At 71.8% G+C, this 57,671-nt stretch carries 40 protein-coding genes, 1 other RNA gene and 5 pseudogenes (1 of these 46 cut by a window edge); 30 read left to right on the top strand and 16 right to left on the bottom strand.

The window, feature by feature from the left end:
• Positions 1 to 2,578 carry the 3' portion of an NAD-glutamate dehydrogenase gene (locus BM536_RS13875; protein WP_073498446.1) on the top strand. 2,378 nt of this gene lie to the left of the window's left edge, so only the last 2,578 of its 4,956 coding nucleotides appear in the window; the start codon falls outside the window, past its left edge; it ends in the stop codon at positions 2,576 to 2,578.
• 181 nt (positions 2,579 to 2,759) lie between these two features.
• Here the strand turns inward: BM536_RS13875 and BM536_RS13870 are convergent, their stop codons facing one another.
• The gene (locus tag BM536_RS13870) at positions 2,760 to 3,608 is read right to left on the bottom strand and encodes an ABC transporter ATP-binding protein (protein ID WP_073498451.1); all 849 of its coding nucleotides are present in this window, start codon (positions 3,606 to 3,608) and stop codon (positions 2,760 to 2,762) included.
• 19 nt (positions 3,609 to 3,627) lie between these two features.
• Entirely contained in the window at positions 3,628 to 4,545 is a 918-nt protein-coding gene (locus tag BM536_RS13865; RefSeq protein WP_073498447.1) for an ABC transporter permease, read from the bottom strand.
• A gap of 484 nt (positions 4,546 to 5,029) precedes the next feature.
• Between BM536_RS13865 and BM536_RS13860 the strand changes: the two genes are divergently transcribed.
• Together BM536_RS13860 and BM536_RS13855 are read left to right on the top strand one after the other, a co-directional pair.
• On the top strand, positions 5,030 to 5,656 hold the full coding sequence (locus BM536_RS13860; RefSeq protein WP_245873487.1) for a TetR/AcrR family transcriptional regulator: 627 nt from the start codon (positions 5,030 to 5,032) through the stop codon (positions 5,654 to 5,656).
• Between the two features lie 29 nt (positions 5,657 to 5,685).
• Positions 5,686 to 6,234 (top strand): annotated as a pseudogene (locus BM536_RS13855) (LuxR C-terminal-related transcriptional regulator); the annotation flags it as partial.
• 53 nt (positions 6,235 to 6,287) lie between these two features.
• Here BM536_RS13855 and galE read toward each other — a convergent pair.
• Positions 6,288 to 7,268, bottom strand: coding sequence for a UDP-glucose 4-epimerase GalE (gene galE, locus BM536_RS13850; RefSeq protein ID WP_094102984.1), 981 nt, complete (start codon positions 7,266 to 7,268; stop codon positions 6,288 to 6,290).
• A gap of 364 nt (positions 7,269 to 7,632) precedes the next feature.
• On the opposite strand from galE, the pseudogene BM536_RS42800 reads away from it, so the two are divergent.
• Positions 7,633 to 7,698: pseudogene (locus tag BM536_RS42800) on the top strand (MarR family transcriptional regulator); the annotation flags it as partial.
• Between the two features lie 35 nt (positions 7,699 to 7,733).
• On the opposite strand, the gene BM536_RS13845 reads toward BM536_RS42800, so the two are convergent.
• Complete coding sequence (locus tag BM536_RS13845; RefSeq protein WP_094102983.1) at positions 7,734 to 8,237, bottom strand: MarR family winged helix-turn-helix transcriptional regulator; 504 nt, start codon at positions 8,235 to 8,237, stop codon at positions 7,734 to 7,736.
• 143 nt (positions 8,238 to 8,380) lie between these two features.
• Here BM536_RS13845 and BM536_RS13840 point away from each other — a divergent pair, with 143 nt between their 5' ends.
• On the top strand, positions 8,381 to 8,794 hold the full coding sequence (locus BM536_RS13840) for an organic hydroperoxide resistance protein (RefSeq protein WP_073492240.1): 414 nt from the start codon (positions 8,381 to 8,383) through the stop codon (positions 8,792 to 8,794).
• A gap of 6 nt (positions 8,795 to 8,800) precedes the next feature.
• On the opposite strand, the gene BM536_RS13835 is transcribed toward BM536_RS13840, so the two are convergent.
• The 9 genes and pseudogenes from BM536_RS13835 to BM536_RS13795 all read right to left on the bottom strand — a co-directional run bounded on the left by BM536_RS13835 (position 8,801) and on the right by BM536_RS13795 (position 25,716).
• On the bottom strand, positions 8,801 to 10,360 hold the full coding sequence (locus tag BM536_RS13835; RefSeq protein ID WP_073492237.1) for a hypothetical protein: 1,560 nt from the start codon (positions 10,358 to 10,360) through the stop codon (positions 8,801 to 8,803).
• A gap of 63 nt (positions 10,361 to 10,423) precedes the next feature.
• Positions 10,424 to 11,701 carry a hypothetical protein gene (locus BM536_RS13830; protein WP_170109924.1) on the bottom strand — a complete coding sequence of 426 codons (1,278 nt, stop codon included), beginning with the start codon at positions 11,699 to 11,701 and terminating at the stop codon, positions 10,424 to 10,426.
• 2 nt (positions 11,702 to 11,703) lie between these two features.
• Entirely contained in the window at positions 11,704 to 13,920 is a 2,217-nt protein-coding gene (locus BM536_RS13825; RefSeq protein WP_094102981.1) for a bifunctional glycosyltransferase/CDP-glycerol:glycerophosphate glycerophosphotransferase, read from the bottom strand.
• An 8-nt stretch (positions 13,921 to 13,928) separates the two neighbouring features.
• A complete protein-coding gene (locus tag BM536_RS13820; RefSeq protein ID WP_094102980.1) occupies positions 13,929 to 16,121 on the bottom strand; it encodes a bifunctional glycosyltransferase/CDP-glycerol:glycerophosphate glycerophosphotransferase in 2,193 nt (730 codons plus the stop codon).
• A gap of 105 nt (positions 16,122 to 16,226) precedes the next feature.
• Positions 16,227 to 18,482: a bifunctional glycosyltransferase/CDP-glycerol:glycerophosphate glycerophosphotransferase gene (locus tag BM536_RS13815; protein WP_094102979.1), complete on the bottom strand. Its 2,256-nt coding sequence runs from the start codon at positions 18,480 to 18,482 to the stop codon at positions 16,227 to 16,229.
• 150 nt (positions 18,483 to 18,632) lie between these two features.
• Positions 18,633 to 19,514: a carbohydrate ABC transporter permease gene (locus BM536_RS13810; RefSeq protein ID WP_073492235.1), complete on the bottom strand. Its 882-nt coding sequence runs from the start codon at positions 19,512 to 19,514 to the stop codon at positions 18,633 to 18,635.
• Entirely contained in the window at positions 19,511 to 20,794 is a 1,284-nt protein-coding gene (locus BM536_RS13805; protein ID WP_073492233.1) for a carbohydrate ABC transporter permease, read from the bottom strand. The genes BM536_RS13810 and BM536_RS13805 overlap by 4 nt, the downstream gene beginning before the upstream one ends.
• A gap of 70 nt (positions 20,795 to 20,864) precedes the next feature.
• Positions 20,865 to 22,244, bottom strand: a complete 1,380-nt coding sequence (locus BM536_RS13800) for an ABC transporter substrate-binding protein (RefSeq protein ID WP_073492231.1) — start codon at positions 22,242 to 22,244, stop codon at positions 20,865 to 20,867.
• Between the two features lie 185 nt (positions 22,245 to 22,429).
• Positions 22,430 to 25,716: pseudogene (locus BM536_RS13795) on the bottom strand (FHA domain-containing protein).
• Between the two features lie 379 nt (positions 25,717 to 26,095).
• On the opposite strand from BM536_RS13795, the gene BM536_RS13790 reads away from it, so the two are divergent.
• The 4 genes and pseudogenes from BM536_RS13790 to BM536_RS13775 all read left to right on the top strand — a co-directional run bounded on the left by BM536_RS13790 (position 26,096) and on the right by BM536_RS13775 (position 31,735).
• Positions 26,096 to 27,796, top strand: coding sequence for a serine/threonine-protein kinase (locus tag BM536_RS13790; protein WP_094102977.1), 1,701 nt, complete (start codon positions 26,096 to 26,098; stop codon positions 27,794 to 27,796).
• 205 nt (positions 27,797 to 28,001) lie between these two features.
• A pseudogene (locus BM536_RS13785) lies at positions 28,002 to 29,275 on the top strand (serine/threonine-protein kinase).
• A 150-nt stretch (positions 29,276 to 29,425) separates the two neighbouring features.
• The gene (prfB, locus tag BM536_RS13780) at positions 29,426 to 30,532 is read left to right on the top strand and encodes a peptide chain release factor 2 (protein WP_073492228.1); all 1,107 of its coding nucleotides are present in this window, start codon (positions 29,426 to 29,428) and stop codon (positions 30,530 to 30,532) included.
• A gap of 306 nt (positions 30,533 to 30,838) precedes the next feature.
• Entirely contained in the window at positions 30,839 to 31,735 is an 897-nt protein-coding gene (locus BM536_RS13775; RefSeq protein ID WP_094102976.1) for a hypothetical protein, read from the top strand.
• 83 nt (positions 31,736 to 31,818) lie between these two features.
• Here BM536_RS13775 and BM536_RS13770 read toward each other — a convergent pair whose 3' ends face one another.
• The gene (locus BM536_RS13770; protein WP_073492226.1) at positions 31,819 to 32,013 is read right to left on the bottom strand and encodes a hypothetical protein; all 195 of its coding nucleotides are present in this window, start codon (positions 32,011 to 32,013) and stop codon (positions 31,819 to 31,821) included.
• A gap of 238 nt (positions 32,014 to 32,251) precedes the next feature.
• Here BM536_RS13770 and ftsE point away from each other — a divergent pair, with 238 nt between their 5' ends.
• The 5 genes and pseudogenes from ftsE (at position 32,252) to ssrA (ending at position 36,314) form a co-directional block, all read left to right on the top strand.
• Positions 32,252 to 32,941, top strand: a complete 690-nt coding sequence (gene ftsE, locus BM536_RS13765) for a cell division ATP-binding protein FtsE (protein ID WP_067235911.1) — start codon at positions 32,252 to 32,254, stop codon at positions 32,939 to 32,941.
• 36 nt (positions 32,942 to 32,977) lie between these two features.
• A complete protein-coding gene (ftsX, locus tag BM536_RS13760; protein ID WP_073492224.1) occupies positions 32,978 to 33,895 on the top strand; it encodes a permease-like cell division protein FtsX in 918 nt (305 codons plus the stop codon).
• Between the two features lie 68 nt (positions 33,896 to 33,963).
• Positions 33,964 to 35,132: pseudogene (locus BM536_RS13755) on the top strand (S41 family peptidase).
• Positions 35,133 to 35,212: 80 nt separating this feature from the next.
• A complete protein-coding gene (gene smpB, locus BM536_RS13750) occupies positions 35,213 to 35,746 on the top strand; it encodes an SsrA-binding protein SmpB (protein ID WP_211362873.1) in 534 nt (177 codons plus the stop codon).
• 179 nt (positions 35,747 to 35,925) lie between these two features.
• Positions 35,926 to 36,314: a transfer-messenger RNA gene (gene ssrA, locus BM536_RS13745) on the top strand.
• Positions 36,315 to 36,377: 63 nt separating this feature from the next.
• On the opposite strand, the gene BM536_RS13740 is transcribed toward ssrA, so the two are convergent.
• On the bottom strand, positions 36,378 to 37,610 hold the full coding sequence (locus BM536_RS13740; protein WP_073492220.1) for an MFS transporter: 1,233 nt from the start codon (positions 37,608 to 37,610) through the stop codon (positions 36,378 to 36,380).
• Between the two features lie 83 nt (positions 37,611 to 37,693).
• On the opposite strand from BM536_RS13740, the gene BM536_RS13735 reads away from it, so the two are divergent.
• The 10 genes from BM536_RS13735 to BM536_RS13690 all read left to right on the top strand — a co-directional run bounded on the left by BM536_RS13735 (position 37,694) and on the right by BM536_RS13690 (position 49,730).
• Positions 37,694 to 38,659 (top strand): LysR family transcriptional regulator, encoded by a 966-nt coding sequence (locus BM536_RS13735; protein WP_073492218.1) that lies wholly within the window; start codon positions 37,694 to 37,696, stop codon positions 38,657 to 38,659.
• Positions 38,660 to 38,949: 290 nt separating this feature from the next.
• Positions 38,950 to 39,222, top strand: a complete 273-nt coding sequence (locus BM536_RS13730; RefSeq protein WP_073492216.1) for a hypothetical protein — start codon at positions 38,950 to 38,952, stop codon at positions 39,220 to 39,222.
• A 121-nt stretch (positions 39,223 to 39,343) separates the two neighbouring features.
• The gene (locus BM536_RS13725; protein WP_073492214.1) at positions 39,344 to 40,771 is read left to right on the top strand and encodes a nitrate/nitrite transporter; all 1,428 of its coding nucleotides are present in this window, start codon (positions 39,344 to 39,346) and stop codon (positions 40,769 to 40,771) included.
• Positions 40,772 to 40,871: 100 nt separating this feature from the next.
• Complete coding sequence (locus BM536_RS13720) at positions 40,872 to 42,056, top strand: uroporphyrinogen-III synthase (RefSeq protein WP_073492212.1); 1,185 nt, start codon at positions 40,872 to 40,874, stop codon at positions 42,054 to 42,056.
• 563 nt (positions 42,057 to 42,619) lie between these two features.
• Positions 42,620 to 43,216 carry a CGNR zinc finger domain-containing protein gene (locus tag BM536_RS13715; RefSeq protein ID WP_073492211.1) on the top strand — a complete coding sequence of 199 codons (597 nt, stop codon included), beginning with the start codon at positions 42,620 to 42,622 and terminating at the stop codon, positions 43,214 to 43,216.
• Positions 43,217 to 43,559: 343 nt separating this feature from the next.
• Positions 43,560 to 44,081: a sigma-70 family RNA polymerase sigma factor gene (locus BM536_RS13710; protein ID WP_010039908.1), complete on the top strand. Its 522-nt coding sequence runs from the start codon at positions 43,560 to 43,562 to the stop codon at positions 44,079 to 44,081.
• Positions 44,081 to 44,908: an anti-sigma factor family protein gene (locus BM536_RS13705; protein ID WP_073492209.1), complete on the top strand. Its 828-nt coding sequence runs from the start codon at positions 44,081 to 44,083 to the stop codon at positions 44,906 to 44,908. The genes BM536_RS13710 and BM536_RS13705 overlap by 1 nt, the downstream gene beginning before the upstream one ends.
• 60 nt (positions 44,909 to 44,968) lie before the next feature.
• The gene (locus BM536_RS13700; protein WP_073492207.1) at positions 44,969 to 47,338 is read left to right on the top strand and encodes a HelD family protein; all 2,370 of its coding nucleotides are present in this window, start codon (positions 44,969 to 44,971) and stop codon (positions 47,336 to 47,338) included.
• A gap of 357 nt (positions 47,339 to 47,695) precedes the next feature.
• Positions 47,696 to 49,111, top strand: coding sequence for an NAD-dependent malic enzyme (locus tag BM536_RS13695; RefSeq protein WP_094102975.1), 1,416 nt, complete (start codon positions 47,696 to 47,698; stop codon positions 49,109 to 49,111).
• 337 nt (positions 49,112 to 49,448) lie between these two features.
• The gene (locus BM536_RS13690) at positions 49,449 to 49,730 is read left to right on the top strand and encodes an HU family DNA-binding protein (protein ID WP_004000874.1); all 282 of its coding nucleotides are present in this window, start codon (positions 49,449 to 49,451) and stop codon (positions 49,728 to 49,730) included.
• A 119-nt stretch (positions 49,731 to 49,849) separates the two neighbouring features.
• On the opposite strand, the gene murA is transcribed toward BM536_RS13690, so the two are convergent.
• Positions 49,850 to 51,196 (bottom strand): UDP-N-acetylglucosamine 1-carboxyvinyltransferase, encoded by a 1,347-nt coding sequence (murA, locus tag BM536_RS13685; protein ID WP_073492205.1) that lies wholly within the window; start codon positions 51,194 to 51,196, stop codon positions 49,850 to 49,852.
• A gap of 262 nt (positions 51,197 to 51,458) precedes the next feature.
• Here murA and BM536_RS13680 point away from each other — a divergent pair, with 262 nt between their 5' ends.
• From BM536_RS13680 to BM536_RS13655, 6 genes are all read left to right on the top strand, one after another.
• Positions 51,459 to 52,031 (top strand): YqgE/AlgH family protein, encoded by a 573-nt coding sequence (locus BM536_RS13680; protein WP_073492202.1) that lies wholly within the window; start codon positions 51,459 to 51,461, stop codon positions 52,029 to 52,031.
• Positions 52,032 to 52,060: 29 nt separating this feature from the next.
• Positions 52,061 to 52,345 (top strand): DUF3039 domain-containing protein, encoded by a 285-nt coding sequence (locus BM536_RS13675; protein WP_073492201.1) that lies wholly within the window; start codon positions 52,061 to 52,063, stop codon positions 52,343 to 52,345.
• Positions 52,346 to 52,582: 237 nt separating this feature from the next.
• The gene (locus BM536_RS13670) at positions 52,583 to 53,875 is read left to right on the top strand and encodes an extracellular solute-binding protein (RefSeq protein WP_073492200.1); all 1,293 of its coding nucleotides are present in this window, start codon (positions 52,583 to 52,585) and stop codon (positions 53,873 to 53,875) included.
• A 4-nt stretch (positions 53,876 to 53,879) separates the two neighbouring features.
• On the top strand, positions 53,880 to 54,827 hold the full coding sequence (locus BM536_RS13665) for a carbohydrate ABC transporter permease (RefSeq protein WP_073492198.1): 948 nt from the start codon (positions 53,880 to 53,882) through the stop codon (positions 54,825 to 54,827).
• Positions 54,824 to 55,681 (top strand): carbohydrate ABC transporter permease, encoded by an 858-nt coding sequence (locus BM536_RS13660; RefSeq protein WP_073492196.1) that lies wholly within the window; start codon positions 54,824 to 54,826, stop codon positions 55,679 to 55,681. The genes BM536_RS13665 and BM536_RS13660 overlap by 4 nt, the downstream gene beginning before the upstream one ends.
• A 1-nt stretch (position 55,682) precedes the next feature.
• Entirely contained in the window at positions 55,683 to 57,314 is a 1,632-nt protein-coding gene (locus BM536_RS13655) for a beta-N-acetylhexosaminidase (protein WP_073492194.1), read from the top strand.
• Positions 57,315 to 57,671: the final 357 nt, after the last annotated feature.

The raw sequence follows: 57,671 nt of genomic DNA, 5'->3' as shown, positions 1-57,671 counted from the left end.
CACGAACTTCTTCCAGCACACCGCGAGCGGCGCCCCGCACGACTACGTGTCGATGAAGTTCGACCCGCAGGCCATCCCCGACCTGCCGGCGCCGCGCCCCGCGTTCGAGATCTGGGTGTACTCGCCGCAGGTGGAGGGCGTGCACCTGCGGTTCGGGAAGGTGGCGCGCGGTGGTCTGCGCTGGTCCGACCGGCGTGAGGACTTCCGCACCGAGGTCCTCGGCCTGGTCAAGGCGCAGATGGTGAAGAACACCGTCATCGTGCCGGTCGGCGCGAAGGGCGGCTTCGTCGCCAAGCAGCTGCCGGACCCGGCCGTCGACCGGGACGCGTGGCTCGCCGAGGGCATCGCCAGCTACAGGACGTTCATCTCGGCGCTGCTCGACATCACGGACAACATGGTCGCCGGGGAGGTCGTGCCGCCGGCCGACGTCGTCCGGCACGACGAGGACGACACCTATCTGGTGGTCGCCGCCGACAAGGGCACGGCGACGTTCTCCGACATCGCCAACGAGGTCGCGCAGTCCTACGACTTCTGGCTCGGCGACGCCTTCGCCTCCGGCGGCTCCGCGGGGTACGACCACAAGGCGATGGGCATCACCGCGCGCGGCGCCTGGGAGTCCGTGAAGCGGCACTTCCGCGAGCTGGGCGTGAACACGCAGGTCGAGGACTTCACGGTGGTCGGCATCGGAGACATGTCCGGTGACGTGTTCGGCAACGGCATGCTGCTCTCCGAGCACATCCGGCTGGTCGCCGCCTTCGACCACCGGCACATCTTCATCGACCCCGAGCCCGACGCGGCGACCTCCTACGCCGAGCGCCGCCGCCTGTTCGAGCTGCCCCGTTCCAGCTGGGCCGACTACGACACCGCGCTGCTGTCGGCGGGCGGTGGCGTCTTCCCGCGCACGGCCAAGGCGATCCCCGTCAACGCGCACATCCGGGCGGCCCTCGGCATCGAGGAGAAGGTCGCCAAGTTGACCCCGGCCGACCTGATGAAGGCCATCCTCAAGGCGCCGGTGGACCTGCTGTGGAACGGCGGCATCGGTACGTACGTGAAGTCGTCGGCGGAGTCGAACGCCGACGTCGGCGACAAGGCCAACGACGCCATCCGCGTCGACGGCGCCGACCTGCGCGCCAGGGTCGTCGGCGAGGGCGGCAACCTGGGCCTGACCCAGCTCGGCCGGATCGAGTACGCGCGCGCCGGCGGCAAGATCAACACCGATGCCATCGACAACAGCGCGGGCGTGGACACCTCTGACCACGAGGTGAACATCAAGATCCTGCTCAACGGCCTGGTCACCGACGGCGACATGACGGTCAAGCAGCGCAACAAGCTGCTCGCCGAGATGACCGACGAGGTCAGCCGACTCGTCCTGCGCAACAACTACGCGCAGAACACCGCCATCGCGAACGCCCTCGCCCAGTCCAAGGACATGCTCCACGCCCAGCAGCGCTTCATGCGCCACCTGGTGCGCGAGGGTCACCTCGACCGGGCGCTGGAGTTCCTGCCGACCGACCGGCAGATCCGTGAGCGCCTCGGCTCCGGCCACGGCCTGACCGGCCCGGAGACGGCCGTCCTCATGGCGTACACGAAGATCACGGTGTCGGACGAGCTGCTGCGCACCTCGCTGCCCGAGGACCCCTACCTGCGCGGTCTGTTGTACGCGTACTTCCCGAGCGCGCTGCGCGAGCGGTTCGCCGAGCAGATCGAGAACCACCCGCTGCGCCGCGAGATCACCACGACCGTCCTGGTCAACGACACCGTCAACACCGGCGGTACGACCTACCTGCACCGCCTGCGGGAGGAGACCGGGGCCTCGCTGGAGGAGATCGTGCGGGCGCAGACCGCGGCCCGTGCGATCTTCCGCTCGGCGCCCGTGTGGGACGCGGTCGAGGCCCTCGACAACCAGGTCGAGGCCGCCGTCCAGACCCGCATCCGGCTGCACTCGCGCCGACTGGTCGAGCGCGGCACGCGCTGGCTGCTCAACAACCGGCCGCAGCCGGTGGAACTCGCCGAGACCGTCGACTTCTTCGCCGACCGTGTCGAGCAGGTCTGGGGACAGCTGACGAAGCTGCTGCGCGGCGCGGACCTGGAGTGGTGGCAGCAGATCTCCGACGAGCTGACCGGCTCCGGCGTGCCCGACGAGGTCGCCGGCCGGGTCGCCGGGTTCTCGTCGGTGTTCCCGGCCCTGGACATCGTGTCGGTGGCCGACCGCATGGACCGGGACCCGCTGGACGTCGCCGAGGTGTACTACGACCTCGCCGACCGGCTGCACATCACCCAGCTCATGGACCGCATCATCGAGCTGCCGCGTGCCGACCGCTGGCAGTCCATGGCCCGCGCCTCCATCCGCGAGGACCTGTACGCGGCCCACGCGGCGCTCACCGCGGACGTCCTGGCCGTCGGCAACGGCACCTCGACGCCCGAGCAGCGCTTCAAGGCGTGGGAGCAGAAGAACGCGGCGATCCTGGGCCGGGCGCGGACCACGCTGGAGGAGATCCAGGGCTCGGAGACCTTCGACCTGGCCAACCTGTCGGTGGCGATGCGCACCATGCGGACGCTGCTGCGGACGCACTCGTAGAACGGGAGACGGGGGGTGCCCCCCGAGCCGTACGGGCTCGGGGGCACCCCCGTCTTCTTTCAGGGCCGGTGACGCAAGGCCGGTGACGCAGGGCTGGTTGCGCAAGGCCGGTGACGCAAGGCTGGTTGCGCAAGGTTGGTGACGCAAGGTTGGTGGCGCGTGGCTGGTGACGCGCCGGGCGTCAGGCCTTCGCCGGGCGCGGCTTCTTCTTCGGCTCGGTGAACGCCTCGTACTCCTTGAGGACCTCTTCGGTCGGGCCGTCCATGCGCAGCTCGCCGCGCTCCAGCCACAGGACCCGCTCGCAGGTCTCGCGGATCGAGCTGTTGCTGTGGCTGACCAGGAAGACCGTGCCGGCGTGCTCGCGCATCGCGCGGATGCGGTCCGCCGACCGCTGCCGGAACTTCGCGTCACCGGTGGCCAGGGCCTCGTCGATGAGGAGGACGTCGTGGTCCTTGGCCGCAGCGATGGAGAACCGCAGCCGGGATCCCATGCCGGAGGAGTAGGTGCGCATGGGCAGGGAGATGAAGTCGCCCTTCTCGTTGATGCCGGAGAAGTCGACGATCTCCTGGTAGCGCTCCTTGATCTGCTCCCGGGTCATGCCCATGGCCAGGCCGCCGAGGTGGACGTTGCGCTCGCCGGTCAGGTCGCTCATCAGGGCCGCGTTGACGCCCAGGAGGGACGGCTGGCCGTCGGTGTAGATCTTGCCGTTCTCCACCGGCAGCAGACCCGCGACCGCCTTGAGCAGCGTCGACTTGCCCGAGCCGTTGGTGCCGATCAGGCCGATGGCCTCGCCCTTGTACGCCACGAAGCTGACGTTCCTGACGGCGTGCACCGTGCGGACGCCCGACGCCTTCTCGGTCTTCTTGCGGCGCACGATGCGATTCAGGGCGGCGGTGGCGGAACCGCGGCCCGCGCTGGTGCCGTTGACGCGGTAGACGATGTCGACGCGGTCGGCGATGACGGTGGGGATCCGCTCGCCGGTGACGCCGGTCTTGGCGGTGACGTCTTTGACGTCGTTGACGTGGTCGATGTCGGTGAGCGTTGCGTTGTCAGCCACGGCCGTACGTCTCCTCAGCCTTCCAGAAGTAGATGAAGCCTCCGACGCCCGCCAGCAGCGCCCAGCCGACCGCGGTCGCCCACACGTGCGGCGGAAGGTTGTCGGCGCGGAAACTGTCGATCAGGGCGAACCGCATCAGGTCGATGTAGACGGCCGTCGGGTTGGCCCGCAGCACGTCGGCGACCCAGGTAGGCAGGTCGCTGTGCTCGCTGAGCAGGACGTCGATGCTCCACATCACACCCGATATGTACATCCACGTGCGCAGGACGAACGGCATCAGCTGGGCGATGTCGGGGGTCTTCGCGCCGAGCCTCGCCAGGATCATCGAGACACCCGCGTTGAAGGTGAACTGGAGCACCAGCACCGGGACCGCGAGCAGCCAGGACAGGGCCGGCGGCACGCCCACGACGAGCAGGATCATCACCAGCGCTGCCATCGAGAACAGCAACTGCTGCAACTGCTGGAGGCAGAACGACAGTGGCAGCGCGGCCCGGGGGAAGTGCAGCGCCCGCACCAGGCCGATGTTGCCCGAGATCGCCTTGGTGCCCGCCATGATCGAGCTTTGCGTGAACGTCCAGATGAACACCCCCGTCACCAGGAAGGGGATGTAGTCCGGGACGTTCTTCTTGGTCTGGAGCAGCACGCCGAAGATGAAGTAGTACACGGCCGCGTTCAGCAGCGGGGTCATCACCTGCCAGACCTGGCCCAGCTTCGCCTGGCTGTACTGCGAGGTGAGCTTGGCGGTGGCGAACGCGGTGATGAAGTGACGGCGCGCCCACAGCTGCCGGACGTACTCGGGCAGGGAGGGGCGGGCGCCGCTGACCGAGAGGCCGTGCCGGGCCGCGAGGGCCGCGAGGTCTTCACGGGCCTCGGCCCGCGCCTGGGGCGGTGTGTGGAGGACCTGACTCACATCCGCTGCTTTCACTCGGGGGGTGGGGGTGCGCGCTTCCGGTTCCCACGCCGTCGGTCCGCGTTTTCTTACGCTTCTCATCACGTTCTCTTACGTCGGGACGGCACCGTATCGTCGCAACGTGAGCGTAGGCCGAGTGGGCGTCGGAACGCAACCGTTTCGTCGTCACGGCAGCGTGGGTTCGTTGCGGCGGCGAGACCGTACCGACGCGGCAACGAGACCCGGGCGAGGCCGGGACGAGACCGTTCCGTCCCGACGATGGGCGGACACGGGGCGGGTGCGGACGCGGACGTACCGGTACGGCGGCGCAGAGGCGACGACGCCGCTCGGTGCGGGCGCAGGGGCGCAGGGGCGCAGGGGCGCAGGGGTGAGGGGTGAGGGTGACGGCGCGGACCGGCGTGACGACGACACCGTTGCGTCGCGACGTCACACCGTGTTGCGTAGGGACGGGCCCGTATCGTCGTCACGCCCTATGCTGGTCCGCATGACGACGAACGCCGACGGGCCCCAGCCGCGTCCTCGCCGCAGGACCCCCGCGGGAGCGGCCGTCCTGCGTGAGGACGTGACGGAGGCCATCCGGGCGGCCGTGTTCGAGGAGCTGGCGACCGTCGGCTACGCGCGGATGTCCATCGAGGGCATCGCCCGCCGTGCCGGAGTGGGCAAGACCGCCGTGTACCGGCGCTGGCGCTCGAAGCTGCACCTCGTCCTGGACATCGTCTCGGCGATCGCCGTACAGGGCCTGCCGGCCCCGGAGACGGGCAGCCTCGAGGGCGATCTGCGGGTGCTGTACGAGGTGACGTCACGGGCGCTGCGGCATCCGGTGGCCTCGCAGATCATCCCGGACCTCCAGGCCGAGGCGGCCCGCAACCCGGAGATCGCCGAGGCCATGCAGAAGGCGCTGCGGGACGGGCAGGAGGGCGTCGCCCTGAAGATCGTGGCGGCGGCGACGCAGCGCGGCGAGGTGCGCGGGGACCTGGACGACGAGCTGGCGCTCGACCTGATCTCCGGTCCGCTCTACTGGCGTTCGGTGGTGATCCGCAGCCCGAAGCTGCCCAAGGGGTATCTGGGCACGCTGGCGCGGGCCACCGCCGAAGCGATCAAGGCGCTGTGAGCGGAGGGCTCGGCAGGCCGTGACCGGGGTTGCCGGCGCTCCTCGCGCACCGGGCCGGACGTCGCCGTCCTGGACGCGTGCGGATGCCGCCCGGCTTCCGCGACGAGGGGTTGGTTGCGCGCCGCCCTCGTGGCACGGGGCGGCACGGCAGCGCATCCCGGGCCTGCCGGTGCTGGTCCTGTCCCAGTACGTCGAGGAGTCCTGCGCCGCCGAGCTGCTCGGCGGTGGCGCGAGCGGGGTCGGCTATCTGCTGAAGGACCGGGTCGGCCGGATGGACGAGTTCCTCGACGCCCTGGACCGGTTCGCCTCCGGCGGCGCGGCGCTGGACCCGGAGGTCTTCCGAGCTGCTGTCCCGCCGCAAGGACTCACCGCTGGACCTGCTCACCCCGCGGGAGCGCGAGGTGCTCGAAGTCATGGCCGAGGGCCGCGACAACACCGCCATGGCCACGACCCTGGTCATCACCGAGCGCTCGGTGAGCAAGCACATCGGCTACGTATTCCTGAAGCTGGGCCTCCCTCAGAGCGACAGCGGCGACCGCAGGGTGCCGGCGGTGCCGGCGTACCTCAACAACGCGTAGGCGCGTCCCGTCGGCCCGTCGGCCCGTCGGCCCGTCGGCCCGCTGCGCCGCCGCTACACCCGGGCGGCCTCGGGATGCAGGCGTACCCAGCCCTCCCAGGCCGAGGCGATCATGTCCTGGACGTCGAGCTTGGCCTTCCAGCCCAGCTCCGTGGCGATGCGGTCGGCGGAGGCGACCACGCGCGCCGGGTCGCCGGGGCGGCGCGGGGTGACCGTGGGGGGCCGGTCGTAGCCGGTGACGGCGTTGACGCGGTCGATCATCTCGCGGACGGAGACGCCCTCCCCGCGGCCGATGTTGAGGGTCAGGTCCCGCCGGGAGGAGGCCTGGAGGGCGTGCGCGGCGGCGACGTGCGCCTCCGCCAGGTCGACCACGTGGATGTAGTCCCGCACGCAGGTGCCGTCGGGCGTGGCGTAGCCGTCGCCGAAGATGCGGGGCGCCGCGTCCTGGGTGAGGCGCTCGAAGACCATGGGGACCAGGTTGAACACGCCGCTGTCGGCCAGCTCGGGGCTCGCCGCGCCGGCCACGTTGAAGTAGCGCAGCGAGGCCGTGGACAGCCCCGTGGCCCGGCCGGTCGCGCGGACCAGCCACTCCCCGGCCAGCTTCGTCTCGCCGTACGGGGAGATCGGCACGCACGGCGTCTCCTCCGTGACCAGGTCGACGTCCGGCATGCCGTAGACGGCGGCCGAGGACGAGAACACGAAGGACGGGACCCCGGCGGCGCTGACCGCTTCCAGGAGGACCCGCAGCCCCTCCACGTTCTCCCGGTAGTAGTGCAGGGGCAGCCCCACCGACTCGCCGACCTGCTTCTTCGCCGCCAGGTGGACGACCCCCGTGACGGCGTGCCCGGTAAGGGTGCGGGAGACCAGCGGGCCGTCCAGCGTCGAGCCCACCACGAGCGGCACCCCGGCCGGCACTCGCTCGGCGACGCCGGTCGACAGGTCGTCGTACACCACCGCACGCTCGCCCGCCTCGGTCATCGCCCGTACGACGTGCGCCCCGATGTAGCCGGCGCCGCCCGTGATCAGCCAGGTCATGTCCTGATCTCCCCCTCGTCGGTGAGTGGTGCGTCTGCCTCGTGCTGGTGAGTGGTGGGTTTCATGGGAAAAACCCGCAATGGACCCGGATGGGGTCGTCTCACAGTGAAGCAGGCGCCGGACTCTCCCGCAGGGCCTGTGGACAACCGCGGGGCCTGTGGAAAAACCCTCGGCCACCGGTCGCTCATCGATCACGGTCAGTCCCGCAGCCACCGCAGCCCCACAGCCACCGGCACCACCAGTCACCGGCACACGCCCAGTCACCGGCACACCCCAGTAACCGCCACACCCCCGGCCACCGGCAGCCCTCGACCACCGGCACGCTTCCGCCACCGGCGGACCCACAGCCACCGCCCGACCCCCGGCCTCGCGCGCCTTCAACGGCGTCTACCGCGTGATCCTCAAGGACCTCGGTCTGACCTACCCCCGGCCCCCGGCAGCCCCTCACTCACCGACCGACCCGGCTCACCGTGCGTCGCCCAGCTCCTCCTGCCGGGCGGCCGTGTCCAGCGCGGTGGTGAGCTGGTCGAGGCGTTCCCGCAGCTCGCCGATCTCCGCCAGGTCCAGGCCGGTCGCGGCGACGATCCGGCGCGGCACCCGCACCGCGCGCTCACGCAGGGCGGTGCCCTCCTCGGTCAGCCGGACCTCCACCGAGCGCTCGTCGCGGGCGCTGCGCTCGCGCCGCACCAGGCCGGCCGACTCCAGCCGCTTCAACAGCGGCGAGAGCGTGCCGGAGTCCAGGCGCAGGTGCTCGCCCAGCTTCTTGACGGGCAGCTCGCCCTCCTCCCACAGGACGAGCATCACCAGGTACTGGGGGTAGGTCAGACCGAGGTCCTTGAGGATCACGCGGTAGACGCCGTTGAAGGCGCGCGAGGCGGCCTGGAGGGAGAAGCAGATCTGGCTGTCCAGGCGGAGCCAGTTGTCCTCCGGGCCGGCGGCAGCGGCGGCGGGGGTCGACATGGGGGTCATGCCTCCAGAGTAGCTCTAGTGAGCCATTTAGTTGTGCACAACTGAGTTGTGTGCTCTACTTGTCGTCGTGAGGCCGCCCGGACGTGATCGGCGCGAGGGCGGGTCACTCCCGAACACAGACTTCCGAGAGGGATGGTTCATCCATGGACGCGCTCTACACCGCAGTCGCCACCGCCACCCACGGCCGCGAGGGCCGCACCGTCTCCTCCGACGGCAAGATCGACCTCGGCCTGGCCATGCCGGTGGAACTGGGCGGCAACGGTCAGGGCACCAACCCCGAGCAGCTCTTCGCCGCCGGGTACGCGGCCTGTTTCGGCAGCGCCCTCGGTCTGGTCGGCCGCCAGGCGAAGGTCGACCTGTCCGACGCCGCCGTGACCGCCGAGGTCGGCATAGGCAAGCAGGGCGAGGGCTTCGGCCTCAAGGTCACCCTCCGCGTCGAACTGCCCGAGACCGTGGACGAGGCGACCAGCCGCAAGCTGGTCGACCAGGCCCACCAGGTCTGCCCCTACTCCAACGCCACCCGCGGCAACATCGAGGTCGACCTCGTCATCGAGTAGCCGTCCTCACGGGCCGACCCGCGCCAGCACCTCGCCCGTCCCCCGGCTCCACGCCACCACCACGGCCTCCTCGGGCACCCGGTGCCAGCGCGTGAGCAGCAGCCAGCGGACGCGATGGCGGCGGACGATCGCCGACCGCTCGGCGCGGGTCGACTCCGGGGCGAGATACGCGCGCACGTCCGCGAGCCGCCGCAGCCGCTCCCGCTCGTCCAGGGCCGCGTCCGGCCAGGCGGGGGCGGCGAGGTTCGGCCCGTACCCGGCGATCAGGTGGACGGCGTGGTACCCGTCGGCGATCACCACCTCGCCGGGCGCCATGTACCGCGCGGCCCAGTCGTACGACGGCCAGTGCGGCGGCTGGGCGAAGCCGACCGGGTCCACCGCGCGCGGGACCACCGCCCCGGCCTGCACGGTGAGGAAGCCGACGCAGGCCGCGACCGCCGTGACCGCCCCCAGCACCCGCCGCCCCGCGCCCCACGGCCGGGGCGCCGCCAGTTCCACCGCGAGCGCGAACTGGAGCGGCACCAGCGTGAGCCCGAGGATCCGCCCGTAGGTGTAGTGGCCGCTGACCCATCCGTACGCCACCACCAGGCAGTCCAGGACGAACATCAGCACGAGCGGATCGCGGACGCCGTCCCTGCGGCCCCGCAGCCACAGCGCCGGCACGCCCAGCAGCGCCAGCCAGAAATGCCCGGCGAGCCCCTCGTACAGCCGCCGGTGCATCGCGTCGACGCTGCCGTCGCCGACCAGCGCGAACACGTCGAAGTACGGCCATGCGAGGGCGACCGGCAGAGCCGTCGTACCGGTGAGGGCCCAGCGCAGCACCACCGCCGGGCGCCGTCCGCGCTGCCGGCCCGCCACGAACGCCAAGCCCCCGGTCACCGCCGCGACGGCCGTGATCGGATGGACCAGCAGGATGACGCCGTAGAGCGCGCCGAGCGCCGCGTACCCGGCGAAGCCGCGCAATCCGTTCGGGCCCACGAACCGCACCGCCCGCGCGTCACGCGCGCGCGTGCCCGTCCACGCCCACGCCCAGAAGGCCAGCCCGATGGCGAAGGTCGACGGATAACCGAGGTTGCCCGTCATCGACATCAGGCCGAGATAGCCGCTCCACCAGGCCCGTTCGGTGCCCCACAGCAGGGTCATCGCCACCAGCGCCAGCACCGGCGCCCAGGGTCGCGGGGTGAGGGCGCGCGTGAAGCGGCCGATGCCGGTCAGCAGCACCACCAGGTTCAGCGGACCGGCGACCCGCAGCACGTCCCAGCCCGACAGCCCGGTCAACCGCGCGAACACGCCCTGCGCCACCGCGTACGGCGAGTAGTAGGGGCTGCCCGTACCCGGCAGGTCGGCCGTCGGATGGCGCGGGGCGAGCAGGTCGGCCCGCAGCCGCTCGACTACCGCCGCGTGCTGCCCGGCGTCGCAGCACAGCGGCACCCGCCAGTACGCCAGTGACATGACCAGCCAGAACAGGAACCCGAAGACCTGGTAGGGGCTCGGACGCCAGGTGCGCCCGCCGTGCAGCGCCGTCGCGCCGCGCACGGGACGCCGGGTGAGGACGCCGACGCTCATCGAACCGGAACAAAGAGGGGCATTGGCGGTATGTTCCCGCCCGCGTCAACGGCCTTGCGTCCGTCACCTCATCGAGTGAGTCCGATCGGGCCGTTCCTGCGCCGGCAGGGCCACCCGGCCCCGTACCAGGGGCTCCAGCAGCAGCGGCAGCCCGAGCACCGGCAGCAGCCACGCCAGCACGATCAGCCGCCCGCCCCAGATGGCGATGTCCGGGTGCCCGGCCTGCGTGAGGACCCCGGTGGACGCGGCGGCGGCCAGGAGGACGCCGAACGCCCGCCGCGGCCCGCGCAGCGCACCCCACGCCCCGGCCGCCAGCGCCGCCAGGAACAGCGGCTCCCACAGCTGCCGGCGCAGCCACTCCGGCCAGAACCGCTGCTGCAACTGCCAGAACTCCGGCCAGGGCCGCTCCCGGTCCGGCCGCGCGAAATGGTCGGTCAGCAGATCCTGGAGGCTCTCCGCCCCGGACGGATGGTGCAGCAGCCCCGACAGCAGCAGCGTCCCCGCCGCACCGGCCGCCCCCACCACGGTCACCGCCACGACCGCGCGCCCCGCCGGCCGGCCCCGCCGCCGACGCCGTACGGCGATCAGCGCACCGCCGGCCGCCAGAGCGAGCCCCAGGAACAGGGCCTGCGAGTGCTTGACCGTGAACAGGGCGGCCAGCGCGCCGCCCACCAGCCAGGCCCCGGCCCGCACCCGCCCGTCCAGGGCCAGCGCGCAGCCCCACACCGCCATCAGGGTCAGCGCCAGCAACAGGCCCTCGGTCATCGGGCGCATGGCCGTCGCCCCGCACGGCAGGACGTAGTACAGGGCCTGCCCGGTCAGACAGACCTCGGCCGGTGCGCGCAGGGTGCGCAGGACCAGGAAGACCAGCGCCCCGCCCGCCGCCGTCACCGCGACCCCCGCCGCCCACATGCCCCAGGTCACGCCGAACAGGGTCAGGAACGGCACCAGGAACACCGGATAGCCGGGCCGCGCCTCGAAGATCCGCATGAAGCGCTCCGGCATGAACGGCACCGTGTGCCCGCCGGTCTGGCCCGCCGCCAGCCGCGCCCCGACGTTGCGCCACTCCCGCTCCCGGCACTCGGCGAAGACGTCGGCGGTCGGGTCGGCGCGGTGGAACCGCACCACGTCGACGCTCTGCCGGCGGGCCGCGACCGCCGCCTCCCCCTCGCACGCCCAGTCGATCGTCGCGACCGCGGCCTCGTACTTGCCCTCCCCGCGCAGACTCAGCGCGTACGACAGGTAGTTCTTGCTGTCCGGGGTGTCCCGGCCGGTGACGTTCGCGAGCTGGAGCAGCGCGTACACCACGGCCAGGACGAGCACCCAGGCATGCGGGCGCAGCCTCACCTGGACGCCAGCACGTCGCCCGGGACGGCCGGAGCGGGCACCCGGACCGTGGCGGGGCCGGTCATCTCCTCGCCCAGCAGCAGCGTCCGGACGACCCGCTCGGCCGCCCGCCCGTCGTCGAACACGCAGAACCGCTCCCGGAACGCGGCCCGCAGCCGTGCCGACTCCTCGTCGCGCCAGCTCCCCGAGGCCATCAGCCCGGCCAGCTCCTCGTAGCTGCGCGAGACATGGCCCGGCGGCTCGGCGGTGATGTCGAAGTAGGTGCCCCGGCTCGCCGCGTACGCGGCCCAGTCGTCGGCGTGCACCACGATCGGCCGGTCCAGGAGGGCGTAGTCGAACATCAGGGCCGAGTAGTCGGTGACCAGGACGTCGGAGGCGAGCATCACGTCCTCGACGTCCGGGACGTCCGTCGCGTCGACGACGATCCCGCGCCGGTGCAGGTCGGACAACCCCATCCCGCGCGCGTGCCCGGTCGCCAGGGACGGGTGCAGCCGCACCACCAGGGTGTGGCCCTCGCCGAGGCCGGCGGCGAACCGGGCCAGGTCGATCCGGTCGACGTGGCCGCCGCGGACGTACTCCCGGCGGGTCGGCGCGTACAGCACGACCGTGTGGTCCGCGGGGATGCCGAGGCGGGCGCGGGCCCGCGGCCCGGCCTGTGCGTCGGCGTTCACCAGCACGTCGTTGCGCGGGCTGCCGGTGCGCGCGGAGGTGAAGTGGCAGGGGTAGGCGCGCTCCCAGACCAGTTCGGAGTGCGGGTTGGCTACCAGGCTGTGGTCCCAGCGGTCGGCGCGGCGCAGCATCTGCGGCACGTCCACGCCGTGCCGGGCGCCGGGCCGGTCCAGCAGGTCGGCCGCCATGTACTTCAGCGGGGTGCCCTGGTGGGTGTGGATGTGGACGCTGCCGGGGCGTTTGGCGAGCGTGCCGGGCCAGTTGACGTTGTTGACGAAGAAGCCGGCCCGCGCGGTCACCCGGCGGTACGCGGGGGAGTCCAGCAACACGTGTTCGACCCCGTCGGGGAGCCGGTCGGCCGTCTCCTCGTCCCGTACGACCCACACCCCGCGCAGCTGCGGGGCGATCTCCCGCGCCTTGCGGTACACGGCTCCCGGGTCGCCGAGCACACCCCGGTGCGAGAACGCCGAGTACACCACCAGCCGCGGGTCCAGCGGGCGCCGGGACTGCACGACGCCCACGCCCCGGCGTACGCGCTCCGCGGCCGCCCCGCGCGCCTGCGCCGCACGCCGGGCGAGTTCCCGCCCGGCCCGCGTGCCCTGCCGCCACGCCACGTAGGCGGCGTACGGCCCCTGCAGCACGCGCAGTTCGGCGGGCACCGGCTCGCCCGCGGGACGGTGCCGGGCGAACAGTTCGGCCGTACGGCGGAAGAACTCGCCCCTGTCGGACGGGGGCAGCCGGTCCGGTTTGGCGAGGATGTCCAGACAGTGGTCGCCCATCTTGCGGTGCAGGTAGGGCCGCCAGCCGGCCAGTTCGGGGCGGGAGTCGACGAAGGTGAACACCCGTTCGTACTGGTCGTGGATGTCGAAGTGCTTGCGGCTGGTGGTGGACAGGATGTTGCCCTGGCGGCGCTGGCGGTAGTTCAGGCAGATCCGGTCCAGCGTGGCGATCCGCCGCGCGCTGAGCATGACCGGGAAGGTCCAGGGCGTGTCCTCGTAGTAGCCGGGTGGGAAACGGAACTCGTTCTCCGTGACGAAGTCCCGCCGGTACACCTTGTTCCACACGACCATCAGCAGATCGAGGATCTCCGGGTGCTCGGCGGCGGTGAACGTGGCGTCGCCGCAGTCGGCGAGGACGTGCGCGAGGGCGTTGCGGCGGGTGCCGCCCCACCAGTAGGTGCGGGCGTAGTCGAAGACCAGCACGTCCGGGTCGGCGGCCTCGTCGAGGCGGTCGGACATGGCGCGCAGGGCGCCCGGCGTGAGGGTGTCGTCGCTGTCGAGGAAGAACAGGTAGTCGCCGCTCGCGTGCGGCAGGCCGGCGTTGCGGGCGCGGCCGAGGCCGGCGTTCTCCGGCAGGTGCAGGACCCGCACCCGGTCGTCGAGGGCCGCGTACTCGTCGAGGATCGCGCCGCAGCCGTCGGGTGAGCGGTCGTCGACGGCGATCACCTCGAGGTCGCGGTACGACTGCTCCAGGACCGAGTCGAGGCACTCGCGCAGGAAGCCCTGCACCTTGAAACAGGGGACGATGATGCTGAAGCGGGGCACTGCGGGGGTCAGCTCCTTACGAGGATGGAGGCGGCGGGGGCCGGGACGCGCTCGGCGAGCGGCCGCACGGGCGGGATCGCCTCCGCGGGCTCGCCGAGCAGCACCCGCCGGACGACGCGCTCGGCGGCCCGCCCGTCGTCGAACTGGCAGAAACGGGCCCGGAAGATGTTCCTGAGCGACCGGGACGCGGCCGAGTCGTACGAGCCGTCGGCGAAGACGCGGGCCAGCTCCTCGGGCGTCCGGGCGACCGGTCCCGGCGGGGCCGCCATCAGGTCGAAGTACACGCCCCGCGTCTCGGTGTAGACGTCCCAGTCGTCGGCGTACACGACGATCGGACGGTCCAGGTTGGCGTAGTCGAACATGATCGACGAGTAGTCGGTGACCAGCACGTCGGCGGCCAGACACACGTCCTCGGCGGAGCGGTGCGCGGTCACGTCGATGATCCGTCCGGAGCCCCGGCGTACGCCCTGGTCGTAGAAGTAGTGCGCCCGCAGCAGCACGACGACGTCCTCGCCGGCCGCCTCGCAGAACGCCTCCAGGTCCAGGCCCGTGTCGAAGCCGGTCCGGTGGTCGCGGTGGGTCGGCGCGTACAGCACGGCCGTCTTCCCCTCCGGGACGCCCAGCTCGCGCCGGACACGGGCGACGTCCTCTGCGGTCGCAGTCAGGAGGACGTCGTTGCGCGGATAGCCGTACTCCAGGTGCTCGTACGAGCCGGGGAAGGCGCGCTCCCACATCTGGGTGGAGTGGGTGTTGGAGGACAGGTTGTAGTCCCACCGGTCGACGCGGCCCAGCAGCTTGGTGAAGCTGCCGGTCGCGGCCGCCACCACCGGGTACGTCGACTGGTCGACGCCCATCTTCTTCAGCGGGGTGCCGTGCTGCGTCTGCACGTGCACGCTGCCCTCGCGCTTGACGACGCCCTCCGCGAAGTTGGCGTTGTTGACGAGGTACTTGGCGCGCGCGAGCAGCCGCCAGGCCCGGCGGCTGCCGATCACGGCGTGGTCGATCCCCGGCGGCATCGCGTGCGCCTGTTCGGGCTCGACGAGGAACACCGAGCGGATGTGCGGCGCGAGTTCGGCGGCCTTGGCGTGGATCGCGGCGGGGCTGCACGCGTAACCCCGGCCCCAGTACGCGCAGTACACGGCCAGGTGGGGGTCGATACGGCGGCGCAGTTGCAGCCGGTAGTACAGGCGGGTGCGCAGTCCGCGGGGGCGCGGGATCCGCTGGGCGGCGGCCGACAGCTTCCGGTTGGCGCCGCGCAGCGCGCGGAAGGCCGTGTACGCCCCTGCCGCCAGCAGCCGGTGCTGCACTCCCAGGCTCCCGCCGGGCCTGCGGAACCCGGCCGGCCGGTGGCGCCGGTGGAGCGCGGTCGCCCGGCGGAAGAAGGCCCGGCGATGGGAGGCGGGCAGCCGGGCCGGGTGCGCGGCCGTCTTCAGCACGGCGGCGAACAACTGGGCGAACAGGTCACCGGTGGAGCCGCGTCCGGCGGCCGCGGTGAGCACCAGATCGGTCTGTTCCAGCAGGTCGGCGTGGTGCTCGCCCGGCAGGTTGAGCCGGCTGCCCTGCCGCCGCAGCAGATGCCGTACGACGACGGAGCGCAGGACCGCGACCCGCTCGGCGTGCACGGTGACCAGGCCGCCGAAGCCGATGTCCGTGAAGTGCCCGGTGGGGAAGGTGAGTGCGTGCGCGGTGAGGAAGTCGTGCCGGTAGGCGGCGCTCCACACGGGCAGTTGCACGCCGGTGATCTCGGGGGCCTCGGCGGGCGGGAAGGCACCCCGGGGCGCCTTGGCGAACAGCGGGTCCGCCGGGTTGGCCGGCTCACCCTCCCACCACGGAGTCCGCTCGTGCCCGGCGTACAGGACGTCCACCTCGCCCGTCTCGGCCAGCCGGGCGTCCAGCGCGGTCAGCGCGCCCGGCGCGAGGGTGTCGTCGCCGTCGAGGAACAGCAGATACGCGCCGGTCGCCGCCCGCATCCCGGTGTTGCGCGCGCCGGCGAGCCCCGCCGACGGCGGCGAGGACACCGGGGTCACCCGGCTGTCCCGCTCGGCGTACCCGGCGGCGACGGCCCAGGCCGGGGCGTCGGGCGCGTCGCAGACCGGGATCAGCTCGAAGTCGCCGAAGGACTGCCCGAGGACGGAGTCCAGCGCCAGGGACAGCCGGCCGGCGACCCCATGGGACGGAACGATGATGCTGAAGCGGGGCATTCTGCTCTTTCTGTGTCTGGCTCGGTCGGGTCCGGAGAGGTGAGCGCCCAAGCGGCGCTCCGGCGGGGCTCCGGCGGGGCTCCGGCACGGAAGGACGCGGGGCTTCTAGTGGCTGGTGACCCGGGGGCCCGAAGGCTGCGGCACGGTGGTCAGCGCGGGGCGCGTGTGACTCGCCGCCGCCGACGGCACGGGACGGCGCTCCGCGAGCGGCACGACGGGCGGCACCTCCGTCTCGCCCAGCACGACCCGCCGTACGACGCGCTCGGCGGCGCGTCCGTCGTCGTACGGGCAGAACCGCTCGCGGAACGCGGCGCGCAACTGGGCCGAGCGGGAGCCGCGCCAGTGGCCGGTCGCGAAGATGTCGATCAGTTCGTCCTCGCTGCGGGCGACCGCGCCCGGCGGGAAGGCGCGCACGTCGAAGTAGGTGCCCCGGGCCGCCTCGTAGGCCTCCCAGTCCTCGGCGTGGACGACGATCGGGCGGTCCAGGCCGGCGTAGTCGAACATGATCGACGAGTAGTCGGTGAGGAGGGCGTCCGAGGCCAGGCAGAGGGACTCCACGCTCGGGTGGTCGCTGACGTCGATGACCCGGCCGTCGGCCCGCGGCGCCGTGGCGGGCTGCCAGTAGTGGGCGCGGGCCAGGATCACGAAGCGGGGGCCCAGCCGGTCCAGGAGCCGTTCCAGGTCGAGGGCGGCGCGCTGGGTGCGGCGGTAGTCGCGGTGGGTGGGGGCGTACAGGATCGCCACCGTGTCGCGCGGGATGCCCAGCTCCTCGCGCAGCCGGGCCACGTCCGCGGCGGTGGCCCGCTGGAAGACGTCGTTGCGGGGGTAGCCGTACTCCAGCGTGGTGTAGCCGCCGGGGTAGACGCGTTCCCAGGTGAGGGTGGTGTGGCGGTTGGCGGACAGGACGTAGTCCCACTTGTCGACGCCCCTGAGCAGCTCCGCGAAGTCCATGTCGCGGGCCGCCGCGGGGCGTTCCTGGAGGTCGAGGCCCATGTGCTTGAGCGGGGTGCCGTGCTGGGTCTGCACGAAGACCTGGCCGGGGCGCTTGACCATCCTGCGGTCGAAGTTGACGTTGTTCACCAGGTACTTGGAGCGGGCCAGCGCCGTCCAGTAGGCGGCCGTGCCGGAGACCAGCGGACGCGGGCCCGGCGGGACGGCGTGCCGGTGCTCGGGGCGGACGATCCACGCGGTGCGCACCTGCGGGGCGAGGGCGCGGAACGCGCTCTCCAGCGCGCCCGGGTTGCAGCCGTGGCCGCGGCCCCAGTAGGCGGCGAAGACGGCGCGGTCGGCACGCAGCGGCAGACGCAGCTGGATCCGGTAGTGGGCCCGGAGGCAGACGGCCTTCAGGGCGCGGGCGAGTCCCGCGGCGCCCCCGCCCGTGCGGCGGCGCAGGATCGTGGCCGCCTGGAGCACCCGGTAGGTGCGGTGCAGGCCGAGGTGGACGAGGCCGTGGCGCAGCCGGGAGCGCAGCGGGACGGGCGCGCCGGGCGTGCGGTAACGGCGGTAGTGGGCGCGGGCCCGGCGCAGGAACTCGCCGCGTGAACCGCGCGGCAGCCGGTCCGGCCGCGTGAACACCGTCGTCAGGTGGTCGACCATGCGGCGGAACAACACCGGCCGCCAGTGGGCGAGTTCGGGCCGCCGGTCGATGAACGCGAACACCCGGTCGTACTGGTCGAGGACGTCGAAGTGGCGGCGGCTGGTGGTGGAGAGGATGTTGCCGGCGCGGCGCCGCCGGTAGTGGACGCAGACCCGGTCCAGCGTCGCGATCGACCCGGCGGTCAGCAGTGCCGGGTAGGTCCAGGGGGTGTCCTCGTAGTAGCCGGGCGGGAAGGTCAGGCCGACGCGCTCGACGAAATCCCGCCGGTAGGCCTTGTTCCAGGCGACCATCAGCACCCTCAGCAGCCCCGGCCGGTCCTCCAGCCGGAAGGGCGCCGGGCCTCGCTCGGTGAGCTGCTCGGTGAACCGGTGGCGTTCGGTCTCACCCGTCCAGAACGCGGTCGCGTAGTCGTACACCAGGACGTCGGGCTCGCCGGTGTCCTTCAACCGGCCGGCGATCGCGCGCAGCGCGTCCGGGGTGAGCGTGTCGTCGGAGTCCAGGAACAGCAGGTAGTCGCCGGTGGCCTGGGCGAGGCCCGCGTTGCGCGCGGGTCCCAGACCGGCGTTCTCGGGCAGGTGCAGGGCTCGCACGCGGGGGTCGCGGGCCGCGAACTCGTCGATGATCTCGCCGCAGGCGTCCGGCGAACCGTCGTCGACGGCGATCAGCTCGAAGTCGGTGTACGACTGGGACAGCACGGATTCGAGGCACTCGTGCAGGTACGCCTGAACCTTGTACGCGGGGACGATGACACTGAACCTGGGCAAGGGACATCCATAGGTCGGCGCGGACGACAGGGCCTGGTCCGGGCAACGGCCGATGGAGTGACTTGGTTACGTTCGTCTACGGCATCCGGGGGACACCGGGTGAACGGAGGGGGGCGGGCCGATGATGCCCACCCCCCCTTGCCGTACGGCCTACTTGACCGCGCCGGCCATGACGCCGGACACGAACTGCCGCTGGAACGCGAAGAACACGGCCAGCGGGACCACCATGGAGATGAACGCGCCGGGTGCCAGCACGTCGATGTTGTTGCCGAACTGCCGTACCTGGGTCTGCAGAGCGACCGTGATCGGCTGGCTGTCGGCGTTGGTGAACACCAGGGCCACCAGCATGTCGTTCCACACCCACAGGAACTGGAAGATGCCGAGGCTCGCGATCGCCGGACCGCCCAGCGGCATCACGACCCGCGTGAACAGTCGCAGTTCGCCGGCGCCGTCCAGCCGGGCCGCCTCCAGCAGCTCGCGGGGGATCTCCGCGAAGAAGTTCCTCAGCAGGAACACCGCGAAGGGCAGGCCGAAGCCCACATGGAAGAGGATCACCCCGAGGACGGACCCGAACAGGCCGAGTTCGCCGAAGAGTTCCGCGATCGGGATGAGCGCCACCTGTACGGGCACCACCAGCAGTCCCACCACGCCCAGGAACCACCAGTCGCGGCCCGGGAACTCCATCCACGCGAACGCGTATCCGGCGAGCGAGCCGATGACGACGACCAGGACCGTCGCCGGGACGGTGATCAGCACCGTGTTGAAGAGGGAGCTGGTGATGTCGCCGTTCTCCAGCAGCTTCTGGTAACTGTCCACGGTGAGCTGGGACGGCTCCGCGAACACCTTCCACCAGCCGCTCGCGCTCATGTCCTCCGGGGAGCGCAGCGAGGAGATCAGCAGACCGATCGTCGGCACCAGCCAGAACAGCCCGACCAGGATCAGGAAGACCCGGACCGCACCGCCGCCCACCTTCTCCACGAGCCGCCCGCCCAGCGAACGCTCGGCCCGCACGGGTTCCACGGGAGTCCTCATCGCCTGACCTCCCGCCGCAGCCTGCGTACGTTGAACCACATCACCGGGATCACCAGCAGCAGCAGGAACACCGCGATGGCGCTGGCGATGCCCGGTTGGTCTTCGGAGAAGCCCTTGCGGTACAGCTCCAGGGCGAGCACGTTCGCGTCGTCCTGGGAGGAGCCGGGGGCGATGATGAAGACCAGGTCGAACACCTTCAGGACGTTGATCATCAGCGTGACGGTGACCACCGCGAGGACCGGCGCGAGCAGCGGCACGGTGACCCTGCGGAACACCTGCCACTCGTTCGCCCCGTCCACCCGGGCCGCCTCCAGCAGCTCCCGCGGCACACTCGCCAGCCCGGCCGCGATCAGCACCATCGCGAAGCCCGCCCACATCCAGATGTACGACCCGATGATCGCCGGTGTGACCAGCGACGGCCCGAGCCAGTCCAGCCCGTTGTACGCCTCCTTGAAGTTGCTCGCGGGCAGCCGCAGCTGGGCCCCGTCGGCCGCTTCGGGCAGGCTGAAGGTGCCGTCACCGGCCGCGGTCGTGGAGGCCACGACCTTGCCGTCCTTGACCGCCTCGATCCGCATCCCCGCGTAGCCCAGCTCGGACGGGTCCGGGGCGCCGAGCGTGCCGACGCCCTTGCCGCGGGTGAAGTCCTGCCAGGTCGTGCCGGTGACCTTGCCCGGCTCGGACGTGGCCGGCGCGGCCTTCTTCGCGCTGTCGGGCATCTGGTCCGGCGGCACGCCGACCAGGGGGAGGGAGACCGGACTGCCCGCGCGGACCGGCTCCCTGGTGAGGAAGGCGCCGCCCCGCGCGGCCTCCAGCGGCGACTGGCGGCCCGGATGGGCCTTGGGGAACGCCGACGACTGCGCGAACGTGTCGTGCACCCCGACCCACACCGCGTTCGCGACGCCCTTGTCCGGGTCCTGGTCGTAGACCAGCCGGAAGATGATGCCGGTGGCGAGCATCGAGATCGCCATCGGCATGAAGACGACCAGCTTGAACGCGGTGCCCCAGCGGATCCGTTCGGTCAGCACCGCGAAGATCAGACCGAGCGCGGTCGCCACGGTCGGCGCGAACACCACCCACAGGACGTTGTTCTTCAACGCCGTGCGGATGCCGTCGTCGGTGAAGAGGGCCTTGTAGTTGTCGAGTCCGGCGAATCCGTCACCGGACTGGTCGTAGAAACTGCGCACGAGCGAGTACCCGATCGGGTAGACCACGAGCGCGCCCAGCAGCACCAGGGCGGGCAGCAGGAACAGCGCGGCCACCGCCCTGCGGGTGCCGGTCACGCTTCTGCGCGAGCGAGGAGGGGCGGGGGCTCCGGGAGCCCCCGCCGCACCGGCCGATGCCATGACCGGCTCAGTTCCCGTACGCCGCTGCCGCGTCCGACTCCAGTTTCGCCTGGATGCCGGCCACGTCCGTCGGGTTCTTCAGGAAGTCCTGGAGGTCCTTCCACTCGCCCTTGCCGGGCGTACCGCCGAAGGCCTGCGGGGCCTGGTCCGACATGTCGAAGCGGAAGTCGTCCCCCGCCGCGACCAGCGCCTCGGCGATTCTGCGCTGCACGTCGTTCGGGTACGCCGCCGGGTCGACGTTCTTGTTCGGCGAGAGATAGCCGCCCAGCTTCGCCTGGATCTCGGCCGCGTCCGGCGAGGCCAGGAAGGTCGCCAGCGCCTGCGCGCCCGCGGAGTCCTCGAGGATGACCGCCGCGTCGCCGCCGGAGACCACCGGCGCGGTGTCGCCGACCTTCGGGAACGGGAACACCTTCGCGTCCGTGCCCACCTTCGCGTCCGTCTGCGCGATGTTGACCTGCACGAAGTCGCCCTCGTAGACCATCGCGGCCTTGGGCTGGTCACCGCCGGTGAAGGTCTGGGTGACGGCGTTGGGGAACTGCGTCTGGAGGGCACCGTCGGCGCCGCCCGCCACGTAGTCCTTCTTGCCCCAGATCTGCGCGAGCGTGGTCAGCGCCTCCTTCACGGAAGGGTCCGTCCACTTGATCTCGTGCCGGGCCAGTTGGTCGTACTTCTCCGGGCCCGCCTGGGAGAGGTACACGTTCTCGAACCAGTCGGTCAGCGGCCAGCCGTCCGCGCCCGGGATCGAGAAGGGGGTGACGCCGGAGTCGTAGACCGTCTGGGCCGTCGTCAGCAGTTCGTCCCACGTCTTGGGCTCGGTCGCGCCGGCGTTCTCGAAGACCTTGGCGTTGTACCAGATGAGCGACTTGTTGGCCGCCTTGTAGTACACGCCGTACTGCTCCGCCCCGACCTTGCCGATGTCCTGCCAGCCCTGCGAGTAGTTCTTCCGCAACTCCTTGAGGGCCTCGGCGCCCAGCGGCTTGGCCCACTTCTTGTCCACGGCCTGCTTGATGGCGCCGGGCTGCGGCAGCATCACCACGTCCGGCGGCTGACCGCCCGCGATCTTGGACCCGAGGAAGTTGATGATCGGGTCCTGCGCCGGGACGAAGGTGACCTTCGCGCCGGTGCGCTTCTCGAACTCGGCCAGCACCTTCTTGAAGTTGGCCTGCTCCGGGCCCGTCCAGACGGCCGCGACCTCCAGCGTCGTGCCGTCCAGCTTCGGGAGGGTCAGGGCGTCGCCGGACGCCTTCGTGCCGGTGTTCTGGCTTCCGCCGCTCTTGTCGTCGTCGCTGCCGCACGCGGTGAGTGAGAGCGCGAGGGCTCCCGCGAGGACCGTGGCGGCCGCCTTCACGGTCCTGCGTGTCCGGATGGTGTTGCTCGTGCTGCGCATCACTGCCCCGTTCTTCGTTCCTCGTCGAACGTCCGAGCGCTGTCCCGTGGCACTGGTCTACGCCGGGTGCGTGGGGTCGGCAAGTGCGCGTGCGGTGTCAACCGGGGGATCGTGACCGCGTCGTGACGCCCTCCTCAAACCCCTGTGGAGGGGACACTCCAGGACGGGCCGGTCGTGCCGCCCCGCTACAGCAGTGACGGCACCTCCGCCGCCGACACCTCGCGGGCCGCCCGCTCCAGGGCGCTGGCCAGGAGGGCGAGGTCGGTGGGGCCGTTGCCCAGCTCGCGGACGGGTCTGCGGGTCGGGGGGTCGCCCATGCGCTGCCACTCCAGGGGGACCACCGTGGGGCGCAGGGTCGCGGTGCGGGGGATACGGCCCGTCACCCGGCCGCCCTGGAACGGGGTGAGGCGGCCGTCCGCGCCCCTGAGGCGGCCGCGGCCGGGTGCCGGTTCGTCGGTGCCCGAGCCGGGCGCTTCGAGGGCGATCCGCAGGGTGGCCTGCCGCGCGGGCTCCGACTCGGCCGTACGGCCCCCCGGACCGGTCGCGGCCACCAGGTGCACGCCGAGCCGCTCGCCCTCACGGGCCACCGCCTCCAGCGCGCGCATCACCGAACCGGCGGCGGGGCGACCGGGGGAGCCGAGCGCGGGGGAGACCAGGGCGTCCAGGTCGTCCACCACGACGACCAGGCGGGGCAGCGGCGGGGGCGCCTCCGTCCGCCGGCGGGCCGCCGCGCCGGGGCGCAGCCGCAGGGTCGAACTGGGCGGGGCGTCGAGGTCGGCGGCTCCGGTGCCCCCGCCGACCGGCTGGCGCTGCGCGACGATGCGGCCGGACACCGCGCGGTGCGTGTGCCACTCGGCGAAGTCGGACCGGCCGAGCAGCTCGGCCCGCCGCTTCAGCTCGGCGCTCAGCGACTGCGCGAACTCCCGCATGCGGACCGGGTCGTTGGCGGTGAGATGCGTGGTGACATGCGGTACGTCCGTGCAGACCCGAAGGCCTTCGCCGTGCCCGGCGCCCGCCTTGCCGACGGTGTCCCGGCCGTCCAACAGGACGATGCCGAGCCGGTCGGGGCGCTCGGCCGCGGCCAGCGAGGCGACGACCGCCCGCAGCAGCTCCGTACGCCCGCTGCCGGGCGGGCCCTCGACCAGCAGATGCGGGCCCTCGGCGGACAGGTCCACGGAGACCGGGCCGCGCGGGCCCGCGCCCAGCACGGCCGAGGCCCGGCCGCCGAGCGCCTCGGTGTCGTCGCCCGCGTCGGCCCAACGGGCCATCAGGGAGGCCGGGGTCGCGCGCGCCAGGCCCAGCTCGTCGAGGAGACGGGCCGACTGGGGCAGCGGGGCGGACACGCGCGCGGGGCGGTCGCCGCCCGCGGCGACCTCCGGGCGCAGGGGTGCCAGGGCCCGCGCGAACCGCTCCGCCCAGGCGGCGGAGACCGCGTCGACGGCGCCGACCGTGCCATGGCCCACCGGGCCGGGCCGCTCGGACTCCGACCCGGCCGGGGCGACCGCAGCAGCCGCAGCGCGGTCGCCACATCGCCGCTGAGCAGCGCCACGGCTCCGCACGCGCGGAAGGTGGCGCCGCCGCGCAGGCCGCCTCGTACACGTCGGTCACCGGCGCGGCGGGGGAGGCGGCGGGCGTCTCGGCCAGGCAGACGACGTGGATCCCGGCCCGCGGGCCGCGTCGCCAGCCGGCCGTCGCCTCGCGCAGGTCGGCGCCGCCCGGGTCGCCGTCCACGACGAGGACGGTGTACGGGCCGGGGAAGCCGGCTCCGGTGTCGTCGGCCACCGCCCACGAGGGGCGGTGGGGGGTGCCGCGCTGGGCGGGGACGGGCGCCGGTGCCGCGGCGCCGTCCGTGAGGTGGTCCTCCAGGCGGCGCAGCAGTTCGTCGGTGCGGGCGGTGGCCTGGTCGCGGTCGTGGGCGAGGAGCAGCCGGCAGTCCTGGCCGTGCCCCGGGCGCAGTTGCGGCAGCCAGCCCAGCCAGGACCACTCGGCGACCCGCTCCTCCTCGGAACGCGCGCGGTCCGTGCTGATCAGGACGATCTCCAGCAGGTCCGGGGAGTGCAGCGCGGCGAGCTGCGCCAGCACCGCGCGGGCCAGCCCGGCCAGCCTCGGGCGCGGTCCGGCCAGGCCCAGGGCGCCGACCTCGCGCAGGTCCGCGGTCACGGGCACGGCGGCAGCAGCGACCCGTCGGGTGCCACCCGGTCGCCGTGCCCAGCCGGACCGTGAGCGTCTCGGGGTGGCCCGGCCGGCGCTCCCACAGGCGCGGGCCCGGACCGAGCGCGGTCAGCAGCAGGGCGGCCGGGTCCGGCCAGGTGTCCGGGGCGGACGGGACCCCGGCGGGCGGCTCCCACTCGGCCTCGGCGACCTGTTCGTCGTACGCCTCGGGGTCGTCCGTCTCCTGCGGGCCGCCGCGGCCGCCGGCCAGGCGGCGGGCCCAGGCGGACAGTCCGCCCCGCCTGCGCAGGCCCTGGGGCACCTCGGTGCCGCGCAGGGGTGTGCCCTTGCGGGAGGTGCCGCCGCCGTCCTCCTCCGCGGGGGGGCTGGTGCGGGCCGCGGGTGCCGGACGGGTCGGTGAAGGAGCCGAGCCCCGAGCGGCCGCCGTGGGTGGCGCCATCGCGCGTCGAGCGGGCGGCGCGCCGCCCTGGCCCGGCACCAGGGGTGCCTGCGCGCGCTCGCCACGGGTCGGTGCGGAGCCGTGCCAGTCGACCGCGCCGTACGCGTGACCGGTGGGGGCGGACGGGGTGTCGTCGCTCACGCGCGCGTGAGGCACGTCCGCGGGGACGGCCTCGGGCTCCGGGCTCGGGGACGGCACCCGGACGTGTCCCTCCCCGTCGGGTGTCGTGGCCACCCGCGCGCCGGGACCGCCGGGCGGCGCCAGCCGCAGGGCCGACTCGCCGACCCGCAGCAGGGCGCCCGGGGCGAACCGCAGCGGGCGGCTCTGCACGCGCACGGTGTCGAGGGTGGTGCCGTTGGTGGAGCCGAGGTCGGCGACCGTGACCCGCCCGTCGGCGGCGAGCGTCACCGCGCAGTGCAGGCGGGAGACGTCCGGGTCGTCGAGCGGGACGTCCGCTTCGGCGGAGCGGCCGACGCGGATCTGGCCGCCGTGCAGCAGGTGGACCCCGCCCGCGTCCGGCCCCGCCACCACGTGCAGCCGGGCCGGGGCCTCGTCGACCTCCGGATGCGGCTCGGGGTCGGCCGGGGCGCCCAGGCAGAGCACGGCGCCGTCGATGAGGGGTGGTTCGCCGAGGGTGCAGCGCTGGGTGTCGAGGCGCTGCGCGCCCGCGTACAGCACGGGCTGGGCTCCCCCGGACGGAGCAGTGCCCCCCTCCCCGGAGACCGCCGCGGCCAGGGCGGACGCCACCGCGGCCAGAGCCGTGCCGCCGGGCGCCGTGACCAGCACGTCGCAGCTCGCGGCTCGGCCCCGCGTGTCCCCGGGCGGGCCCTGCGGGTCTACGACGGTCAGCCGGATCTGCATCGCCGTCAGCGGTCCCTTCTGCCCGGGCGCGGACTTTCCCCCACCCCACACGAGCATGTCGGCCAGTACTCCAGGCATCCTCGCACCTGTCACTGACAATGCGCCCGCAACCGAGGGACAAGTGATCTTGATTGGTCGGCTCTGCCCGTAAAAGTGCCTGACCGATGGCTCACGAATGACCGCTTGAGATCGGTCACGTCCGCCTCCGGCAACCAACGGACCGAGGCGAGCGTCTTTCCTTCGAACATGTACGGGGCCGGGCGCGTAACCGTGCGTAAGGGCGTACGGAAGGACCATAGGAAGAGGACAGCCCCCTGCCGGGGACACAGCACTACAGTGGGTCGGAACAGAGGCAAGCAAGCAGCAGGGAGCGCGTGACGTGCGGCCAGTCGGCAGCAAGTACCTGCTCGAGGAGCCGCTCGGACGCGGCGCCACGGGCACCGTCTGGCGAGCCCGCCAGCGCGAGACCGCGGGCGCCGAGGCGGCCGTCGCCGGCCAGCCGGGCGAGACCGTGGCGATCAAGGTCCTCAAGGAAGAACTCGCGAGCGACCCCGACATCGTGATGCGCTTCCTGCGGGAGCGCTCCGTCCTCCTGCGGCTGACCCACCCCAACATCGTCCGGGTCCGCGACCTGGTCGTCGAGGGCGATCTGCTGGCCCTGGTCATGGACCTCGTCGAAGGCCCCGACCTGCACCGCTACCTCCGCGAGAACGGCCCCTTCACGCCCGTCGCCGCCGCTCTGCTCACCGCGCAGATCGCCGACGCCCTCGCCGCGAGCCACGCCGACGGCGTCGTCCACCGCGACCTGAAGCCGGCCAACGTCCTCCTCCTGCAGAACGGCGGGCAGATGCACCCGCTGCTCACCGACTTCGGCATCGCGCGCCTCGCCGACTCCCCGGGCCTCACCCGCACGAGCGAGTTCGTCGGCACGCCGGCCTACGTCGCCCCGGAGTCCGCCGAGGGCCGCCCGCAGACCTCCGCCGTCGACATCTACGGCGCCGGCATCCTGCTGTACGAGCTGGTCACCGGCCGTCCGCCGTTCTCCGGCAGCTCGGCCCTGGAGGTCCTCCACCAGCACCTGAGCGCCGAACCGCGCCGCCCCTCCACCGTGCCCGAGCCGTTGTGGACGGTCATCGAGCGCTGTCTGCGCAAGAACCCCGACGACCGCCCCAGCGCCGTGAACCTCGCGCGCGCGTTGCGCGTCGTCGCCGAGGGCGTCGGCGTGCACGCCAACTCGATGCAGATCGCCGCGGCCGAGGGCGTCAGCCACCTGCTCGCGCCCGACCCGGCGCCCGCGACCGTGCCCGGCGCCCCCTTCGGCCCCCCTGCCGGCGCGTACGACCCGAACGCCGCGACCAGCGTGCTGCCGCACACCGCCGGCCCCGGCAACCCGCCCGGTGCCGCGGACCCCACCGCCGTCCTGCCCCACACCGGCGGCCCCGCGGGCGCGGGCGACCCGACGACCGTCATGCCGCCGGTGCCGCCGAACCAGCCCGGCGGGCAGCAGCCCGAGGAACCGCACCCCTGGCAGAACCAGCTGCGCGCCGCCCGCGACCGCAACGAACAGACCCAGGTCCAGTACCTCGACCCGAACGAGGACCCGCTGCGCCGTCGCCCCCAACGGCAGGTCGCCCGCCCGCAACAGCAGCCCCGCCAACAGCAGCCGAGACCCCAGCAACGCCCGCAGCAGCGGCCCCAGCAGGGCTACGGCCATCCCCAGCAGCAGCCGCAGCAGTACGCCCCGCAGCAGCAGCCCCAGCCCCGGCGGTACGCCCCGCAGCCCCAGCAGCCGCCGCAGCGGCACGCGCCGGAGCCACGGCAGCCGAGGGAGCCGCGGCAGCCGAGGGAGCCGAGGCAGCGCAGCGCCAACCCGATGAAGATCCCCGGGCTCGGCTGCCTGAAGGGCTGCCTGTTCACGGTCGTCATTCTCGTGGTGGCCGGCTGGCTGATCTGGGAACTGAGCCCGCTCCAGGACTGGATCGGCACCGGCAAGGGGTACTGGGAGCAGCTCGGCGACTGGTTCGAGACGGTGAGCGGCTGGATCGGCGATCTCGGCTCGAAGACCGGCGCCGGAGGCTGACGGAAGGGCCGGCCTGCGGGAACCCCGCCGCGAGTTTGGGTATTTGTCGACTCCTGGCGGGTGATTTCCGTCTCCGTGGTGAGGATTGCCTCGTGGGGCGCGTAGTTTTGTCGGCCGGGGGTCCGGGGGCTCACGGCGGCGCAGCCGTTGGTGTCAGCGCCCCCGGATGGCGCAGCGTCGGCAACACGCGTCTGTAGGAGCAGCCTTGGCACGGAAGATCGGCAGCCGGTACACCGCCCACCAGATCCTGGGACGCGGCAGCGCCGGCACGGTGTGGCTGGGCGAGGGGCCGGACGGTCCCGTCGCCGTCAAGCTGCTGCGCGAGGACCTCGCCTCCGACGAGGAGCTGGTGGGCCGCTTCGTGCAGGAGCGCACCGCCCTGCTCGGTCTGGAACACCCCAACGTGGTCTCCGTACGGGACCTGGTGGTCGACGGCAACGACCTGGCCCTCGTCATGGACCTGGTCCGCGGCACGGATCTGCGGACCCGCCTCGACCGGGACCGCAGGCTCGCGCCCGAGGCCGCCGTGGCGATCGTCGCGGACGTCGCCGACGGACTCGCCGCCGCGCACGCGGCGGGGATCGTCCACCGGGACGTCAAACCGGAGAACATCCTCCTCGACATGCAGGGCCCGCTCGGCCCCGGCGGCTCGCACCGCGCGCTGCTCACCGACTTCGGCGTCGCGAAGCTGATCGACACCCCCAAGCGGACCCGGGCCACGAAGATCATCGGCACGCCGGACTACCTCGCCCCCGAGATCGTCGAAGGCCTCCCGCCGCGCGCGTCGGTGGACATCTACGCGCTGGCCACCGTCCTCTACGAGCTGCTGGCGGGCTTCACGCCGTTCGGCGGCGGACATCCCGGCGCGGTGCTGCGCCGGCACGTCACCGAGTCCGTCGCCCCGCTGCCCGGCATCCCCGACGAACTGTGGCAGCTGATCGTGCAGTGCCTGGCCAAGGCCCCGGCCTCCCGGCTGCGGGCCTCCGAGGTGGCCGCCCGGCTGCGCGAGCAGCTGCCGACGCTGGCCGGGATGCCGCCGCTGGACGTGGACGAGCCGGACGGCGAGGCCGCGGAGGAGACCGCGGGTGCTCAGGCGACGGGGCGGAGCGAGGTCGCGGAGGAGACGGCTCCGGCCCGGAGGCGACGGGCGGGTGCGGCGGGGGTCCGTGTCCCGTGGGTCCCCGGGGCCCAGCCGGACTCCAACCGGGACACGCACACGTCGATGCGGGTACCGGCCCCGGACGAGCTGGCGGGCGGGGCCGCACGGGACCGCGCGGGTGCCCAGGGCGGCGGGGGGCGCCGCGGCCCGGGTCCGCGCGAAATCGTGCGGCCACTCGACGGCGGAGGATCGTGGTGGGGGCGGCCGCGGTGGTGCTGGTCGCTGTCGCGGGGGTCGGGACCTGGGCGGCCACGGCCGGGGACCACGGTGGCGGGTCCGGGCCCGGGGAGCCGGGGAACTCGGCGCCGGCGTCGCCCTGAGCGGGGAGTTTCGCCCTCCGCCCCGCCCCGTTGCGTACCTGTGGGCTGCCGTCCCCGGACCCGCGCTGTCGGCTCCGGACATGCCCCGTCCTCTGACGCCGGACGGGCTGCGAGGCGTTCGTCGCTTGGCGGAGCCGTTACGCTGGAGGGGTGGCAGTCGTCGATGTATCCGAAGAGCTCAAGTCCCTCTCCTCGACCATGGAGTCGATCGAGGCCGTTCTGGACCTCGACAAGCTGAGGGCAGACATCGCCGTGCTCGAGGAGCAGGCGGCAGCGCCGTCCCTGTGGGACAACCCGGACGAGGCGCAGAAGATCACCAGCAAGCTGTCCCACCTCCAGTCCGAGGTCAGGAAGGCCGACGCCCTGCGCGGCCGGATCGACGACCTCTCCGTGATGTTCGAGATGGCCGAGGAGGAGGACGACCCGGACGCCCGCGCCGAGGCCGAGGCCGAGATGATCTCGGTCAAGAAGGCGCTGGACGAACTGGAAGTCCGCACGCTGCTCAGCGGTGAGTACGACTCCCGCGAGGCCCTCGTCAACATCCGCGCCGAGGCCGGTGGCGTCGACGCCGCCGACTTCGCCGAGAAGCTCCAGCGGATGTACCTGCGGTGGGCGGAGCAGAAGGGCTACAAGACCGAGATCTACGAGACCTCGTACGCCGAAGAGGCCGGCATCAAGTCGACCACCTTCGCCGTGCAGATCCCGTACGCCTACGGCACCCTCTCCGTCGAGCAGGGCACGCACCGGCTCGTGCGGATCTCGCCCTTCGACAACCAGGGGCGCCGCCAGACCTCCTTCGCGGGCGTCGAGATCCTGCCCGTGGTCGAGAAGACCGACCACATCGAGATCGACGAGTCCGAACTGCGGGTGGACGTCTACCGCTCCTCCGGCCCCGGCGGCCAGGGCGTCAACACCACCGACTCCGCGGTGCGGCTGACCCACCTCCCCACCGGCATCGTCGTCTCCTGCCAGAACGAGCGGTCGCAGATCCAGAACAAGGCCTCCGCGATGAACGTCCTCCAGGCCAAGCTGCTCGAGCGGCGCCGCCAGGAGGAGCAGGAGAAGATGAACGCCCTCAAGGGCGACGGCGGCAACTCCTGGGGCAACCAGATGCGTTCGTACGTCCTGCACCCGTACCAGATGGTCAAGGACCTGCGCACCGACTTCGAGGTCGGCAACCCCGAGGCCGTTTTCAACGGTGAGATCGACGGGTTCCTGGAGGCCGGCATTCGCTGGCGCAAGCAGCAGGAGAAGTAACTTTGTCGACAAGGCAACTGCCCCCGTGATGGGGGTGGTTGCCTTTTCGTTTGCCCGCGCTTCCCGGCTTGTCTGGGTTCTACATCACACTCACAACCTTCAATGCCCGGCAAAGGGTGCCGAGTTGGACATTGCGTGCGCAACGGCCTTGACGTTGATATGAAAAATGGGAAGGGTGCAGTCTGGCATGCGTATCTCCGGGGCGCATGTGAACCGGGGGACTTCAGCACTTCTGGCTACCCCCGTCGATCACCGCCCCGGGCGCGGCCTCATCGACGAATTTCGGCTACTGGGGGTAGCGACCATATGACCAAGAAGACGCGCGTCCGCATCGCGCGCATCGCCGCGGGCGCAGTGATCGCCGCGGGCGCCTCGCTGACGGTGGCAGGCGTGGCCTCGGCGGCCGGCGACGAGGGCGGCCTGAGCGGGCTCGTCGAGACGTCCGGCGAGACCGACGTCACCACGCAGGACGGCGAAGACCCGATCTGCGACATCGTCGCCGACCCCGAGTGTGACGACGAGGAGCCCGGCACGGCTGCCGTCGGTGGCGCTGCCTCCGTCGGCGGTGCTGCCTCCGTCGGCGGTGCCGCTTCGGTCGGTGGCGCCGCGTCCGGTGACCAGAGCGCCGGTGGTGCTGCCTCGGTCGGCGGCGCCGCGTCCGTCGGTGGCGCTGCCTCGGTCGGCGGTGCCGCTTCGGGTGACCAGAGCAACGGTGGCGCGGCCGCTTCGGGTGACCAGAGCAACGGCGGCGCCGCTGCCTCGGGTGACCAGAGCAACGGTGGCTCCAACGGCAACTCCAACAGCAACGGTTCGAACAGCAACGGTGGCTCCAACAGCAGCGGCGGTTCGAGCAGCACCGGTGGCTCCACCAGCACGGGCGGCACCTCCACCACCGGCGGTTCCACCGACGGCGGTTCCACCACGGGTGGCGGCTCGACCTCCGGCGGCTCGACCTCCGGCGGTTCCACCGGAGGCACCACCCCCGACGGCACCGCCGCCCAGGAGGTCGGCAGCTCCGCGCTGACCGACACCTCGGACGCGACCTCCGACAACACCGCCCAGGGTGGTGGCAAGGAGCTGGCCGAGACCGGTGCCGGGCAGACCACGTTCCTGATCATCGGTGCCGCCACGATGATCGCCGGCGGCATCGGCTTCCGGGTGCTTCCGCGTCTCGCGGAGGGTCGCGGCGGGGCCGCTGCCTGACGGTGGGCAGTCGCACCGGTAGGTGACGTACGCGCGAAGGGCCCGGAGCGGGAAAGCTCCGGGCCCTTCCGCGTCGTGCGGGTCTAGGCGGTCTGGTGGGCGAGCAGCGCCATCGCCGCCACCAGCACCGCCAGCAGCGCGATCAGCGCCATCGGGTTCAGCCCCGCGAAGAAGTTGTCGTCCTGCTGCAGCCGCTCGCGGTTCGCGCGGCACACCCTGCACCGGCCCTCGCTCACGGGCGCGGCGCAGTTAGCGCACACCAGCCGGTCGTACGTCATGCGCTCGCCCTCCTTGCACCGGTTTCCACAGACACAACGCCCGCCGCGACGCAGACGTTCCCCTCCACTCTGCCAGGTTCCGCGGGATTCAGCGCGGGGTCCGGGCAGGAGCTGCCTCACAGGGCCGTGGCCGTACAAAAACGCACAAGCCGCACACAACCGTGACCGCTGCCTGCGCACGCCTCCCCGGTTCGCGTATGGTCACGCTCATCTACCCCCGGCGACCCGTGGTGCATCCGTGATCCGATTCGACAATGTCTCCAAGGTCTACCCCAAGCAGACCCGCCCCGCACTCAGGGATGTGTCCCTGGAAGTGGAGAAGGGCGAGTTCGTGTTCCTCGTGGGGTCCTCCGGCTCCGGAAAGTCCACCTTCCTGCGGCTGGTCCTCCGTGAGGAGCGGTGCAGCCACGGTCAGGTGCACGTCCTGGGCAAGGACCTCGCGCGCCTGTCCAACTGGAAGGTGCCGCAGATGCGCCGCCAGTTGGGGACGGTCTTCCAGGACTTCCGCCTGCTGCCCAACAAGACGGTCGCCGAGAACGTCGCCTTCGCGCAGGAGGTGATCGGCAAGTCCCGCGGTGAGATCCGCAAGTCCGTGCCGCAGGTGCTCGATCTTGTCGGGCTCGGCGGCAAGGAGGACCGGATGCCCGGTGAGCTGTCCGGCGGTGAGCAGCAGCGGGTGGCGATCGCCCGGGCCTTCGTGAACCGGCCCAAGCTGCTGATCGCGGACGAGCCCACCGGCAACCTCGACCCGCAGACCTCCGTCGGCATCATGAAGCTGCTGGACCGGATCAACCGGACCGGTACGACCGTGGTGATGGCGACGCACGACCAGAACATCGTGGACCAGATGCGCAAGCGCGTCATCGAGCTGGAGAAGGGCCGCCTCGTCCGCGACCAGGCCCGCGGCGTCTACGGCTACCAGCACTGACCGCCACCGTCCACGGAAAGGCTTGAACAACCCGCCATGCGCGCCCAGTTCGTACTGTCCGAGATCGGTGTCGGTCTCCGTCGCAATCTGACGATGACGTTCGCCGTCGTCGTCTCCGTCGCCCTGTCGCTCGCCCTGTTCGGCGGGTCGCTCCTGATGAGCGACCAGGTCAACACGATGAAGGGCTACTGGTACGACAAGGTCAACGTCTCGGTCTTCCTCTGCAACAAGAGCGACGCCGAGTCGGACCCCAACTGCGCCAAGGGCGCGGTGACCGAGGACCAGAAGAAGCAGATCAAGTCCGACCTCGGCAAGATGTCGGTCGTCGACTCGGTGACCTACGAGTCGCAGGACGACGCCTACAAGCACTACAAGGAGCAGTTCGGGGACTCCCCGCTGGCCAGTTCCCTCACGCCGGACCAGATGCAGGAGTCGTACCGGATCAAGCTGAAGGACCCGCAGAAGTACGAGGTCATCGCGACCGCCTTCGACGGGCGGGACGGCGTGCAGTCGGTGCAGGACCAGAAGGGCATCCTCGACAACCTCTTCGGGCTGCTCAACGGCATGAACTGGGCGGCGCGGGCGGTGATGGCGCTGATGCTCGTCGTGGCGCTGATGCTGATCGTCAACACCGTGCGCGTCTCGGCGTTCAGCAGGCGGCGCGAGACCGGGATCATGCGCCTGGTCGGCGCCTCGGGCTTCTACATCCAGGCGCCCTTCATCGCGGAGGCCGCGGTCGCCGGGCTCATCGGCGGCGGGGTCGCGTGCGGATTCCTGGTGCTCGCCCGGTACTTCATCATCGACAACGGTCTGGCGCTGTCCGAGAAGCTGAATCTGATCAACTTCATCGGCTGGGACGCGGTGCTGACGAAGCTTCCGCTGATCCTCGCCACCAGCCTGCTGATGCCCGCGCTGGCCGCCTTCTTCGCGCTGCGCAAGTACCTGAAGGTGTGACGCATGCCAAGGGGGTCGTACGGTCAAGCGACCGTACGACCCCTTCGCGTTCCCCTAGACTCACCGCCATGTCAGGTGGAGAACCGCTCTGTTCACCCCGCCGCTTCGGCCACGGGGCGGCTCTGACCTTGGTGTTCGCAAGCGTGCTCGTCGCGGGCGCGGCGACCGGCTCACTGCCCGCCGACGGCGGCGGGCCCGCGCCCGGAGCGGCCCGCGCCACCGCCCCCATCCGTCCCGAGGCCGTGACCAGGGCCGCCGAGGAAGCGATGGCCGACGGAAAATCGCCCCTGGAGGCGGCCGAACGTGCCGTGAGCCGCAGCGGGGACCGCTGGGCGGCGGTGTACTCCGAGGGCGAGTACGAGGAGTTCGCGGAGTCCCTCGACGGCCTGTACACCGGCGTCGGCCTGGAGGCGCGGCGCGAGCGGGACGGCCGGATCGAGGTCACCAGGGTGCAGGCCGGGTCACCCGCGGCCGCCGCCGGTATCCGCGCCGGGGACCGGCTGCGCAGCGTCGACGGACGTGCCGTCGCCGGACGTCCGGTCACCGACGTCGTCTCCCTGCTGCGCGGTGACGCGACGGACGCCGCCGCCGGTACGACCGTCCGGCTCGGCCTGGAGCGGGGCACGCGCGCGTGGACCGAGACGCTGCGCCGGGCCCGGTTGTCCACCGACTCGGTCACCGTGCGCACCCTCGCCGGGGGCGTCACCGTCATCAGGATCACCGCGTTCACCAAGGGCGCCGGCGACGCCGTCCGCACCGCGGTCGACGCGGCCCCGGCCGGCGCCGGGGTCGTCCTGGACCTGCGCGGCAACTCGGGCGGTCTGGTCACCGAGGCCGTCTCCACCGCCTCCGTCTTCCTCGACGGCGGCCTCGTCGCCACCTACGACGTCGACGGCGAGCAGCGCGCCCTGCACGCCGACGCCGGCGGCGACACCACGCGCCCCCCTGGTGGCGCTCGTCGACGGCGGCACCATGAGCGCGGCCGAGCTGCTCACCGGGCGCCCTGCGGGACCGCGGGCGGGCGGTCGTCGTCGGCTCGCGCACCTTCGGCAAGGGCTCGGTCCAGATGCCGAGCCGGCTGCCCGACGGTTCGGTGGCGGAGCTGACCGTCGGCCACTACCGCACCCCTTCCGGCCGGAGCGTGGACGGCACAGGCGTCACCCCGGACCTCGACGCGGACGACAGGGCGCTGGAGCGGGCCGAGACCGTGCTGAGCGGGCTCGGCAACGCCTCGTGAGCCTCCCGTCACGCCGCCCGTAATCGGCTTTCCCTCAAGGGGCCCGCAGGTGCGAAAATGGCCGGACTATGAACAAGGCAATGTACGTACCCAAGGAGTCCCAGCCGAAGCAGGGCAAGCCGGCCGAGGACAAGACCAAGGGCCAGCGCAAGATCGTCGCGCAGAACAAGAAGGCCCGGCACGACTACGCGATCATCGATGTCTACGAGGCGGGTCTCGTGCTCACGGGCACCGAGGTGAAGTCGCTGCGCCAGGGCCGTGCCTCGCTGGCCGACGGCTTCGTGCAGATCGAGGGCGACGAGGCGTGGCTGCACAACGCGCACATCCCGGAGTACAGCCAGGGCAGCTGGACCAACCACTCCGCGCGCCGCAAGCGCAAGCTGCTGCTGCACCGCGAGGAGATCGACAAGCTGGCGTCGAAGTCGGAGGAGACGGGACACACGATCGTGCCGCTCGTCCTGTACTTCAAGGACGGCCGCGCGAAGGCGGAGATCGCGCTCGCGCGGGGCAAGAAGGAGTACGACAAGCGTCAGACCCTGCGGGAGAAGCAGGACCGGCGGGAGTCGGACCGGGTGATCGCGGCGGCCAAGCGGAAGCAGCGGGCAGCCCAGTAGCGGGCCCCGTGGCGGGCTCGGTCGCGACCCGTGGCGGAACCGGTCGGGGGCCCGGCGGGGCCAGGGCCGGTCGGCTGCCGGGAATAGGCTGGCATCGCGGTGCGTTGGTCACGTACGATGGCGACAGTCCTCCGCAGCGGGGACGAACCGCCCCCTCGGGGGCATTGAAAAATCAACATGGGGATGATCGGTTTCGACAGCGGCTGTTGAAGCAGGGGAAGCGTGTCGAGGAAGCGGCAATGATCTCGTTAACCATATGTCGCAAAAAATAATCGCCAATTCCAAGAGCGATTCCCAGTCCTTCGCCCTCGCTGCCTAATAAGCAGTGAGTGAAGGACCCTTAATGGGTGTCAGCCCGGGAGTGTTCCCGACCCGGATCCTGGCATAATCTAGGGGACTAAACCATCGAGCCCGGTCACGGGGTTCGATGGGAAACCAAACAGTGGCTGGGCCCGTCGGCGACTTGTTCGCGTGATCGCCGGGGCCGAGAAAATCGCAGCGAACTGCACACGGAGAAGCCCTGATTCTGCACCGTTGGACGCGGGTTCGATTCCCGCCATCTCCACCACCCCATGTGAACAGAGAACCCCGCCTCCCTCAGGGAGGCGGGGTTCTCTGCTGTGTGCTGCCCTCATGATCCGGCCGGGAGCAGGTGATCCCGGCCGGGCGTCTTCGGTACGGCGCGCCGGACGGCCGCCAGGGAGATCAGCAGGGCTGTCGCCGCGGCCAGCACCGGTATGCCGTAGCCCGCCGCCGGGGAGACGTGGTCGGTGACCCAGCCGCCCGCCGCGCTGCCGCAGGCGATGCCGCCGAGCAGGCCCGTCACGGCCAGGGTCATGCCCTCGTTGAGGCGGCCCTCGGGGGTGCGTTCCTGCACCAGCGCCATGGTGGTGACCATCGTCGGCGCGGTCGCCATCCCGGCCACCAGCAGTGCGCCGGCCAGCAGCGGCAGCGAACCGGCGACGGCCGCCGCGAGCAGGGGCAGCGTCAGCAGGACGGTCATCGCGGCCACGGTCCACGGGTGCCGGCGCGCGGCCGGGCCCGACGGCCGCAGCGTCCCGAACGCCAGCCCCGCCGCGCACGAACCGGCCGCCTGGAGCGCGAGCACCACGCCCGCCTCCGCGGCGTGCCCGCGCGCATCGGCGAACGCGATCGTGACGACCTCCGTCGCCCCGAACACCGCACCCAGCGACAGACAGCAGACCAGGAGCGGCGCGACGCCGGGCGCGCGCAGCGGCGACGATCCGGCCGCCGTACCGGGACGGGGCGGCGGCTCGGTCGAGCGCTGGGCGGCGAACACCAGGGTCCCGGTCACCAGCAGCACCGCGCCGGTCAGCGTGCCCGCCTCCGGGAAGAACGCGCCGCACAGGAACGCCGCGAGGACCGGGCCCAGCATGAAGCACAGTTCGTCGGCGGCCTGTTCGAAGGAGTTCGCGGTGTGCAGGGCGGCCGGATCGCCCCGGAGGAGGTGGTTCCAGCGGGCGCGGGACATGCCGCCGGTGTTGGGCGTGGTGGCGGTGGCGGCGTAGGCGGCGAACAGGGTCCAGTCCGGGGCGTCCCGGCGCACGCACACCACCAGCACGAGGCTGCCGACCACCGCGACCAGCGTGGCCGGTACGGCGACACGGGCCTGCCCGTACCGGTCGACGAGCCGTGCGGTCCAGGGCGCGACCAGCGCGGTCGCGGCGAGCCCGGTCGCGGTGACGGCACCGGCGAGGGCGTACGAGCCGCGCGTACCGGCGATCATCACGACCGCGCTCACGCTGAACATGCCCATGGGCAGGCGGGCCATGAGGTTCCCGGCGGTGAAGGCGCGGGCGCCGGGGACGGCGAAGAGACGGCGGTAGGGGTTCCGTGGCGGCATGCGTCCACCGTCACCCGCCGACGATCATGGGGTCCAACACCTGTTCGAAGCCGATTCACGCACCCGCGTTGTAAATTCGCCGGATGCCCGCTCATCTCGATCCCCGTCTGCTGCGTGCCTTCCTCGCCGTCGCCGAGGAACTCCACTTCACCCGCGCCGCCGCCCGCCTCTACGTCGCCCAGCAGGCCCTCAGTCGGGACGTACGGCGACTGGAGCGAGAGCTGGGTGCCGAACTGTTCCTGCGGACCACCCGGCAGGTGACGCTCACCGCCGACGGCGAACGGCTGGTGCCCCACGCGCGCGAGGTGCTCCGGGCGCTCGACGATCTGCTCGCCGCGTTCGGCCCGGCCCGCCCGCTGTTGGTGGACCTCAACTCGCCGGGGCTGGCCACCGGCCGCCGGGTGCTGCACCGGGCCCGTGAACTCGCCCCCGAACAGGAGCTGATGGCCCGCTTCGAGAGCGGTCTGACCGGCGCGGCCGTGGAGATTGTCGCGGGTCGGCTGGACGCGTCGTTCGGCCGGTACGCGGGCCTGAACCCCGTACTGCGGGGCCAGTTGGACCACCAGCTCGTGCGCTACGAGCCGATGGCCGTGCTGCTGCCCGAGGGGCACCCGCTGGCGTCGGCGGACCGGGTGCCGCTGTCCGCGCTGGCCGGGGAGCGGGTGTACGCGGGCGCCGGGAATCCGCGGACCCCGGAGTGGACCGACCTCGCCCGACTCCTGTTCGAGGGGCGCGGAATCGAGGTCGCGCCGCCCGTGCCGCTCGCCGTGGGAGAGGAGGAGTTCCGGCGGATCATGGCGAAAGAGCCCTTTCCGATCCTCGCGGCAGTAGGTTTTCCGGCCATGCCCGGAGCGGTGCTGCGACCGCTCGTCGATCCGGTCCCCCTGTCCCCCGTGTCACTGGTGTGGCGAAAGGGACTGGTCCATCCGGCGCTCGATGTGCTGCGCCGGGCGGCGGTCGAACTCGGGTTGGCGGAGGGGTGGTTGGAGCGTCCCGCCGACGGATGGATTCCGGCCATCGACATGAACATGGCGTGTACCCATATATGAGACATCACACACATTGGTGTTCCGGCGGCGCTGGATTCGTCGCCCTGAGCACGCTGGGGTCACTGGGGGTCACTGGGGTCACGTGGGGGTCACTGGGGTCGCTGGGGTCACTGGGGGCGCGCTGACCCGGGTGGGGGCCCGGTTCCACCGGCATGTGCTCGCGGTTTCGGGCGCACCCGGCAACCGACCCGCGGTGTCCCACTCCTCCCGCGCCTCAGCCCCGCCTGGCGGGAGCGGCCCCGCCGCCTGCGCCGCTGGGACCCCTGATCACCCTCCTCAACGCACGTGCCGTGACGGTCCACCTGTGGCACACCGTGTGCATCGTGGTCGTCGAGACCCCGTGGGACCGCCTGTGGAGCGTCGGCCTCACGGAGACCGACGCCCGCTGGATCCCGGCGAGTCCCTGGCCCCAGCTGCCGGCCGTCCGGCAGCTGACCGCGGGTTGCGTCGTCTGCTTCGGCTGGGGGGAGGACCTCGCGGCGGGGAGACGGCCGCGGCTCTGGCCGGACGACGCCCGGGAGCCCACCGCGCTTGACCTCTCATCCGGCCCTCGCGCAAGGTGAGAGCAACGTTCCCTTCCGGTCACCCACAGCCACAGGCCGGAAACGCGCCCTCCCTACCTTCGGGACTCATCACCGCTCATCCCCGCGAAACACCCCGAGCCCGGAGCACGTGGAGGCGTCAATGACAGCCCCTGGTACAGCCCCCGCACCCCCGACCGACCCGAACGCCTCCTCGGCCTCCTCGAAGGCGCCCTCGAAGAAGGGGAGCCACTGGATCGAGGAGTGGGACCCGGAGAACGAGGCGTTCTGGAACGCGAAGGGCGAGAAGATCGCCCGCCGCAACCTCCTCTTCTCCGTCCTCTCCGAGCACATCGGGTTCTCGATCTGGACCATGTGGTCCGTGCTGGTGCTCTTCATGGGCCCGGAGTACGGGCTCACCCCGGCGGACAAGTTCCTGCTGACGTCGATGGTGACGCTGGTCGGAGCCGTCGTCCGCGTCCCCTACACGTTCGCCGTCGCGATCTTCGGCGGGCGGAACTGGACGATCGTCTCGGCCGCCCTCCTCCTCGTGCCCACCGTCGCCGCGTTCACGGTGATGGAGCCGGGGACCTCGTTCAACACCTTCCTGCTGATCGGCTTGCTGGCCGGTATCGGCGGTGGCAACTTCGCCTCCTCGATGACCAACATCAACGCCTTCTTCCCCCTCCGTAGGAAGGGGTGGGCGCTCGGCCTCAACGCGGGCGGCGGCAACATCGGCGTGCCCGTCATCCAGCTGGCGGCTCTCGCGATCATCGGTGCCGGCGGTGGTCCGCGCGTGCTGCTGGGGATCTACATCCCGCTGATCCTCGTCGCCGCGGTCCTCGCCGCACTGTTCATGGACAACCTCGCGTCCGTGAAGAACGACACCGGCGCCGCGAAGGACGCCGCGAAGGACGCGCACACCTGGATCATGTCCTTCCTCTACATCGGCACCTTCGGTTCGTTCATCGGATACAGCTTCGCCTTCGGACAGGTGCTGCAGAACCAGTTCGGCCGCACCCCGCTGGAGGCCGCGTACGTCACCTTCATCGGCCCGCTGCTCGGCTCCCTGATCCGCCCCCTGGGCGGGTGGCTGGCCGACAAGCACGGCGGCGCGAAGATCACGCTGTACAACTACGTCGGCATGGGCGTGGCGACCGCGGTCCTCATCGCCGCCAGCATGGAGAAGTCGCTGGCCCTGTTCACCGTCGCGTTCGTGGTGCTGTTCGTCCTCAGTGGCCTCGGCAACGGCTCGACGTTCAAGATGATCCCCGGCATCTTCCAGGCGAAGGCGCTCGCCAAGGGGCTGGAGGGGGAAGCGGCTGCCGCCTACGGACGGCGCCTCTCCGGTGCCTCCATGGGTCTGATCGGCGCGGTGGGCGCGCTCGGTGGCGTCGGCATCAACCTCGCCTTCCGCCAGTCCTTCCTCTCCTACGGCTCCGGCACCGGCGCGTTCGTCGCCTTCCTCGCCTTCTACGGCGCCTGCTTCGTGGTCACCTGGGCCGTATACCTTCGCCGCCCGACCGGGCGGATCACCGCCTCCGGCACCGCATCCGAGGCGAAGTCGCAGCTCAGCTACGCCGAGGTGTGACGTAACACCAGCGACATGAAGCCGAACCGAGCCTGTCACGCACCATTGGCAGGCTCGCTCGGCATGTAGGTCCAAACGACTCCAGTGCGGGACGAGTGTTATGTACGAGCAGCAACAGCAGCGACCGGACCACAACCCGGGCAGCCAGGACTCCGAGCAGCACGGGCCCCTCGCCGGCTTCACGGTGGGGGTGACGGCCGCGCGCCGCGCCGACGAGCTCGGAGTGCTGCTCCAGCGGCGCGGGGCGGTGGTGCTGCACGCGCCCGCCCTGCGGATCGTGCCGCTCGCCGACGACAGCGAACTCCTCGCCGCCACCAAGGAACTCCTCGACCAGGCGCCCGACGTCGTGGTGGCCACCACCGCCATCGGCTTCCGGGGCTGGGTGGAGGCCGCCGACGGGTGGGGGCTCGGCGAACAGCTGATCGCCCGCCTCGCCGACGTCGAACTGCTCGCCCGCGGGCCGAAGGTCAAGGGCGCGATCCGCGCCGCGGGGCTCACCGAGAAGTGGTCGCCGTCCAGCGAGTCCATGGCCGAGGTGCTCGACCGGCTGCTGGAGGAAGGCGTCGAGGGGCGCCGCATCGCCGTCCAGCTGCACGGCGAACCGCTGCCCGGCTTCGTCGAGGCGCTGCGGGTCGGGGGAGCGGAGGTCGTGGGCGTGCCCGTGTACCGGTGGATGCCGCCGGAGGACATCTCGCCCGTCGACCGGCTCCTCGACGCCACCGTCTCGCGCGGACTGGACGCGGTCACCTTCACCAGCGCGCCCGCCGCCGCCTCGCTGCTGTCCCGGGCCGAGGAGCGGGGCCTGCTGCCCGAGCTGCTCGCCGCCCTGCACCACGACGTGCTGCCGGCCTGCGTCGGCCCCGTCACCGCGCTGCCCCTCCAGGCGCACGGGGTGGACACCGTCTCGCCCGAACGCTTCCGGCTCGGACCGCTCGTGCAACTGCTCTGCAAGGAACTGCCGGGCCGGGCCCGCGCGCTGCCCGTCGCCGGACACCGGCTGGAGATCCGGGGGCACGCCGTGCTGGTGGACGGCTCCCTCAAGCCCGTGCCGCCGGCCGGGATGTCCCTGCTGCGGGCGCTGTCGCGGCGGCCGGGATGGGTCGTACCGCGCGCCGATCTGCTGCGGGCGCTGCCGGGGGCGGGGAAGGACGAGCACGCCGTCGAGACGGCGATGGCCCGGCTGCGGACCGCCCTCGGGGCGCCGAAGCTGATCCAGACGGTGGTGAAGCGGGGGTACCGGCTGGCGCTGGACCCCGCCGCCGACGCGAAGTACTCGGACGGGTGAGACGGGAACGGGGGTCGGTGTGGCCGACTCGGGGGCCGGCCGCCCCAGGACCCCCGCTTCCCGGCCCTGAACGGGCCTCGTCCTCGAACGCCGGACGGGCTGGTACATCCCGCTCCGCGCCGGGAACGCCCCCGCCGGGCCGGAATATCCGGTCCTGGCGTAGACAGAGGCCCCTGGCCGGGCTGTGTGAGGTGTCTGGTGGGGTGAGACGCGCGTCCGGCCGGGTTGTGTGAGGTGTCTGGTAGGTGAGACGCACGCCTGGCTGGGCTGTACGAGGTGCCCGGTGGGCTGAGGCGCACCCCCGGCCGAGCTGGACGAGGTGCCCGGTGGGCTGAGGCGCACCCCCGGCCGAGCTGGACGAGGTGCCCGGGTCGGCCGGGTTGTGTGAGGTGCCCGGTGGGCTGAGACGCACCCCCGGCCGGGCTGGACGAGGTGCCCGATGGGCCGAAACGCACCCGCGGCCATGTACTCCCGCGTCCAGGGGCTTCCGGCGAGCCGCTTCCACCCGCCACTGTGAAAGGCGACGCTTCCCCTCGCAGCCTTTCCTCGGCGGTGACAGGCACATGGCACTGGGTACGGGCACGCTCCCCTATGACCTCCGCTTCGACGCCGGGCGGATCTGCCTGGACCTTCTCGCCACCGCCCACCCCCTCGAACGCCTCGACTCCCTACCGCCGTTGTGCGCCTGGATCGCCCGGTCAGGGCTCGTGCCGCCCGGCACCCCGCTGGCCCACGCCGGCCCCTCCTGGCCGCTCGCCTTCCGGGAACTGCGCGGCAGCGTCCGCCAGTTGGTGTCCGGGTGGCTCACCGGCGGGACGCGGTCCGCGTACGATCCCGCCCTCGCCCACGTCAACTCCGTGGCCCGTACCGCGCCCCCGGTCCCCCGTGCCGTACGCATGCGGGACGGGGCGCTCGTGCGGGAACTGGACGCGGAGCCGGAGTGCGCGGCGCTGCTCGCGGTGGTCGCGCGGGACGCGGTGGAGTTGCTCACCGACCCCGTCGCGCGGGCGGCGCTGCGGCAGTGCGCGGGGGACAACTGTCCGATCGTGTACGTCGACACGTCCCGTGGGCGGCGCAGGCGCTGGTGTTCCAGCGAGGTCTGCGGGAACCGGGAACGGGTCGCCCGGCACCGCCGCCGCGCGGCACTCGCCCGGACCTGACTCCCCGGGACCGGCCAAGTGGGCTGTCCGCTATGGGGCGTTCGTGACCGCACTGTCGAAGTGATTTCGATTACACGTTGTTTACCTTCACCCGTTGCCGGGCAGCCCGCCCCGACTCCCCGCGTGTGGGGGAAATGTAAAGAAAGAGGGGTGGGAATGTGCCTCGTTGTTCCCCTTGTCACGTCAACCCGCAGAAATCTGTCACTCGGGTTTGAACACTCGCAGGACCACATCCGTACCGGTGGGGGAGCGACCGACTCGGGGGAACCCCCGGACACCGGAGGTGGGCGTGCGCAAGGATGCGGCCGTGGCCAATGAACGTGGATCGAGGGCCCGACATCGCATGTCCCAGCCCTCGGAACCTGATGAGGAGCTGATGCGTGCTCTGTATCGGGAGCATGCCGGACCCCTTCTTGCGTATGTCCTGCGACTGGTCGCCGGCGACCGGCAGCGTGCCGAGGACGTCGTGCAGGAGACACTCATCCGAGCCTGGAAGAACGCCGGTCAGCTCAACCGGGCGACCGGATCGGTACGCCCCTGGCTGGTGACGGTCGCACGCCGCATCGTCATCGACGGCCACCGCAGCCGGCAGGCCCGGCCGCAGGAGGTCGACCCGTCGCCGCTGGAGGTCATCCCCGCGGAGGACGAGATCGACAAGGCGCTGTGGCTGATGACGCTGTCAGACGCTCTCGACGACCTGACCCCGGCCCACCGGGAGGTGCTCGTGGAGACGTATTTCAAGGGGCGTACCGTCAACGAGGCGGCCGAAACCCTGGGCATACCCAGCGGCACCGTCCGCTCCCGGGTGTTCTACGCCCTGCGGTCGATGAAGCTGGCGCTGGAGGAGCGGGGGGTGACGGCGTGATGAGTGTTTACGGGGGATTCGGAACGGGTGGTTCGGGTATGTCTGGCCCTATGCAGGGATCTATGCAGGGATCTCCGAGCCCGAGCGAACACGAGACCGTGGGCGCCTACGCCCTGGGGATCCTCGACGACGCCGAGGCAACCGCTTTCGAGGCACACCTCGCCGGGTGCGAGTGGTGCGCCCAGCAGCTCGACGAACTCGCCGGGATGGAGCCGATGCTGGCCGCGCTCGCGGACCTGCCGGGTGCCGGCACCCCCGCGATCGGCGAGTCCCTGTCCGCGAAGCCGGGCCCGCGGCTGGTCGAGAAGCTCGTCGTCGAGGTCTCGGACCGCCGCGCCCAGAAGCGCCGGCGCAGCCTCTACATGATCGCGGCCGGCGTCGCGCTGGTCATCGGCGGACCGCTCGTGGCCGTGGCGGCCGGCGGCGACGACAGCGGCGGAACCGGCATCGAGGCGGGCGTGAGCCCCGCGAAGTCGGCCTTCGAGACGCTCTCCGACAAGGTCACGGGCACCGACCCGGGCACCAACGTCACCGCGACCGTCGCCATGGGCGAGAAGGCCTGGGGCACCGAGGCCGTGGTCGAACTGAAGAACGTGGCGGGTCCCAACAAGTGCTCGCTCATCGCCGTCGGCAAGAACGGCGAACGTGAGACCATCTCGTCCTGGTCCGTCCCGGAATGGGGCTACGGCCTGCCCGACGCCAAGACCGAACAGGCCAAGAACCCGCTCTACGTCCAGGGCGGCGCCGCGTTCACCCCGAACGAGATCGACCACTTCGAGGTCATGACCTTCGACGGAAAGAAGCTCGTCGAGGTCGACGCGCCGTAGCCTCCAGCGGCCCCCTTCGCGTACGGTTGACGGCTGCCCAGCACGTCAGAAGGGGGCCCGGTGGCCGCTCAGGCTCAGCAGGAATCCGCGGTCGACTCGGTTCAGGACCACTCAGTTCGTGACCGTGAGATCAGCGTCGAACAAGAACACCTGGACCGGGTGTACCGGCGCCTCGAGGAGAAGATCCACGAGGCCGAGTTCCTCATGCACGACGCGGCCCGCCGCGGCCAGGTCGGCACGCCCGGCGCCCTGGCCGAGCGGGACGCACAGGTGTTCCGGGCGGGGGTCCACCTCAACCGCCTCAACAACGAGTTCGAGGACTTCCTCTTCGGCCGGATCGACCTGCTCCCCGGCAAGGACGGCAGGAAGGGGCCCGACGGCGCCTACACCGCCGTGGAGCCCGCCGAGGGCGCCATCCGTGCCGACAACACCGCCGACATCGCCGAGACGCTCCACATCGGGCGCATCGGGGTCCTCGACGAGGAGTACGCCCCGCTGGTCATCGACTGGCGGGCCCCGGCCGCCGCGCCGTTCTACCGGTCGACGCCGGTGGATCCCGGCCGGGTCGTCCGCCGCCGGGTCATCCGGTCCAAGGGGCGCCGCGTCCTCGGCGTCGAGGACGACCTGATGCGCCCGCAGCTCACGGCCCGCCTCGACGGCCGGGAGCTGCCCGTCATCGGCGACGGCGCCCTGATGGCCGCCCTCGGTCAGGCCCGCAGCCACACCATGCGCGACATCGTCGCCTCCATCCAGGCCGAACAGGACATGGTCATCCGTGCCCCGGCCGCCTCCGTCACCTACGTCGAGGGCGGCCCCGGCACCGGCAAGACCGCCGTCGCCCTGCACCGGGCGGCGTACCTCCTCTACCAGGACCGGCGCCGGTACGCGGGCGGCATCCTGATCGTCTCCCCGACCCCGCTGCTCGTGGCGTACACCGAGGGCGTCCTGCCCTCCCTCGGCGAGGAGGGCCAGGTCGCGATCCGCGCCATCGGCTCCCTCGTCGACGGCCTGGAGGCGAACCTGTACGACTCCCCGGCGGTGGCCCGCGCGAAGGGGTCGTACCGCATGCTGAAGGTGCTGCGGAAGGCGGCGCGCGGGGCGCTCGACGCGGGGCTGCCCGGTGCGCCGACCGGACAGCTCGCGTTCGGGGAGGACGACGACGGCGTGCCGCCCGCCCCCGCCGGTACGCCCGACCGGCTGCGCGTCGTCGCCTTCGGGCGGCGGCTGGAGCTGGAGGCCGGGGACCTCGGCCGGATCCGGGAGAGCGCCCTCAGCGGCACCGCGCCGGTCAACCTGCTGCGCCCCCGCGCCCGCAAGCTCCTCCTGGACGCCCTGTGGGAGCGCTCCGGCGCGTCCGGCCGGCACAGCGACCCCGAACTGGCCGCCGAGCTGCGCTCCTCCTTCGACGAGGACGTGACGGGCGAGGACTCCTTCATCGCGTTCCTCGACGCCTGGTGGCCCGAGCTGACCCCGAAGTCGGTCCTCGCCGCCATGTCCGACGAACGCAGGCTCGGCCGCTGGGCCCGCCGGATCCTCAACCCCGGCGAGGTCCGCAAGGTCGCCCGCTCGCTGAAGCGCGAGGGCCACTCGGTGCACGACATCGCGATGCTCGACGAGCTGCAGGCGATCCTCGGCGCCCCGGCCCGCCCCCGCAGAAGACGCGAATTCGACCCGCTGGACCAGCTCACCGGCCTGGAGGAGCTGATGCCGGTGCGCGAGGAGACGCAGCGCGAGCGGGCCGAGCGCCTCGCCCAGGAGCGCACCGAGTACGCGCACGTCATCGTCGACGAGGCCCAGGACCTCACGCCGATGCAGTGGCGCATGGTCGGCCGCCGCGGCCGGCACGCCACCTGGACGGTCGTCGGCGACCCGGCCCAGTCCTCCTGGTCCGACCCCGAGGAGGCCGCCCAGGCCCGCGACGAGGCCCTTGGCAGCCGCCCGCGCCGCCGCTTCCGGCTCACCGTGAACTACCGCAACCCCGCGGAGATCGCCGAGCTGGCCGCGAAGGTGCTCGCGCTGGCGATGCCCGGCGCCGAGTCCCCGTCCGCGGTCCGGTCGACGGGAGTCGTCCCGCGCTTCACGGGTGTGACGGACACCCTCGCCGAGACCGTCCGCGCGGAGGCCCGGCGCCTCCTGGACCGGGTCGACGGCACCGTCGGCGTCGTCGTGGCCATGAACCGCCGCGAGGAGGCCCGACGCTGGCTCGCCGGGCTCGGCGACCGCGTGGTGGCTCTCGGCAGCCTGGAGGCCAAGGGCCTGGAGTACGACGCGACGGTGGTCGTCTCCCCGGCCGAGATCGCCGACGAGTCCCCGGCCGGCCTGCGGGTGCTGTACGTGGCCCTGACCAGGGCGACCCAGCAGCTGACGGTCGTCTCGGCGGACCGCGACGAGCCCGACGGGAACGGGGTGCCCGATCTCCTGAGGGACTGAGGTGGGGTTGAGGACGGGCTGAGGAGGGGCTGATCGGGAACCGGCCGGGGGCTGATTCCCGAGAAGGTCCCCGCACGGGAATGGTCTTCCGGGATCCGTTTGTTAGCCTGGGTGTGACACCGGCTCGATCCAAGCCCCCGGGCCCAACCTTCGTCGCTACGAGCGACCACTTGCCGCGAGGCGAGCATGGCGGGCCGGTGTCATAGACAGACGAAAGAGGCTCACGTCCATGTGACGTGGGCCTCTTTCGTTGTGAACTCAACGTTCGCAACCCAGGGGTGGCTAACGCCTACCCGGCAGTAGGTGCGACGATCGGACCGCATCCAGCGTCACAGGTGAAAGCAGAGGAAGTCGGCCATGGCAACGGCGCCCAGCGTCTCCTACTCGATGACGGTCCGGCTGGAGGTGCCCGCGAGCGGAACCGCGGTCTCCCAGCTCACCGGGGCCGTCGAGTCCCACGGAGGCTCGGTCACCGGCCTCGACGTCACGGCCTCCGGCCACGAGAAGCTGCGCATCGACGTCACGATCGCGGCCACCTCCACCGCGCACGCCGACGAGATCGTCGAGCAGCTCCGCGGCATCGAGGGCGTCACCCTGGGCAAGGTCTCGGACCGTACGTTCCTGATGCACCTCGGCGGCAAGATCGAGATGCAGTCCAAGCATCCGATCCGCAACCGCGACGACCTCTCGATGATCTACACGCCGGGCGTGGCGCGGGTCTGCATGGCGATCGCCGAGAACCCCGAGGACGCCCGACGGCTCACCATCAAGCGCAACTCCGTTGCGGTCGTGACGGACGGCTCGGCCGTGCTGGGCCTCGGCAACATCGGCCCGATGGCCGCCCTGCCGGTCATGGAGGGCAAGGCCGCCCTCTTCAAGCGGTTCGCCGGCATCGACGCCTGGCCGATCTGCCTGGACACCCAGGACACCGACGCGATCGTCGAGATCGTCAAGGCGATCGCCCCCGGCTTCGCCGGCATCAACCTCGAGGACATCTCCGCCCCCCGCTGCTTCGAGATCGAGGCCCGGCTGCGTGAGGCCCTCGACATCCCCGTCTTCCACGACGACCAGCACGGCACGGCGATCGTCGTCCTCGCCGCCCTGACGAACGCCCTGCGTGTCGCGGGCAAGGCCATCGAGAACATCCGCGTCGTCATGTCGGGCGCGGGCGCGGCCGGCACGGCCATCCTCAAGTTGCTGATCGCGGCCGGCGTGAAGAACGCCGTCGTCGCCGACATCCACGGCGTGGTGCACGCGGGCCGCGAGGACCTCGTCGACGCGGCCCCCGGCTCGGCGCTGCGCTGGATCGCCGACAACACCAACCCCGAGGGCCTCACCGGCACGCTCAAGGAGGCCGTGCGCGGCGCCGACGTCTTCATCGGCGTCTCCGCCCCGAACGTCCTGGACGGCGACGACGTGGCCGCCATGGCCGACGACGCGATCGTGTTCGCGCTCGCGAACCCGGACCCCGAGGTGGACCCGGCGGTCGCCCGCCAGACGGCCGCGGTCGTGGCCACCGGCCGCTCCGACTTCCCCAACCAGATCAACAACGTGCTGGTCTTCCCGGGTGTGTTCCGCGGCCTGCTGGACGCCCAGTCCCGCACCGTCAACACGGAGATGATGCTCGCCGCCGCGAAGGCCCTCGCCGAGGTGGTGACCGACGACGAGCTGAACGCGAACTACATCATCCCGAGCGTCTTCAACGACAAGGTCGCCGGCGCGGTGGCCGGAGCCGTCCGGGAGGCCGCCAAGGCCGCCGGGGTCAACGCCTGACATTCCTTCGTGTGCGGGGGTTGTGACGATCGCCACGACGTGTCATGAAACCGGCGCGTCGTGGAACCCCTTACACCAGACGGCCATCTATGGTAGGCCGCCAGTCAGTGGCGCTTCTCGTGTGACTCCCAAGGGTGTTCTCACGACTCCTGCGGGTGCCGGATTGGCTTTCCCGCCGCAGGTGGGGGCAGGATGCGTGTCTGGGCGCGAGGGTCCGACAAGGGACCCGGGTCCGGGGACTGTCCGAAGACCCTGGCAGCATCGGCTTCGCTGTGCCCAACATGCGGCTCCGCCGCGTGGCACGCCTCAATGGCAAGAAGAACACGGGAGTAAGAACATGAACCGCAGTGAGCTGGTGGCCGCGCTGGCCGACCGCGCCGAGGTGACTCGCAAGGACGCCGACGCCGTGCTGGCCGCGTTCGCCGAGGTCGTCGGCGACATCGTCTCCAAGGGCGACGAGAAGGTCACCATCCCCGGCTTCCTGACCTTCGAGCGCACCCACCGTGCCGCTCGCACCGCGCGGAACCCGCAGACCGGCGACCCGATCCAGATCCCGGCCGGCTACAGCGTGAAGGTCTCCGCGGGCAGCAAGCTCAAGGAAGCGGCCAAGGGCAAGTAGGCCTCACCGGTACGCCGCGGGACGCGTACGAGGCTCCGTAACGCCAATGGGGCGGCCACCCGGACTCCGGGTGGCCGCCCCATTGGCGTACGCGCGATCGGCCGTAGGTGGGGTGTGGGCTATCCGAGTGCCTTGCCCGGCAGCTCCACCTTCGCGCCCAGCTCCATCAGCTTGTCCATGAAGTTCTCGTAGCCGCGGTTGATCAGGTCGATGCCGTGGACCCGGGACGTGCCCTGGGCCGCGAGGGCGGCGATCAGGTACGAGAAGCCGCCGCGCAGGTCGGGGATGACCAGGTCGGCGCCCTGGAGCTTGGTGGGGCCGGACACGACCGCCGAGTGCAGGAAGTTGCGCTGGCCGAAGCGGCAGTTGGAACCGCCCAGGCACTCGCGGTACAGCTGGATGTGCGCGCCCATCTGGTTGAGCGCCGAGGTGAAGCCCAGCCGCGACTCGTAGACCGTCTCGTGGACGATGGACAGGCCCGTGGCCTGGGTGAGGGCGACGACCAGCGGCTGCTGCCAGTCCGTCTGGAAGCCCGGGTGGACGTCCGTCTCCAGGGCGATCGACTTCAACTGGCCGCCGGGGTGCCAGAAGCGGATGCCCTCGTCGTCGATCTGGAAGGCGCCGCCCACCTTGCGGTAGGTGTTCAGGAACGTCATCATCGAGCGCTGCTGGGCGCCGCGGACGTAGATGTCGCCCTCGGTCGCCAGCGCCGCGGACGCCCAGGAGGCGGCCTCCAGGCGGTCCGACAGGGCGGCGTGGTTGTAGCCGCCGAGCTTGTCCACACCGGTGATGCGGATCGTGCGGTCGGTGTCCATCGCGATGATGGCGCCCATTTTCTGCAGGACGCAGATCAGGTCCTCGATCTCCGGCTCCACGGCCGCGTTCGCGAGTTCCGTGACGCCCTCGGCGAGGACGGCCGTCAGCAGCACCTGCTCGGTCGCGCCGACGGACGGGTACGGCAGCACGATCTTCGTGCCGCGCAGCCGCTGCGGGGCCTCCAGGTACTGGCCGTCCGCCCGCTTCTCGATCTTCGCGCCGAACTGCCGCAGCACGTCGAAGTGGAAGTCGATGGGCCGGCCGCCGATGTCGCAGCCGCCCAGGCCGGGGATGAAGGCGTGGCCGAGGCGGTGCAGCAGCGGGCCGCAGAACAGGATCGGGATCCGGCTCGAACCCGCGTGCGCGTCGATGTCGGCGACGTTGGCGCTCTCGACGTAGGTCGGGTCGAGCACCAGCTCACCCGGCTCCTCGCCCGGACGGACCGTCACCCCGTGCAGTTGCAGCAGTCCGCGTACGACCCGCACGTCACGGATGTCCGGAACGTTGCGCAGTCGGCTCGGCTCGCTGCCCAGCAGGGCGGCGACCATGGCCTTCGGTACGAGGTTCTTCGCACCGCGGACACGGATCTCGCCCTGAAGCGGGGTTCCGCCGTGGACAAGCAGGACGTCGTCTGAGCCGTTGACGGTCATGTATCTCGCGTTCCGTGGAGTGGGGCAGGGTCCGGAGAGGACAGAGTAATCGCCGTGGGCCCCCGTCCCGTAAGCCCGAGGACGACTCGGGGACGTCATGGCTGTGTCACAACACGAACGGTCTCACGCCGGGCACATGGCGTAACGGCGGGCCGGCCGGAGTCCCCGTGCGCCCGGGCCGCCTCCGTGCGCCCGGCCTGGCCTCACTCCCGTACCCCGGTTGCCTCCCCACTCGCGGGGAAGATGGGGGATCATGTCTGGCATGACCGAGGTGTCCTCGCTCACAGGGCGGCTGCTCGTGGCAACCCCCGCCCTGGCGGACCCGAACTTCGACCGTGCGGTGGTGCTCCTCCTCGACCACGACGAGGAGGGCTCGCTCGGTGTCGTCCTCAACCGCCCGACGCCGGTGGGCGTCGTGGACATCCTGGAGGACTGGGCGGACCTCACCGGTGAGCCGGGTGTCGTCTTCCAGGGCGGCCCGGTCTCCCTCGACTCGGCGCTGGGCGTCGCCGTGATCCCCGGCGGCACCGCCGTCGACGGCACGCCGCTCGGCTGGCGGCGGGTGCACGGCGCGATCGGCCTCGTCGATCTGGAGGCGCCGCCGGAGCTGCTCGCCTCGGCCCTCGGCTCCCTGCGGATCTTCGCCGGATACGCCGGCTGGGGTCCCGGCCAGTTGGAGGACGAGCTGGTGGAGGGCGCCTGGTACGTGGTGGAGTCCGAACCCGGGGACGTGTCCTCGCCGTTCCCGGAGACCCTCTGGCGCGAGGTTCTGCGCCGTCAGCGCAACGAGCTGGCGATGGTGGCGACGTACCCGGACGACCCTTCGCTCAACTGACGGGTGTGACCTTCAGTACCCTTGGCGGTATGAGCACTCTTGAGCCCGAGCGCGGCACCGGAACGGGGACCCTCGTAGAGCCGACGCCGCAGGTGTCGCACGGCGACGGTGACCACGAGCGCTTCGCGCACTACGTCCAGAAGGACAAGATCATGGCGAGCGCGCTCGACGGGACTCCCGTCGTGGCGCTCTGCGGCAAGGTGTGGGTGCCCGGCCGCGACCCGAAGAAGTACCCGGTGTGTCCCATGTGCAAGGAGATCTACGAGTCCATGGGGTCCGGTGGCGACGACGGCAAGGGCAAGGGTGACAAGTAGCCGGTAGCCCGGCGGCCGTCCGAGTTCTTCTCCCGGAGGCCCCCCAGGTGCGCTTTGGTGCACTGGGGGGGCCTCGTGTCGTTTTGCGGCCGGGATCGCGTTGCACGGGGTGCGTCGCCTGGTCACAGAGTGGTTGAGACCTCTTGTGGTGGCGTTCACGCAGTCCTTAGCCTCCCGAGTGTTGTGCACAGCGAAACCGTCATTGCGCATGTTGCAACGCTCTCGGAGGAACGCTCCATGAAGCCGTCCGTCCGCATCGCCGCGCTGCTGACCGTCCTGGTCACCGCCGCCTGCGCCCCACAGACCTCCGCCAACTCCTCCTCCGCCGAGGACGACAAGAGCGGCACGCTGCGCGTGTGGCTCTTCCAGGAGGTCGGCAACGATCCCAAGCAGAAGGTCGTCGACTCCGTCGTCGCCGACTTCGAGAAGGCCCACGACGGCACGGACGTGCAGGTCGAGTACATCCCGGTCGACACCCGCGCCCAGCGCGTCAAGGCCGCCCTCAACGACCCGAAGTCCGCGCCCGACGTCATGGAGTACGGCAACACCGACACCGCCGGCTACGTGAAGGACGGCGGACTCCTCGACGTCACCGAGGAGTTCGGGTCCTGGGCCGAGACCAAGAACACCGACCCCACCGCCCGCGGGTCCGTCACCGTCGACGGCAGGATCTACGGCGCCCCCCTCTACGTCGGCGTCCGCGCCCTCTACTACCGCACGGACGTCTTCGGGGAACTCGGCCTCACCGTCCCCAAGACCATGGCCGAACTCGCCTCCACCGCCCGCAAGGTCCGCGCCGCGAAGCCCGGGCTGTACGGCCTCGTCGTCGGCGGCGCCTACACCTACGGCGCGCTGCCCTTCGTCTGGGCGCACGGCGGCGAACTCGCCACCGGCAAGGGCGGCTCGTACGCCTCCGCCGTCGACAGCGCCGCCGCCCGGAAGGGCATCACGGCGTACACCTCGCTGTTCGGTGACGACAACTGCCCCGCCGCCAAGTGCGCGGGCATGGGCGGCAACGACACGATCACCGCCTTCGCCGCGGGCAAGGCGGCCATGGCGATCGGCGGCGACTTCAGCCACACCGCCGTCGAGGCCGGCGAGGTGAAGGGCAAGTACGCCGTCGTCCCGCTGCCCGGCGTCACGGCCGGCTCCGTCGCGCCGGCCTTCGCGGGCGGCAACAACATCGGCGTCCTCAAGAGCACCTCCCACCGCACCCTCGCCGTGCGGCTGATGGAGGCGCTCGCCTCCAAGCGGACCCAGGCGCGGCTGTTCGACGCGATGGGTTTCCTCCCGACCTTCACGGACGTCCGTGAAGCGGCGGCGACGCGCAAGCCGTACGTGAAGCCGTTCGTCGACACCCTGGCGGCGGGCACCAGGTTCGTGCCGGCCTCGCCCGCCTGGTCGCAGATCGACTCCCAACTGGTCCTGCCGACGATGTTCCAGGAGATCGTCAGCGGCCGGAAGGACGTGGCGGCGGCCTCGGGAGAAGCCGCCAGGAAGATGGACGCGGCGTTCGGCAGCGTGGGCTGAGCCGATGGTCGCGCACGACACGGTGACCGTGGAGAAGCGCCCCGCGCTCTCCACGGCCCAGGCCCCCCGGAGGCGGCCCCGCGGTGCCTGGACACCCTGGCTCTACCTCGCCCCCGCCCTCGCCGTCCTCGCCGCCCTGCTCGGCTACCCGATCTACCAGCTCGGCCTGATCTCCCTCTTCCGCTATACGCAGGCCCAGGTCAGCGGCGGCGAACCGACCGTCTTCCGCGGATTCGGCAACTACGCCGACGTCTTCGCCGACGACCGGTTCTGGCAGGTGCTGCTCGCCACGGTCGTCTTCGCGGCGGCCTGCGTGCTGTCCACGCTCGCCGTCGGCTGCGCCCTCGCCGTGCTCCTCACCCGGGTGCGTGCCGTACCGCGGCTCGCGCTGATGCTCGCCGCGCTGGGCGCCTGGGCCACCCCCGCGGTCACCGGCTCGACCGTGTGGCTGTTCCTGTTCGACCCCGACTTCGGCCCGGTCAACCGCGTCCTCGGGCTCGGGGACCACTCCTGGACGTACGGCCGCTACAGCGCCTTCTTCCTGGTGCTGCTCGAAGTGGTCTGGTGCTCCTTCCCGTTCGTGATGGTGACGGTGTACGCGGGCATCCGCGCCGTACCGTCCGAGGTGCTGGAGGCCGCCGCCCTGGACGGCGCCTCGCAGTGGCGCATCTGGCGCTCGGTCCTCGCGCCGATGCTCCGGCCGATCCTGGTGGTCGTCACCATCCAGTCGGTGATCTGGGACTTCAAGGTCTTCACGCAGATCTACGTCATGACCAACGGCGGCGGCATCGCGGGCCAGAACCTCGTCCTGAACGTCTACGCCTACCAGGAGGCGTTCGCGTCCTCGCAGTACGGGCTCGGCGCGGCGATCGGCGTCGTGATGCTGCTGATCCTGCTCACTGTCACGCTCGGGTACCTGCGGCTGCTGCGCCGGCAGGGGGAGGACATATGAATCTTCCACGGCCTCTCACGGGAGGAGTCGTGCGGCGTCCGTGGCGGACCGCCGCCGACGCCTGCGCCCTGCTGGTCGCGGCCGTCGTCGCGTTCCCGCTGTACTGGATGGTGCTCGGCGCCTTCAAACCGGCCGGTGAGATCGAGTCGAGCGAGCCCCGGCCCTGGACCCTGTCCCCGTCCCTGGATTCCTTCCGGCGCGTCTTCGGGCAGCAGGAATTCGGCCGCTACTTCCTAAACAGCCTTGCCGTCGCGGTCACGGTGGTGATCGTCTCGGCGGTCATCGCGTTTCTCGCCGCGACCGCCGTCACCCGATTCCGTTTCCGCTTCCGGACCACTCTGCTCATCATGTTCCTGGTGGCCCAGATGGTGCCCGTGGAAGCGCTCACCATCCCGTTGTTCTTCGTGATGCGGGACGCCGGTCAGCTGAACACCCTGGGCGCCCTGATCCTGCCCCACATCGCCTTCTCGCTGCCGTTCGCGATCTGGATGCTGAGGGGTTTCGTGAAAGGCGTCCCGGAGGCCCTGGAGGAGGCCGCGTACCTCGACGGGGCGAGCCGGACGCGATTCATGTGGCAGATCCTTTTCCCGCTCGTGCTGCCCGGCCTGGTCGCCACGAGCGTGTTTTCCTTCATCTCCGCCTGGAACGACTTCCTCTTCGCCAAGTCCTTCATCATCAGCGACACCTCGCAGTCGACGCTGCCGATGGCCCTGCTGGTGTTCTACAAGCCCGACGACCCCGACTGGGGCGGGGTGATGGCCGGTTCGACGGTGATGACGATTCCGGTGCTGGTGTTCTTCGTACTCGTACAGCGACGACTCGTCTCCGGCCTCGGCGGAGCGGTGAAGGACTGACGTGACTTCTGGAAACGAGATCATTCCGGCGCCCCGCGCCGTCGAGGGCCCCACGCGGGGCGGGGTGGTGCTGGACGACTCCACCACCCTGTGGGCCGCGCCCGGCACGGAGGCCACCGAACGCTGGTTGCGGGCCACGCTCGGCGCCGCTCACGGCCTGCAGCTGCGGCCCGGCACCGAGGACGCCCGGGACGGCGTACGGCTGCTCGTCGACGGCACGCTGGAGCCGGAGGCGTACCGGCTGAGCGTCGGCGCCGACCGGTGCGTCGAGATCCGCGGCGGTGACCCGGCCGGCGTCTTCTGGGGGGCGCAGACCCTGCGTCAGCTCCTCGGCCCAGAGGCGTTCCGGCGCGCCCCGGTGCGGCCCGGAACGCGCTGTTCCATCCCGCACCAGGTCATCGAGGACGGCCCGCGTTTCCGCTGGCGCGGTCTACTCCTGGACGTGGCCCGCCACTTCATGCCCAAGGAAGGCGTCCTGCGCTACCTGGACCTGATGGCCGCGCACAAACTCAACGTCCTCCACTTCCATCTGACCGACGACCAGGGCTGGCGCATCGAGATCGAACGGCACCCCCGGCTGACGGAGGTCGGCTCCTGGCGCTCCCGCACGAAATTCGGCCACCGTGCCTCGCCGTTGTGGGACGACAGGCCGCACGGCGGCTTCTACACCCAGGACGACATCCGCGAGATCGTCGCCTACGCCGCCGAGCGGCATATCACCGTCGTCCCCGAAATCGACGTACCCGGTCACTCGCAGGCGGCCATCGCCGCGTATCCGGAACTCGGCAACACCGACGTAGTCGACACCCGCGCCCTCTCCGTCTGGGACACCTGGGGGATCAACCCGAACGTACTCGCCCCCACCGACAACACCCTGCGCTTCTACGAGGAGGTCTTCGAGGAGGTCCTCGCGCTCTTCCCGTCGGAGTTCATCCACGTCGGCGGCGACGAATGCCCCAAGGAGCAGTGGCGCGGCTCACCCACGGCGCAGGCCCGCATCGAGGAACTCGGTCTCGCCGACGAGGACGGACTCCAGGCCTGGTTCATCGGGCACTTCGACACCTGGCTCGCCGCGCGCGGGCGGCGGCTCATCGGCTGGGACGAGATCCTGGAGGGCGGCCTCGCCGAGGGCGCCGCCGTGTCGTCCTGGCGTGGTTACGCGGGCGGGATCGCCGCCGCGCGCGCGGGACACGACGTCGTCATGTGCCCCGAGCAGCAGGTGTACCTGGACCACCGGCAGGACGGCGGCGCCGACGAGCCCGTGCCTATCGGCTACGTGCGCGCTCTGGAGGACGTCTACCGGTTCGAGCCCGTGCCGCCCGAGTTGACGCCGGAGGAGGCGGCCCACGTGCTGGGCACGCAGGCCAACGCGTGGACCGAGGTGATGGAGGACGCCGCGCGCGTGGACTACCAGGTCTTCCCCCGGCTCGCGGCCTTCGCCGAGGTCGCCTGGAGCCGGCTGCCGGCCCCGGAGCGGCGGGACTTCGCCGGCTTCGAGCGGCGGATGGCGGCCCACTACGAGCGCCTCGACGCCCTGGGCGTCGGCTACCGGCCGCCGGGCGGCCCGAAGCCCTGGCAGAAGCGGCCGGGCGTGCTGGGCCGGCCCATCGAGGGGGCACCGCCCCGTCACTGACCCGCACGGACCGCCGTCCCGCACCGCCGGCCGGGCCGCTGGTCCGGACCGCCGACCCGGGCTGCCGTCCCGCACCGCTGGTCCGGACCGCCGTCCCGACCGCCGACCCGGGGCGCCGTCCCGCACTCCCGTTCCGACCGCCGACCCGCACCGCCGCCCCGACCGCTGGTCCGGGCTGCCGGCGCGACCCCGCCGCCCCGACCGTCAACCCGGGCTGCCGGCCCGACCGTCAATCCAGGCTGCCAACCCGGGCCGCCGGCCAGTACTCCCGACCCCGCCGACCCGCCGACCCGCACTCCTCCCAGCACCCAACCCGCCAGGCCGATCACGACGGGCACGATGCCCACCGCGATGAAG

The organism is Streptomyces phaeoluteigriseus, from assembly GCF_001896135.2.
GTDB classification, from domain to species: domain Bacteria; phylum Actinomycetota; class Actinomycetes; order Streptomycetales; family Streptomycetaceae; genus Streptomyces; species Streptomyces phaeoluteigriseus.
Note: the sequence above shows the minus strand (reverse complement) of the source record. Positions and strands in the feature narration are given on the sequence as shown.

Bases quoted from the DNA above. Each gene is read 5' to 3' on its own strand.
- BM536_RS13845 (WP_094102983.1), bottom strand. From the start codon at position 8,237: ATGACCCCCATGTCGACCCCCGCCGCCGCTGCCGCCGGCCCGGAGGAC.
- BM536_RS13715 (WP_073492211.1), top strand. From the start codon at position 42,620: ATGGCACTGGGTACGGGCACGCTCCCCTATGACCTCCGCTTCGACGCC.
- BM536_RS13740 (WP_073492220.1), bottom strand. From the start codon at position 37,610: ATGCCGCCACGGAACCCCTACCGCCGTCTCTTCGCCGTCCCCGGCGCC.
- BM536_RS13690 (WP_004000874.1), top strand. From the start codon at position 49,449: ATGAACCGCAGTGAGCTGGTGGCCGCGCTGGCCGACCGCGCCGAGGTG.
- BM536_RS13835 (WP_073492237.1), bottom strand. From the start codon at position 10,360: ATGAGCGTCGGCGTCCTCACCCGGCGTCCCGTGCGCGGCGCGACGGCG.
- BM536_RS13720 (WP_073492212.1), top strand. From the start codon at position 40,872: ATGTACGAGCAGCAACAGCAGCGACCGGACCACAACCCGGGCAGCCAG.
- BM536_RS13735 (WP_073492218.1), top strand. From the start codon at position 37,694: ATGCCCGCTCATCTCGATCCCCGTCTGCTGCGTGCCTTCCTCGCCGTC.
- BM536_RS13695 (WP_094102975.1), top strand. From the start codon at position 47,696: ATGGCAACGGCGCCCAGCGTCTCCTACTCGATGACGGTCCGGCTGGAG.
- BM536_RS13725 (WP_073492214.1), top strand. From the start codon at position 39,344: ATGACAGCCCCTGGTACAGCCCCCGCACCCCCGACCGACCCGAACGCC.
- BM536_RS13800 (WP_073492231.1), bottom strand. From the start codon at position 22,244: ATGCGCAGCACGAGCAACACCATCCGGACACGCAGGACCGTGAAGGCG.
- BM536_RS13810 (WP_073492235.1), bottom strand. From the start codon at position 19,514: ATGAGGACTCCCGTGGAACCCGTGCGGGCCGAGCGTTCGCTGGGCGGG.
- ftsX (WP_073492224.1), top strand. From the start codon at position 32,978: ATGCGCGCCCAGTTCGTACTGTCCGAGATCGGTGTCGGTCTCCGTCGC.
- BM536_RS13660 (WP_073492196.1), top strand. From the start codon at position 54,824: ATGAATCTTCCACGGCCTCTCACGGGAGGAGTCGTGCGGCGTCCGTGG.
- BM536_RS13675 (WP_073492201.1), top strand. From the start codon at position 52,061: ATGAGCACTCTTGAGCCCGAGCGCGGCACCGGAACGGGGACCCTCGTA.
- BM536_RS13710 (WP_010039908.1), top strand. From the start codon at position 43,560: ATGTCCCAGCCCTCGGAACCTGATGAGGAGCTGATGCGTGCTCTGTAT.
- BM536_RS13860 (WP_245873487.1), top strand. From the start codon at position 5,030: ATGACGACGAACGCCGACGGGCCCCAGCCGCGTCCTCGCCGCAGGACC.
- BM536_RS13680 (WP_073492202.1), top strand. From the start codon at position 51,459: ATGACCGAGGTGTCCTCGCTCACAGGGCGGCTGCTCGTGGCAACCCCC.
- murA (WP_073492205.1), bottom strand. From the start codon at position 51,196: ATGACCGTCAACGGCTCAGACGACGTCCTGCTTGTCCACGGCGGAACC.
- smpB (WP_211362873.1), top strand. From the start codon at position 35,213: ATGTACGTACCCAAGGAGTCCCAGCCGAAGCAGGGCAAGCCGGCCGAG.
- BM536_RS13670 (WP_073492200.1), top strand. From the start codon at position 52,583: ATGAAGCCGTCCGTCCGCATCGCCGCGCTGCTGACCGTCCTGGTCACC.
- BM536_RS13820 (WP_094102980.1), bottom strand. From the start codon at position 16,121: ATGCCCCGCTTCAGCATCATCGTTCCGTCCCATGGGGTCGCCGGCCGG.
- BM536_RS13665 (WP_073492198.1), top strand. From the start codon at position 53,880: ATGGTCGCGCACGACACGGTGACCGTGGAGAAGCGCCCCGCGCTCTCC.
- BM536_RS13705 (WP_073492209.1), top strand. From the start codon at position 44,081: ATGAGTGTTTACGGGGGATTCGGAACGGGTGGTTCGGGTATGTCTGGC.
- BM536_RS13840 (WP_073492240.1), top strand. From the start codon at position 8,381: ATGGACGCGCTCTACACCGCAGTCGCCACCGCCACCCACGGCCGCGAG.
- galE (WP_094102984.1), bottom strand. From the start codon at position 7,268: ATGACCTGGCTGATCACGGGCGGCGCCGGCTACATCGGGGCGCACGTC.
- BM536_RS13770 (WP_073492226.1), bottom strand. From the start codon at position 32,013: ATGACGTACGACCGGCTGGTGTGCGCTAACTGCGCCGCGCCCGTGAGC.
- BM536_RS13775 (WP_094102976.1), top strand. From the start codon at position 30,839: ATGACCAAGAAGACGCGCGTCCGCATCGCGCGCATCGCCGCGGGCGCA.